The organism is Nonomuraea sp. NPDC049141 (assembly GCF_040648415.1).
In the GTDB taxonomy this organism is placed as follows: domain Bacteria; phylum Actinomycetota; class Actinomycetes; order Streptosporangiales; family Streptosporangiaceae; genus Nonomuraea.
This window is the reverse complement of sequence record NZ_JBEZDR010000029.1, coordinates 111588-166460: the sequence shown is the minus strand read 5'-3', so window position 1 is coordinate 166460 and position 54873 is coordinate 111588. Positions and strand designations below refer to the sequence as shown.

Annotated in this window: 60 protein-coding genes (2 of these 60 running past the window's edge); 21 read left to right on the top strand and 39 right to left on the bottom strand. The window is 69.6% G+C overall.

Going from position 1 to position 54873, the window contains the following annotated elements:
* Positions 1-405, top strand: partial view of a 2-oxoacid:ferredoxin oxidoreductase subunit beta gene (locus AB0B91_RS55335; RefSeq protein ID WP_358339709.1) — the 3' end only. It extends 642 nt beyond the left edge of the window; the window shows 405 of its 1047 coding nt (coding positions 643-1047); the start codon falls outside the window, past its left edge; it ends in the stop codon at positions 403-405.
* 72 nt (positions 406-477) lie between these two features.
* On the top strand, positions 478-1557 hold the full coding sequence (locus AB0B91_RS55330; RefSeq protein WP_358339708.1) for an acyltransferase: 1080 nt from the start codon (positions 478-480) through the stop codon (positions 1555-1557).
* Here AB0B91_RS55330 and AB0B91_RS55325 read toward each other — a convergent pair.
* Genes AB0B91_RS55325 through AB0B91_RS55305 form a run of 5 tightly spaced genes read right to left on the bottom strand, consistent with a single transcriptional unit; the run spans position 1554 to position 7944 of the window.
* Positions 1554-2429 (bottom strand): Gfo/Idh/MocA family oxidoreductase, encoded by an 876-nt coding sequence (locus tag AB0B91_RS55325; protein ID WP_358339706.1) that lies wholly within the window; start codon positions 2427-2429, stop codon positions 1554-1556. The two genes, AB0B91_RS55330 and AB0B91_RS55325, sit on opposite strands and share 4 nt — an antisense overlap.
* Positions 2426-3721 (bottom strand): hypothetical protein, encoded by a 1296-nt coding sequence (locus AB0B91_RS55320; RefSeq protein ID WP_358339704.1) that lies wholly within the window; start codon positions 3719-3721, stop codon positions 2426-2428. Before AB0B91_RS55320 ends, AB0B91_RS55325 begins: the two co-directional genes overlap by 4 nt.
* Before the next feature lie 11 nt (positions 3722-3732).
* Positions 3733-5028 (bottom strand): hypothetical protein, encoded by a 1296-nt coding sequence (locus AB0B91_RS55315; protein ID WP_358339702.1) that lies wholly within the window; start codon positions 5026-5028, stop codon positions 3733-3735.
* Entirely contained in the window at positions 5028-7121 is a 2094-nt protein-coding gene (locus tag AB0B91_RS55310; protein WP_358339700.1) for a glycosyltransferase, read from the bottom strand. The genes AB0B91_RS55315 and AB0B91_RS55310 overlap by 1 nt, the downstream gene beginning before the upstream one ends.
* A gap of 22 nt (positions 7122-7143) precedes the next feature.
* Positions 7144-7944 carry a WecB/TagA/CpsF family glycosyltransferase gene (locus AB0B91_RS55305; protein WP_358339698.1) on the bottom strand — a complete coding sequence of 267 codons (801 nt, stop codon included), beginning with the start codon at positions 7942-7944 and terminating at the stop codon, positions 7144-7146.
* A 122-nt stretch (positions 7945-8066) separates the two neighbouring features.
* On the opposite strand from AB0B91_RS55305, the gene rfbC (AB0B91_RS55300) reads away from it, so the two are divergent.
* Positions 8067-8612, top strand: coding sequence for a dTDP-4-dehydrorhamnose 3,5-epimerase (gene rfbC, locus AB0B91_RS55300; protein ID WP_358339696.1), 546 nt, complete (start codon positions 8067-8069; stop codon positions 8610-8612).
* Here the strand turns inward: rfbC (AB0B91_RS55300) and AB0B91_RS55295 are convergent.
* Both AB0B91_RS55295 and AB0B91_RS55290 read right to left on the bottom strand, forming a co-directional pair.
* Positions 8551-9906 carry an O-antigen ligase family protein gene (locus AB0B91_RS55295; protein WP_358339774.1) on the bottom strand — a complete coding sequence of 452 codons (1356 nt, stop codon included), beginning with the start codon at positions 9904-9906 and terminating at the stop codon, positions 8551-8553. The two genes, rfbC (AB0B91_RS55300) and AB0B91_RS55295, sit on opposite strands and share 62 nt — an antisense overlap.
* Before the next feature lie 2 nt (positions 9907-9908).
* Positions 9909-10631, bottom strand: a complete 723-nt coding sequence (locus AB0B91_RS55290; RefSeq protein ID WP_358339694.1) for a hypothetical protein — start codon at positions 10629-10631, stop codon at positions 9909-9911.
* Between the two features lie 109 nt (positions 10632-10740).
* On the opposite strand from AB0B91_RS55290, the gene AB0B91_RS55285 reads away from it, so the two are divergent.
* Positions 10741-11637 carry a DUF6492 family protein gene (locus tag AB0B91_RS55285; RefSeq protein WP_358339693.1) on the top strand — a complete coding sequence of 299 codons (897 nt, stop codon included), beginning with the start codon at positions 10741-10743 and terminating at the stop codon, positions 11635-11637.
* On the opposite strand, the gene AB0B91_RS55280 is transcribed toward AB0B91_RS55285, so the two are convergent.
* Positions 11634-12641 carry a hypothetical protein gene (locus AB0B91_RS55280; protein ID WP_358339691.1) on the bottom strand — a complete coding sequence of 336 codons (1008 nt, stop codon included), beginning with the start codon at positions 12639-12641 and terminating at the stop codon, positions 11634-11636. The genes AB0B91_RS55285 and AB0B91_RS55280 overlap by 4 nt on opposite strands.
* A gap of 177 nt (positions 12642-12818) precedes the next feature.
* On the opposite strand from AB0B91_RS55280, the gene AB0B91_RS55275 reads away from it, so the two are divergent.
* Entirely contained in the window at positions 12819-13787 is a 969-nt protein-coding gene (locus AB0B91_RS55275; protein WP_358339689.1) for a glycosyltransferase, read from the top strand.
* Here AB0B91_RS55275 and AB0B91_RS55270 read toward each other — a convergent pair.
* From AB0B91_RS55270 to AB0B91_RS55235, 8 genes are all read right to left on the bottom strand, one after another.
* Positions 13756-15222, bottom strand: a complete 1467-nt coding sequence (locus AB0B91_RS55270; protein WP_358339687.1) for an oligosaccharide flippase family protein — start codon at positions 15220-15222, stop codon at positions 13756-13758. The genes AB0B91_RS55275 and AB0B91_RS55270 overlap by 32 nt on opposite strands.
* On the bottom strand, positions 15215-16186 hold the full coding sequence (locus AB0B91_RS55265) for a hypothetical protein (RefSeq protein WP_358339686.1): 972 nt from the start codon (positions 16184-16186) through the stop codon (positions 15215-15217). Before AB0B91_RS55265 ends, AB0B91_RS55270 begins: the two co-directional genes overlap by 8 nt.
* Complete coding sequence (locus AB0B91_RS55260; RefSeq protein WP_358339684.1) at positions 16183-17466, bottom strand: DUF4910 domain-containing protein; 1284 nt, start codon at positions 17464-17466, stop codon at positions 16183-16185. The genes AB0B91_RS55265 and AB0B91_RS55260 overlap by 4 nt, the downstream gene beginning before the upstream one ends.
* The gene (locus AB0B91_RS55255) at positions 17463-18485 is read right to left on the bottom strand and encodes an SDR family oxidoreductase (RefSeq protein WP_358339682.1); all 1023 of its coding nucleotides are present in this window, start codon (positions 18483-18485) and stop codon (positions 17463-17465) included. The genes AB0B91_RS55260 and AB0B91_RS55255 overlap by 4 nt, the downstream gene beginning before the upstream one ends.
* A 6-nt stretch (positions 18486-18491) precedes the next feature.
* On the bottom strand, positions 18492-19142 hold the full coding sequence (locus tag AB0B91_RS55250) for a PIG-L family deacetylase (RefSeq protein WP_358339680.1): 651 nt from the start codon (positions 19140-19142) through the stop codon (positions 18492-18494).
* Positions 19139-19912, bottom strand: a complete 774-nt coding sequence (locus tag AB0B91_RS55245) for a glucose-1-phosphate cytidylyltransferase (protein ID WP_358339678.1) — start codon at positions 19910-19912, stop codon at positions 19139-19141. The genes AB0B91_RS55250 and AB0B91_RS55245 overlap by 4 nt, the downstream gene beginning before the upstream one ends.
* Complete coding sequence (locus AB0B91_RS55240; RefSeq protein WP_358339676.1) at positions 19909-21126, bottom strand: class I SAM-dependent methyltransferase; 1218 nt, start codon at positions 21124-21126, stop codon at positions 19909-19911. Before AB0B91_RS55240 ends, AB0B91_RS55245 begins: the two co-directional genes overlap by 4 nt.
* A gap of 70 nt (positions 21127-21196) precedes the next feature.
* Positions 21197-22126 carry a hypothetical protein gene (locus AB0B91_RS55235; protein WP_358339675.1) on the bottom strand — a complete coding sequence of 310 codons (930 nt, stop codon included), beginning with the start codon at positions 22124-22126 and terminating at the stop codon, positions 21197-21199.
* A 237-nt stretch (positions 22127-22363) separates the two neighbouring features.
* Here AB0B91_RS55235 and rfbC (AB0B91_RS55230) point away from each other — a divergent pair, with 237 nt between their 5' ends.
* Positions 22364-22972: a dTDP-4-dehydrorhamnose 3,5-epimerase gene (gene rfbC / locus AB0B91_RS55230; protein ID WP_358339673.1), complete on the top strand. Its 609-nt coding sequence runs from the start codon at positions 22364-22366 to the stop codon at positions 22970-22972.
* Here the strand turns inward: rfbC (AB0B91_RS55230) and rfbD are convergent.
* From rfbD to AB0B91_RS55170, 12 genes are all read right to left on the bottom strand, one after another.
* Positions 22892-23788 carry a dTDP-4-dehydrorhamnose reductase gene (gene rfbD / locus AB0B91_RS55225; protein WP_358339671.1) on the bottom strand — a complete coding sequence of 299 codons (897 nt, stop codon included), beginning with the start codon at positions 23786-23788 and terminating at the stop codon, positions 22892-22894. The two genes, rfbC (AB0B91_RS55230) and rfbD, sit on opposite strands and share 81 nt — an antisense overlap.
* Positions 23785-24738 (bottom strand): endonuclease/exonuclease/phosphatase family protein, encoded by a 954-nt coding sequence (locus tag AB0B91_RS55220; protein WP_358339669.1) that lies wholly within the window; start codon positions 24736-24738, stop codon positions 23785-23787. Before AB0B91_RS55220 ends, rfbD begins: the two co-directional genes overlap by 4 nt.
* The gene (gene rfbB / locus AB0B91_RS55215) at positions 24739-25671 is read right to left on the bottom strand and encodes a dTDP-glucose 4,6-dehydratase (RefSeq protein ID WP_358339667.1); all 933 of its coding nucleotides are present in this window, start codon (positions 25669-25671) and stop codon (positions 24739-24741) included.
* Positions 25668-26735 carry a glucose-1-phosphate thymidylyltransferase gene (locus AB0B91_RS55210; RefSeq protein ID WP_358339665.1) on the bottom strand — a complete coding sequence of 356 codons (1068 nt, stop codon included), beginning with the start codon at positions 26733-26735 and terminating at the stop codon, positions 25668-25670. The genes rfbB and AB0B91_RS55210 overlap by 4 nt, the downstream gene beginning before the upstream one ends.
* A gap of 2 nt (positions 26736-26737) precedes the next feature.
* Entirely contained in the window at positions 26738-28084 is a 1347-nt protein-coding gene (locus AB0B91_RS55205) for a sugar transferase (RefSeq protein WP_358339663.1), read from the bottom strand.
* Between the two features lie 378 nt (positions 28085-28462).
* Entirely contained in the window at positions 28463-28813 is a 351-nt protein-coding gene (locus AB0B91_RS55200; protein ID WP_214640566.1) for a hypothetical protein, read from the bottom strand.
* A 145-nt stretch (positions 28814-28958) separates the two neighbouring features.
* Positions 28959-29603, bottom strand: a complete 645-nt coding sequence (locus AB0B91_RS55195; RefSeq protein ID WP_358339661.1) for a GntR family transcriptional regulator — start codon at positions 29601-29603, stop codon at positions 28959-28961.
* Complete coding sequence (locus AB0B91_RS55190) at positions 29600-30508, bottom strand: EamA family transporter (protein WP_358339659.1); 909 nt, start codon at positions 30506-30508, stop codon at positions 29600-29602. The genes AB0B91_RS55195 and AB0B91_RS55190 overlap by 4 nt, the downstream gene beginning before the upstream one ends.
* Positions 30509-30527: 19 nt before the next feature.
* Positions 30528-30905: a hypothetical protein gene (locus AB0B91_RS55185; RefSeq protein WP_358339657.1), complete on the bottom strand. Its 378-nt coding sequence runs from the start codon at positions 30903-30905 to the stop codon at positions 30528-30530.
* 220 nt (positions 30906-31125) lie between these two features.
* Positions 31126-31617, bottom strand: coding sequence for a GNAT family protein (locus AB0B91_RS55180; RefSeq protein WP_358339655.1), 492 nt, complete (start codon positions 31615-31617; stop codon positions 31126-31128).
* A 39-nt stretch (positions 31618-31656) separates the two neighbouring features.
* A complete protein-coding gene (locus AB0B91_RS55175; RefSeq protein WP_358339653.1) occupies positions 31657-32016 on the bottom strand; it encodes an MmcQ/YjbR family DNA-binding protein in 360 nt (119 codons plus the stop codon).
* Positions 32017-32073: 57 nt separating this feature from the next.
* Positions 32074-32493 (bottom strand): VOC family protein, encoded by a 420-nt coding sequence (locus tag AB0B91_RS55170; RefSeq protein WP_358339651.1) that lies wholly within the window; start codon positions 32491-32493, stop codon positions 32074-32076.
* Between the two features lie 170 nt (positions 32494-32663).
* Here AB0B91_RS55170 and AB0B91_RS55165 point away from each other — a divergent pair, with 170 nt between their 5' ends.
* Positions 32664-33245, top strand: coding sequence for a TetR/AcrR family transcriptional regulator (locus AB0B91_RS55165; protein WP_219529220.1), 582 nt, complete (start codon positions 32664-32666; stop codon positions 33243-33245).
* Here the strand turns inward: AB0B91_RS55165 and AB0B91_RS55160 are convergent.
* The gene (locus AB0B91_RS55160; RefSeq protein WP_358339649.1) at positions 33242-34228 is read right to left on the bottom strand and encodes a zinc-dependent alcohol dehydrogenase family protein; all 987 of its coding nucleotides are present in this window, start codon (positions 34226-34228) and stop codon (positions 33242-33244) included. The two genes, AB0B91_RS55165 and AB0B91_RS55160, sit on opposite strands and share 4 nt — an antisense overlap.
* 78 nt (positions 34229-34306) lie before the next feature.
* Between AB0B91_RS55160 and AB0B91_RS55155 the strand changes: the two genes are divergently transcribed.
* Positions 34307-34618 (top strand): helix-turn-helix transcriptional regulator, encoded by a 312-nt coding sequence (locus AB0B91_RS55155; RefSeq protein ID WP_358339647.1) that lies wholly within the window; start codon positions 34307-34309, stop codon positions 34616-34618.
* Between the two features lie 3 nt (positions 34619-34621).
* Here AB0B91_RS55155 and AB0B91_RS55150 read toward each other — a convergent pair whose 3' ends face one another.
* A complete protein-coding gene (locus tag AB0B91_RS55150) occupies positions 34622-35194 on the bottom strand; it encodes a helix-turn-helix domain-containing protein (protein ID WP_358339645.1) in 573 nt (190 codons plus the stop codon).
* A gap of 138 nt (positions 35195-35332) precedes the next feature.
* On the opposite strand from AB0B91_RS55150, the gene AB0B91_RS55145 reads away from it, so the two are divergent.
* The 3 genes from AB0B91_RS55145 (at position 35333) to AB0B91_RS55135 (ending at position 40000) form a co-directional block, all read left to right on the top strand.
* On the top strand, positions 35333-36268 hold the full coding sequence (locus tag AB0B91_RS55145; protein WP_358339643.1) for an SDR family NAD(P)-dependent oxidoreductase: 936 nt from the start codon (positions 35333-35335) through the stop codon (positions 36266-36268).
* 329 nt (positions 36269-36597) lie between these two features.
* Positions 36598-38565 carry a prolyl oligopeptidase family serine peptidase gene (locus AB0B91_RS55140; protein WP_358339641.1) on the top strand — a complete coding sequence of 656 codons (1968 nt, stop codon included), beginning with the start codon at positions 36598-36600 and terminating at the stop codon, positions 38563-38565.
* A 106-nt stretch (positions 38566-38671) separates the two neighbouring features.
* Positions 38672-40000: a hypothetical protein gene (locus tag AB0B91_RS55135; RefSeq protein WP_358339639.1), complete on the top strand. Its 1329-nt coding sequence runs from the start codon at positions 38672-38674 to the stop codon at positions 39998-40000.
* Here the strand turns inward: AB0B91_RS55135 and AB0B91_RS55130 are convergent.
* Complete coding sequence (locus AB0B91_RS55130) at positions 39976-41406, bottom strand: alpha/beta hydrolase (RefSeq protein WP_358339638.1); 1431 nt, start codon at positions 41404-41406, stop codon at positions 39976-39978. The two genes, AB0B91_RS55135 and AB0B91_RS55130, sit on opposite strands and share 25 nt — an antisense overlap.
* Before the next feature lie 81 nt (positions 41407-41487).
* Here AB0B91_RS55130 and AB0B91_RS55125 point away from each other — a divergent pair, with 81 nt between their 5' ends.
* Positions 41488-42057 (top strand): helix-turn-helix domain-containing protein, encoded by a 570-nt coding sequence (locus tag AB0B91_RS55125; protein ID WP_358339636.1) that lies wholly within the window; start codon positions 41488-41490, stop codon positions 42055-42057.
* A gap of 5 nt (positions 42058-42062) precedes the next feature.
* Here the strand turns inward: AB0B91_RS55125 and AB0B91_RS55120 are convergent, their stop codons facing one another.
* The 3 genes from AB0B91_RS55120 to AB0B91_RS55110 are packed head-to-tail and all read right to left on the bottom strand — an operon-like array spanning position 42063 to position 44759.
* Positions 42063-42977 carry a CDP-alcohol phosphatidyltransferase family protein gene (locus AB0B91_RS55120; RefSeq protein WP_358339634.1) on the bottom strand — a complete coding sequence of 305 codons (915 nt, stop codon included), beginning with the start codon at positions 42975-42977 and terminating at the stop codon, positions 42063-42065.
* On the bottom strand, positions 42974-44194 hold the full coding sequence (locus AB0B91_RS55115; protein WP_358339632.1) for a CU044_5270 family protein: 1221 nt from the start codon (positions 44192-44194) through the stop codon (positions 42974-42976). The genes AB0B91_RS55120 and AB0B91_RS55115 overlap by 4 nt, the downstream gene beginning before the upstream one ends.
* The gene (locus tag AB0B91_RS55110) at positions 44187-44759 is read right to left on the bottom strand and encodes an RNA polymerase sigma factor (protein WP_358339630.1); all 573 of its coding nucleotides are present in this window, start codon (positions 44757-44759) and stop codon (positions 44187-44189) included. Before AB0B91_RS55110 ends, AB0B91_RS55115 begins: the two co-directional genes overlap by 8 nt.
* Positions 44760-45011: 252 nt before the next feature.
* Here AB0B91_RS55110 and AB0B91_RS55105 point away from each other — a divergent pair, with 252 nt between their 5' ends.
* The gene (locus AB0B91_RS55105; protein WP_358339628.1) at positions 45012-45662 is read left to right on the top strand and encodes a TetR/AcrR family transcriptional regulator; all 651 of its coding nucleotides are present in this window, start codon (positions 45012-45014) and stop codon (positions 45660-45662) included.
* Here the strand turns inward: AB0B91_RS55105 and AB0B91_RS55100 are convergent.
* On the bottom strand, positions 45655-46326 hold the full coding sequence (locus AB0B91_RS55100; protein ID WP_358339626.1) for an NAD(P)H-binding protein: 672 nt from the start codon (positions 46324-46326) through the stop codon (positions 45655-45657). The two genes, AB0B91_RS55105 and AB0B91_RS55100, sit on opposite strands and share 8 nt — an antisense overlap.
* A gap of 95 nt (positions 46327-46421) precedes the next feature.
* Here AB0B91_RS55100 and AB0B91_RS55095 point away from each other — a divergent pair, with 95 nt between their 5' ends.
* On the top strand, positions 46422-46802 hold the full coding sequence (locus AB0B91_RS55095; protein ID WP_358339625.1) for a helix-turn-helix domain-containing protein: 381 nt from the start codon (positions 46422-46424) through the stop codon (positions 46800-46802).
* 208 nt (positions 46803-47010) lie between these two features.
* Here the strand turns inward: AB0B91_RS55095 and AB0B91_RS55090 are convergent, their stop codons facing one another.
* Positions 47011-47439, bottom strand: coding sequence for a HEPN domain-containing protein (locus AB0B91_RS55090; RefSeq protein WP_358339624.1), 429 nt, complete (start codon positions 47437-47439; stop codon positions 47011-47013).
* 32 nt (positions 47440-47471) lie between these two features.
* Complete coding sequence (locus AB0B91_RS55085; RefSeq protein WP_358339622.1) at positions 47472-48068, bottom strand: winged helix-turn-helix domain-containing protein; 597 nt, start codon at positions 48066-48068, stop codon at positions 47472-47474.
* A 174-nt stretch (positions 48069-48242) separates the two neighbouring features.
* On the opposite strand from AB0B91_RS55085, the gene AB0B91_RS55080 reads away from it, so the two are divergent.
* Genes AB0B91_RS55080 through AB0B91_RS55070 form a run of 3 tightly spaced genes read left to right on the top strand, consistent with a single transcriptional unit; the run spans position 48243 to position 50431 of the window.
* Complete coding sequence (locus tag AB0B91_RS55080; protein ID WP_358339620.1) at positions 48243-48605, top strand: hypothetical protein; 363 nt, start codon at positions 48243-48245, stop codon at positions 48603-48605.
* Positions 48606-48638: 33 nt separating this feature from the next.
* On the top strand, positions 48639-49778 hold the full coding sequence (locus AB0B91_RS55075; RefSeq protein ID WP_358339618.1) for a histidine kinase: 1140 nt from the start codon (positions 48639-48641) through the stop codon (positions 49776-49778).
* Entirely contained in the window at positions 49775-50431 is a 657-nt protein-coding gene (locus tag AB0B91_RS55070; RefSeq protein ID WP_358339616.1) for a response regulator transcription factor, read from the top strand. Before AB0B91_RS55075 ends, AB0B91_RS55070 begins: the two co-directional genes overlap by 4 nt.
* On the opposite strand, the gene AB0B91_RS55065 is transcribed toward AB0B91_RS55070, so the two are convergent.
* Complete coding sequence (locus AB0B91_RS55065; protein WP_358339614.1) at positions 50421-51029, bottom strand: DUF2306 domain-containing protein; 609 nt, start codon at positions 51027-51029, stop codon at positions 50421-50423. The genes AB0B91_RS55070 and AB0B91_RS55065 overlap by 11 nt on opposite strands.
* A 256-nt stretch (positions 51030-51285) precedes the next feature.
* Positions 51286-51630 carry a hypothetical protein gene (locus AB0B91_RS55060; protein WP_358339612.1) on the bottom strand — a complete coding sequence of 115 codons (345 nt, stop codon included), beginning with the start codon at positions 51628-51630 and terminating at the stop codon, positions 51286-51288.
* A gap of 353 nt (positions 51631-51983) precedes the next feature.
* Between AB0B91_RS55060 and AB0B91_RS55055 the strand changes: the two genes are divergently transcribed.
* The 4 genes from AB0B91_RS55055 to AB0B91_RS55040 form a co-directional block, all read left to right on the top strand.
* A complete protein-coding gene (locus AB0B91_RS55055) occupies positions 51984-52766 on the top strand; it encodes an NBR1-Ig-like domain-containing protein (RefSeq protein ID WP_358339610.1) in 783 nt (260 codons plus the stop codon).
* A gap of 239 nt (positions 52767-53005) precedes the next feature.
* On the top strand, positions 53006-53263 hold the full coding sequence (locus tag AB0B91_RS55050; protein ID WP_358339608.1) for a hypothetical protein: 258 nt from the start codon (positions 53006-53008) through the stop codon (positions 53261-53263).
* 218 nt (positions 53264-53481) lie between these two features.
* Positions 53482-54516: a hypothetical protein gene (locus AB0B91_RS55045; RefSeq protein ID WP_358339606.1), complete on the top strand. Its 1035-nt coding sequence runs from the start codon at positions 53482-53484 to the stop codon at positions 54514-54516.
* Positions 54517-54722: 206 nt separating this feature from the next.
* On the top strand, positions 54723-54873 hold the 5' end (the start) of the coding sequence (locus tag AB0B91_RS55040; protein ID WP_358339604.1) for a serine hydrolase domain-containing protein. Its footprint extends 1373 nt past the window's final position; 151 of the gene's 1524 nt are visible here — the first part of the coding sequence; its start codon is at positions 54723-54725; the stop codon falls past the right edge of the window.

The following is a 54873-nucleotide window of genomic DNA, read 5'->3' as shown; positions in this document are numbered from 1 at the left end:
CAGAACTGCAACATCTTCAACGACAACGCCTTCGAGCAGCTCAAGGATCCGGAGATCCGCGACGACATCACGCTCAGGCTGGAGCACGGTCAGCCGATCGTGTCGGCGTCGAAGGCGGTCGTCAGGGCCGCCAACGGCGGCATCGAGGTGGCCGACCGCGCCTCGGTGAACGCGGACCAGATCATGGTGCACGACGCGCACAACCCGGACCCGTCGCTGGCCTTCGCGCTGTCGCGGCTCGACGAGCCCGCGTTCGAGCACGTGCCGATCGGCGTGTTCCGCTCGGTCGACCGGCCCGCGTACGACGTGCTGATGGCCGAGCAGATGGAGGAGGCCGTGGCTCAGAAGGGCCCCGGCGACCTCAGTGACCTGCTCCTGGGTGGCGACACCTGGCGTATCGGCTAAACCACTGGGTAACGCAGCTCCTTCGCGAACCGATACACATCAGATGCATCGGACTCGCGGGGGAGCGGCGCAGTGGCCGAAGCGCCAAAAGTGGTCGAACCCAATCGTTCCCGGCTGAACGCCTTCAACCTGCTGCGCCTTCTGGGCGCGCTCGCGGTCATCGTCGAGCACAGCTGGGTGCTGACCGGGCACGGCTCGCCGCTGACCCCGGCCAGCGGGATCGGCGTCGGCGGCATAGGCGTCGGCGTCTTCTTCCTCATCAGCGGCTATCTGATCAGCACGAGCTGGCTGTCGGACCCGTCGGCACGCCGCTACACGGTACGCAGGGCGCTGCGCATCTATCCCGCGTACGCGCTGGTCGTCATCGTCACGGCCCTGCTGCTCGGCCCCTTGGTGAGCGCGCTGCCCGCCGCCTCGTACTTCTCCGGCACCGGCGCCTGGAGCTACATCGCCAGAGGGCTGCTCATCCAGCCGGTGAGCTACTCGCTGCCCGGCGTCTTCCAGGGGCTCCCCTATCCGGACGCGGTCAACGGGTCGCTCTGGACGATCTGGGTGGAGGTGCTCTGCTACATCGGCGTGGCCGTGATGGGCCTGCTGGGGCTGCTGCGGCGCCGGACGGTCCTGGTGGGGCTGGTGCTGCTCGGGCTGGCCGCCGCCTCGGTCGTTCATCTCACCGGCTACTCCGGTCCGCTCATCCCGCTGGTCGTGTCGGCTTACGCCGCGCAGCCCGTGGCGTTCTTCGCGCTCGGGATGCTCATCCGGGAGGTCCGCTGGGTCCCCCCACTCTGGCTGACGGCTCTCGTGGTCATCGCGTGGCGGCTGCTGTGGGGCACGCCGGTGGCCAATCTGGCGGCGATCGCGGCGGTCACCTGCCTGACGTTCCTCATCGCCTTCCGCGCGCCGGCGTGGCTGCACCGTCCCACCGGCTCGTACGACCTGTCGTACGGCACCTACCTGCTGGCCTTCCCCACCCAGCAGGTCCTGGTCCAGTCCGGGCTCCGGTCGCCCGTGCTCGTGCTGCTTGCCACGGTCGCCATCGTGCTGCCGCTGGCCGCCCTGAGCTGGCGGCTGATCGAACAGCCCGCGCTGCGCCTGCGGTATCGCAAGCCCGCCCCGGTCCCGGCCGCCGCACCGGTCCCGGAGACCCCCTAGCGCGGTTCGGCCTGCGCCAGGAGTCGTTGCAGGTGCAGGCCCCGGTGCACGTCGATCTCGTGTGACCGCCCCGTCCGTACGGCGGTGGCGAACTCGGAGCGCAGGGTCGCCCTGGTCTCTATCGAGTCCTCCGGCAGCAGCTCGGAGTCGAGCACCAGCGTGCCCTCCGGGCCGTACAGCTCATAGCGGGTTCTGCGGCGCGGCGGGACCCGGCCGCTGATCGTGAGCTGGCTGATCACCTCGTTCTCGTGCAGGCAGGTCAGCGCCAGGAATCCGGCCGCGTTGGCGACCGGCCTGATCTCCGTGATGCGGCCCAGCGCCGCGTCGAGCAGGTCCAGGCCGTGCGGGCCGGTGTTGTAGAGCACCCCCGCGCGCGAGCGCCACGGGCTGTCGGCGAAGGTGTCGTCGAGGAACTCGCCGGTGAGCTGGCAGGCGCGAGCGCCGATGGCCGGGAAGTCGCGGGCCTGCTTCAGGAACTCGCGGACCACGGGACGGTAGCGGTTGGTGAGCACGAGTTGTGTGGCCACGCCGGTGGCGTCCACCGCGTCGGCCAGCGCCTTCGCGTCGCGTACGGTCAGCGCGATCGGCTTCTCCAGCAGCAGCGCCCGGCCCTGCCAGGCCGCCTGGACGGCCATGACCGCCTGGACGTCGGGCGGGACGGCGAAGACCACGGCCTCGCTGCGCTCCAGCAGCCGCTCGTACGAGGTGAAGGCCGGCACGCCGAAGCGCTCGGCCAGCGCCTGCGCGGCCGGGGCCCGCCGGCTCCAGACGCCCGCCAGCCGGGTCTCGGGCCCGGCGGCGAACATGGGCGCGTGGAAGTCCCGCGCCCAGGGGCCCGCGCCGACCAGGCCCACCTCCACCGGGGCGCTCATGGCGTGACCTTGTAGACGTGGTAGCTGTTCTCCCGCTCGAAGGAGTCGGTGAAGCCGCCGTCCTTCACCGGAAGCGTCCGGTTCTCGAACAGCACCTCCACGCTGGAGGCCGAGGCCAGGGCTTCGGGCAGCCGCAGCGTCTGCGGCCCCGGCTGGACGCCCGCCTTGGGCATGGCGAACACGTAGGAGGAGCCGTCGAGGTCCTTGAGCATGGTGTCGAGTCCCGGCGCGAAGGTGTGGACGTAGGACTGGGTGTTCAGCACGGGCGCGAGCGTGCGGATCCGGCGGTTCAGCTCCGTCGCGACCGTCCTGATCCCCTGGGCGCAGGGCTCACGCAGCACGTGCTGGGTCGGGCAGGGCCCGGCGAAGCTGTGGTTGAAGTAGATGATGCCGCGCGCCTCGTGGATGAGGGAGTTCATCACCGCGCCGGCCAGTTCGTCGCCGGCGATCGAGCGCAGGCCGTTGGTGCCCGGCCAGCCGAGCTCCACGAACGCGTAGATCGGCTGCCTCTTGCTGTCGAGGGCGTCGAGCTGCCTGCCCCGGTCGACGACCTGGCCGTAGTTGGCGGCCCGCGGGCATCGGTCGCGTGGCAGCTTGAGGAAGTTCTCGGCCTCCTCGCAGATGCCGGTGTCGGTGTACCAGTACACGTCGGTGGACATGATGTCGGTGTAGCCGTTGACGAACTTCGTCGCCTCGCCGTCGTTCTCCCACATGGCGATGCCCTTGCCGTAGTTGGCGTAGTGCAGGCGGCCGTCGTTCTTGGGCAGCTTGTCCTTGAGGGTGCGCATCGCGGTGTAGCCGCAGGGCGGCTTGTCGGGCACGCACACCTGGCCTTCGCCGCCGTACTTGCCGCTCCAGACGCCGTCGCCGGGCCCGGCGAACATGTCGGCCTCGTCGGCGATCATCCAGCCGACCGTCTCGCTGCCCGATCCCGCCAGGGGCTTGCTGGTGATCGCCGACATCCCGTTGCTCCGGATCAGGCCCATGTCGCTGTTGGCCGTCAGCTCGACGTAGGTGTTGAGCCCTGCCTCCTTGTCCATCCGCACGTCGCGTTCCTCGACCACGGACTCGAACCAAACCCCTATGGGGAAGAACGACGGATTTGTCCAGCCCGCGGCGGCCGGCGCGCCGAACCTGGCGTAATAGGCCGGGCCCCCGTCCCAGGGGACGCGCGGCAGGCCCAGTTCGTGGCGGGTCGACTTCGCCTGCGCGATGACCCAGCCCACGGCGACCACCAGCACAACGGTGATCGCGATCAGCAGGATCCGTCTGTTCGTCGGTCGAGAAGTCATAGCCCTCCCAGCTACGGGGCGATCCGGTAGACGTGATAGCTGTGCTCCGCGTCGAAGGTCTCGGTGAAGTGTCCCGCCTTGTCGACCTGGATGGTCCGCTTCTCGAAGACCTCCTCGACGCGACCCGACGCCGACAGATCGCTGGGTATGGTCAGCACGTGCCGTCCCGGAGCCTGGCCGCGGCCGAGCATCGCGAACAGGTAGGTGGCGCCGTCGTGGCGCTTCAGCATGGTGTCCAGCTCGGGTGCGAAGTCGTAGGCGTACGACTGGGTGTTGAGCACCGGCGCGAGCCGCTTGATCCGGCGGTCGAGTTCGGCGACCCCGCGCCTGACCGCCTTCCCGCATACGCGGCGGAGCACGTTGTCCACCTCGCAAGCCGGTCGCGTGCCGTGCGCGTCGTAGACGATCCCCCTGGCGCCGTGGATCAGCGCGCTCATCGCCGCGCCGCCCACCTGCTCGGGGGTGAGGCCGGAGAGCGCGATGATCGCGTAGACCGGCTGCCTGCGGCCGTCGGTGGCGTCCAGGGCGCGCAGCCGCTCGACGGTCGCGCCGTAGTTGGCGGCCAGGCGGCACTGGGCCGCCGGGAGCTGCAGCCACCGGGTGGCCTCCGCGCAGACGTTGGCGTCGCCGTACCAGGAGACGTCGGCCGCGACCACGTCGGTGTAGCCGTTGACGAACTTGGCGGCCTGCGCCTCCTCCTCCCAGTAGGCCACGCCCTTGCCGAAGGAGGCGTACCGCAGCCGGTCGCCCTTGGGCAGGCGCTCGGCGAGCGTACTCAGCACGGTGTAGCCGCACGCGGTGAGCGCGGGGGCGCAGACGGGCCGAGTGAAGCCCCGGGCGCCCGTCCACTGCCCGTTGCCGGGCCCCGCCCACACGTCGGCCTTGTCGGCGATCAGCCAGCCCACGGTCTCCGCGCCCGCGCCGGGCAGCCGGCGGCTGGTCAGCGCGGTCATGCCGGACTGCCTGAGCAGTTCGGGGCGGCTGCCGTCGGTCAGCTCGACGTAGGTGTTGATCCCGGCCGCCCGGTCCAGCGCGACCTCCCTGCCGGTACGCACCGAGGCGAACCAGAGCCCCACGGGGAAGAACCCGGGACGGGTCCACCCCGCCTTCACCGCCGCCGCCGAATCCGCGTAGGCGGCCGGGCCGCCTTCCCACGGCACCGCCCTCAAGGCCATCGTCAGAGCGGGCAGCGTGCTCGCGACGGGCTTCGGCGGGACGGACCGCAGCCACAGCCAGCCCCCGACGGCCACCGCCGCGGCGGTCAGGAGCGCCGCCCACTGCGCGATCGTCGTCAGCCTCACCTTCATCACCGCACGTCGGACGGCTGCTCGGCCAGCGCCATGAGATCGGCCGCCCGCGCCGACCAGGAGGCGTCGGCCAGCGAGCCGCGTAGCGTCTCCGGCGACTGCGGGCCGCCTTCGGCCAGGCAGACGCGGATGGCCTCGATGAACTGCTCCGGAGTGGTCGCGGTCCTGACCCGGCCGGCGTAGTGGGCCAGCTCGTCGAACTCGGTGCTGACCACGGGCAGGCCGAGCGCCAGGAACTCCTTCAGCTTGATCGGGTTCGCGTGCTTGATCCACTCGTTGTCCAGCCACGGCATGATCGCCACATCGAAGCCCGAACCGTAGGCGGGGATCACCGAATAGGGGCGTAACCCCAGCCAGTGCACGTTGGGATGCTTCGTGAGCCGCTCCATCTGCCCGGTCGCGTCGCCGACGAGCACGAGTGACGCTTCGGGCAGGCCGATCGCGACCTGTTCCAGCAGGTCGAAGTCCACCACGAAGTCGTCCAGGGCGCCGAAGAAGCCGATCCGCGGCCCAGGGACGGCGCGCAGGTCCGCGGGCTGCCGGTCGGCCGGTACGCGGCTGAAGTGCTCCAGGTCGACCCCGTGGTCGAGGAAGCGCGCCCGCGCGCCCGCGATCGGGCGTTCCTCGGCCATGAGCCCGCGGCTGGCGTAGACCACGTGGTCGGCACGTTCCAGCAGGTCGCGTTCGAGCGTCTCGATCGTGTCCGTGTCGGACTCGGGGAAGGCGGAGTGGCGGTCCGAGCGGTTGAAGATCAGCGCGCGGCGGCGCATCGGGCGTACCACGTCCCAGGCGGTGGGGATGGTCACCACGATCACCGGCACCTTCAGGCCCAGCGCCCGGCAGACCGCCCGTACCTGTGTCCTGACCAGCCAGGCGTTCAGCCCGCGGCCCAGGCGCGAGCCGTACAGGGGGAGCGGGAGCGGTGACATCACCCACAGGTCGGGCTCCACCCGCCTGACGAACTTGGCCACGCTACGCAGCTTCCTGGCGATGCGCCGGAGCACGAAGGTGGAGCGGCCGGGCAGCGGCATCCGCATGCCGATGCTGTTGACGATCAGCACCTTGCGCGATCCCGCGAGGTGCCGCATGAGCTGGAAGTCGGAGTGCGCCCTGTTGTGGTACCACCAGTCCTGGGCGGCGAAGCAGACGTAGGCCGGCGGCGATAAGGGGCCGCCCGGCGGCGTGGGCCACTCGGCCATCGTCGCGAGCTCGCGCAGGGCCGCCCGGTGCCGCTCCCCCGCCCGCCGGCCGCGGGTGACGGCGCGCAGCGCCTCGTTCAGGGCGACCGCCAGGCGCATGAGCACCGCGCGGGGCCTGCCGTACCGCTGCCGGTGCAGCCGCACCCGGTTGGCGGCGGCGAGTGTCCACAGCGGGCTGGAGTTGGCCTGCTCGCCGCCGAGGTGGACGGCCACGGCCTCCGGCTCGTAGCGGACCGTGAAGCCGAGGTCGCGGATCCGCAGCATGTACTCGGTCTCCTCCGAGTACAGGAAGTAGCGCTCGTCGAGCGGCCCGGCCGCGTCCAGGCAGGCGCGCGAGACCAGCCAGGCGGCGCCCGTAGCCCAGTCCGGCGTGCCCGGCCGCTCGTACTCCCGAAGGTCGACGACCAGCTCGCCCAGCGGCGCGTGGCGGCCCGCCTTGAGCCCGCCGAGCAGGGCCTCCCCCACGGCCCGCAGGACGGTGGGCCGCCTGCGCTGGGACAGTTGGAGCTCGCCGTCGGCGCCCAGCAACCGCGGCACCGCGATGCCCGTGCCGGGCACGGCCAGCGCCTCGCGCAGCCGTCGCACCGAGCCGGGTCTGAGCCGGATGTCGGCGTTGAGCACGAGCACGTCACAGCCGGCAGCGGCGGCGATGCCCGCGTTGACACCGGCCGAGAACCCGCCGTTGCGGCCCGTCCTGATCAGCTCGACGTGCGGTCCGGCCGCGAGCACCCGCTCCACCGTGTCGTCGGGGGAGTCGTTGTCCACGACGATGATCCGGAACGGGTCCCCCTCACGTAACACGGTGTCCAGAGAACGCAGGCACTCCTCGATGACCTGACCGCTCTGGTAGGTGACGATCACGATGGCAAGCGGCGGCCGCTCGGGAACAGTCATCAGGCAGACCAATCTGTCGGGATCAGGAGCGCCGGCCCGCGGCCAGCCGGTGCCACGCGGCCCCGGCCAGCAGCCTGAGCGCGAAGGGCAGGTCGTCACGGAGGTAGCGGCGTACCAGGCGGCGGGGTTCGAGGGCGAGTCTGAACAGCCATTCGCCGCCCACCCGCTGCATTCCGTCCGGGGCTCGCCGGAACTGCCCGGCGGCCATCGGGATGGCGGCGCCGCAGCCGAGGTACCAGGCACGCGGCAGTTCAGGGCGGAGCGCGGTGATGACGTGTTCCTGCTTGGGAAAGCCCAGGCCCACGAAGACGAGGTCGGGCGCGGCCGCGCGGACCTTCTCCACGATCTCCCCCATCCCCCCGGCGAGCCTCTCGAAGCCGAAGGGCGGCGCGTACACGCCGGCCACCCGCAGCCCCGGGTAACGCTGTGCCAGCACCTCGCCGGCGGTCTCGGCCACCCCCGGCTCGCCGCCGAGCAGGAACACCGACCGTCCCTCGCGGGCGGCGACCTCGCTGAGGGTGTAGATCAGGGAGGCCCCGGTGACGCGGTCGCGCACCCGCAGCCCGCCGATCCGGGCCGCCCACACCACCGGCATGCCGTCGGCGACCACGAGCTCGGCGCCCGCCACGAGCTCGGCGAGCTCGGGGGCGCGGGTGGCGGCGCGGACGATGTCCACGTTGGCGGTCACGATCATGCCGCCCCGGCCGTCATGCCAGGCCCGAGCCAGCTGCTCGGCGACCTCCGGCTCGGTGATCGCGTCGATCCCGACGGCGCCTACCCGGGCGCGGTTCTTTGGACCGTTCTCATATGAAGAGTGGCCCATCGGAATGCCGCACCCCCCGTCTGACGACTCACCCTTTTGACATCGCTATCGGGCTATATCCGTTACACGCTGGCGGCCGATAAAAGAGCGGGCCAAGATGTGTGGCCATGAGCGTTGAGCAAATGAGAGTCGAGCAAGGGGCACTCGCCGGGACGCTGCTGTTCATTCCGAGCCCGCACAGCGACGAGCGCGGCCTGTTCACCAGGACGTTCGACGCCGGGATCGCGGCCGAGCACGGCCTGGACGGCGCGGCGTTCGTCCAGGACAGCCAGTCCCGCACGGTCAAGGGCGCGATCAGGGCCATGCACGGCCGCACCGGCCGGGGCGAGGCCAAGCTGGTCCGGTGCGCCCGCGGCGCGGTGTTCGACGTGCTCGTGGACGCCAGGCCCGGGTCGGCCACCTTCGGCGAGCGGATGTCGGTGGTCCTCGACGATGAGACCTTCACCCACCTGTACGTCCCGCCCGGCCTGCTCCACGGTTACCAGGCGCTGAGCGACGCCGACGTCTGCTACCGGATCGACCGGCCGCACGACCCGGCCGAGGACATCTCCGTGCGCTACGACGACCCCGACCTGGCGATCGACTGGCCGCTCCCGGTCTCGGCGATCAGCGCGCGGGATCTGGCGGCCGGCTCGTGGAAAGAGGCACGGCGGCGCCTGGAAGGCTGACCTCGCGGCGCGCGGCCCGCATCAGCGCCCCGGCCATACCGATGAGCAGGAACGACAGCGCGGTGGCCGTGCTGAAGGAGTTCAGGTCGAACGTGGCCGAGCCCACCATCGGCACGATCAGGCAGGCGGCCAGCGTCAGCCCGAGGTCGCGGGTCTGGTCGTCCACGCTCAGCCGCCTGGCACGCAGGGCCGACCACATCCCGACGACGAAGAGGCCGACGAACGCCAGCACGCCGATCGCGCCGCCCTGCACGGCCGTCAGCAGGTACTGGTTGTCGAAGACGGGATGGTGCGGCGGGAACCAGGTGCCGTTGCCCCTGCCCAGCAGCGGATGCTGGGAGAACTCCGCGATCGCCGTGGTGTAGTCGTTGGTCCGCCAGCGCAGGCTCTCGTCGTTGTCGAGGTTGGTGAACAGCCCGGCGATCGCGCCGATCAGGCCGGGGACGAGCAGCTTCATGACGACCAGGAACCCGGCGAGCGCGGCGGCCGCCCTGATACGCCGGGCGTTGGGCCAGCCGAGGAACAGCACCGCCCCGGAGGCGGCCAGGCCCAGGACCGTCGAGCGCGAGGCGGAGAAGGCCATCCCGCAGGCGATCAGCGTCACCAGGAGCCACCAGCGCCGCTGCGGCTCGCCGCGTTCGCGCGCGCCGAAGGCGTAGTGGAGGGCGACCGGCAGCACCATCGCGGACACGACGCCGAACTCGATGGGGTGCCCCGCCGTCGAGGCCACCCGGTTGAGCCCGTTGCGCTCCAGGATCGTCACTTCCACCGCCCGTACGCGGCTGCCCGGGATCTGCATGTACTGGGTCAGGTCGAACGACAGCACGAACTGGACCGCGCCGATCACCCCCATGATGGCCCCGGCCACCACCAGCGTCTTCAGCACCAGGTCGATCCGCTCGCGGCTGGGCACCCCGTCCACGCCGATCAGCGAGATGCCCACCATCGCGACCGCGATGACGAGCACGTGATCGGACAGGTCCAGCTCGTACGAGGGCAGGAACCCGGCCGTCGAATAGGCGTAGGTCGCCACGAAGGCGAGCGCGTAGAAGTAGATCGCGTACCGCACCGCCGCCGGCCCCTTGGCCGCGCCGAGCGTGCTGGTGAGGTGCGCGCAGAACCACCACACGGCGGCGAACAGCCCGATGGCCTCCGCGTAGGTGAGATCGAACGGCAGGCCGCCGATCACCTGGCGGGCGGGCACCAGCATGAGGACCACGGTGAAGATCGCGCACAGGGTGGCGGCGTCGGCCCGGTGGGGCACCGGCCGGACGATGGACCGCTCTATGGCCACGTTCAACGCTGCAACACCGCTTCCTCGGTCCGAGCCCCGGTCTCGGGCGCCGATTCCGGCTCGCCCTCCTCCCGCCTGCGCCGCAACCCGGCCATGACGCTCTCGGTGCAGAAGGAGGCGCCCAGCGCGGCGGCCACGCCCAGCGCGAACACGGCCGCGGCGCTGCGGATCTTCCCGCCGCGCTGCGGCTGCGGCTCGGTCGGGGCGACCATCTCGTTCAGGTTGATGTACGTCTCCGGCGGGGCTTTCAGCGCCTCCTGGCGCCGTTTCAGCTCGACCTTGGCCCGCTCGGCGACCCTGACCACGATCGCCCGCGCGTCCTGGGGCGCCCGGCTCGTCCCCTCGATGACCACGAAGGGCGCGCTGATGAGCAGCTCGGGATTGGGGTGGCCGTTGTTGACCTTGTACGTGGTGTCGCCGTCCGTCCGGACGCCCATCTGGCCGGCCACCTCTGCGGTGTTGAGGATCTGCACCAGGATGGAGGCCGACATGTTCAGCCCGCCGTCGAAGTTCAGCAGCGGGTTGATCAGCGGGTTGGGATTCTTGGGGTTCGGCGGCCGGTACGACCCGTTCGGCGGCACCGTGAGCACCATGAGCGTGGTCGAGGTGTACTGGACGGGGATCTGCGTGTAGACGCCGTAGGCGGCGGTCAACGTCAGCAGGAACGCGGGAGCCGCGACATACCAGCGACGCAGGAGGACGGCGATCGCTCTCCAGAAGTCCAACACAGCCCCCCAGGCTTCTCACACCCGTACGACAAGCCATCGCCGACGCTGCGACCAGCGTTACTTATCGCATGTAACGTGCCAAAGCCTCCTCCCGATAGAGGGTGACGTGACCAAGCCCCTGAACTCGCTGGCCGTCGTCACTCCCAGCTACGGGCCCGACGCGGATCAGTTCGCCGAGCTGCACCGCTCCGTGCTGGAGTACACGCCGGAGGACACCGTCCACCACGTCTTCGTGCCGCGCGCCGACAGGCACCTGTTCGCCGCGCACGAAGGGCCCCGTTGCCGGGTCAGGACCGTGGGCGAGCTGCTGCCGAAGCGCTACGTCAAGGTGCCTCGGCAGGGCATATGGGTCAACGTCCTGCGGCCCTGGCCGCCCGTACGCGGCTGGGTGATGCAGCAGATCGTCAAGCTCGCGGCCACGGCGGCGATGGACGCGGACGTGGTCCTGGTGGCCGACTCCGACGTGGTGCTCGTCCGGCCGACGACGGCCCAGCGCGCCCTGGTCGGCGGCCGGCCGCTGCTGCACCGGCTGGAGGACGGGGTGCACCCGCTCATGACGCGGCACGTGCTGTGGCACCGGGTCGCCCGCGAGCTGCTCAGGTTGCCGCCCCCGCCCGAGCCGCCGCTGCCCGACTACATGAGCCCGCTCACCTTCTGGGACCCCGCCATCGTGCGGGGGCTCCAGCGGCGGCTCACCGAGAACATGGGGCGGCACTGGGCCGACGTCTTCGGGTCCCGGCTGCACGTGTCGGAGTTCATGCTCTACGGACTCTTCGTGGACGAGGTGCTCAGCTCGCCGGGCGGGCGTCCGCCGTCGGACACCTCCCTGTGCCACAAGTCCTCCGACGAGTCGCCGATGGACCTGCCGACCGCCCTGGCCTTCGCCGACCGCCTCGGGCCCGGGGCGATCGGCATGATGGTCTCCGCCAAGTCGGGGACCCCGCGAGAGGTACGGCAGGCGGCCATCAGGCGCTGTGCCGAGGTCGCCAACCGGGTCTCCTAACCCGCGTGGTTGTCCCGGTCGGACTTGCGCGGGTCGGTGACGGCGTTCAGCAGCTCGCTCGTGATCCGGGCGAACTCCTCCGTCGGCGGATCGTCGTTCTCACGGTCCGCGAACGGGCCGTCGCCGGACCCCCTAGACGGGCCGTCGCCGGCCGACTGGCTGAACGGGCCGCTGTCCGATCGGCCGGACGGGCCGTCGTCCGATCCGCCGGGTGCGGGCGTGGCCGTACCGCCCGCCGACGCGGTTGAGGGTGATCGGCCGTTGAGCGCGAGCCCCTTCACAGCGTCCGGCGCGGCGACAGGGACGGCAGCGGCGACGTCCGCCGCGCTCGCGGCCGGTCCCACCGGAGCGGGCCGGCCGCGAAGGCGGCGGACCGACATCAGGTAGGCGCCGCCGAACCCGAGCAGCAGGGCCACGACCAGCACCTCCACGGCCAGCTGGAGCTTGCCGGTGCCGTCGTACTCGACCGGGATCAGCGCCACGTTGTTGACCGCGATGAACGTGCTCTTCGGCGCGCCGAGCGAGCTCTGGTAGCTGGTCAGCTCCTCACGCAGACGCCGCTCCGCCCGCTCCAGGATGGCCTTGGCGGTCGCCGCCGTCGGGTCCTCGACCGCGATGTGGATGAACGGCCCCTGCGTCACGACGCCGAGCAGGTCGGCGTTCGAGCGGCCGTCGTCGATGACGATCTCGGTGCTGCCGTTCTCCGCGATCCCGAGCTTGCGCAGCTCGTCCTTGCTGTTGAGGGCCAGGATGAGGATGCCCGCGACCGTCCGCAGCCCGTCGTTGTACTGCAGCAGCGGGTTGGTCAGGCCGACCGGCTTCGCCGGGTCCATCGACAGGGTGCCACCCGACGGCGGCGCGGTCAGGATGAGCGACGACTCCGTTTTATAACGCGGCGAACCCAGGAAGAACGCCACTGTCGCGAAGACCAGGGCGAGGGCGATGATGGGAGGTCCTACGCGCTTGTTCCGGATAAGGCCGAACAGATCGTTCCAAAAAGCCATATTTACCCGCCCAAGCCCCCGCTGTATGAGCCATGCCTGGCCAAAAAAAATGGTACAGATTGCTTATCGTGACCGCTCGGTGCGATGTTACGAATCGCTGCTCTTGGTTGCTGTTCGCCCTACTTCGCGAGACCATCGCCCCGACCGTACCTCAGCCTCCGCAGAAAGGCTGGCCGGATGACGTCCAGATCACCGTCCGTACGCTCCTCCGCCCCACTCGTCGGCCGCGCCGCACCGCCCATCGGGGTCGGCATGCCCGTCTACAACGGCGAGCCGTACCTGGAGGGCGCCCTGCGATCGGTGCTCTCCCAGAAGGGCGTCGACTTCGAGCTGGTGATCGCCGACAACTGCTCGACGGACGGCACCGAGGAGCTCTGCCGCGAGCTGGCCAGGACCGATCCCCGCGTCCGCTACCTGCGGCGCGAGCGCAACGTCGGCATCACGGCCAACCACAACAAGGTCGTCCACGAGACGCGTGGCGAGTTCTTCTCCTACGCCACGTCCGACGACGAGTACCGCGAGGACCGTCTGGCGCTGCTTTCAGCGGCGCTGCGCCGCCATCCGACGGCCGCCGCCGCCATCTCGGGCGTCGAGGAGATCGACGAGACGGGGCAGACCATCGGCACCTGGCGCGACACCGCCCCCACCGACCAGCCCGACCCGGTGGCGCGCCTGCGCCACCGGCTGGACAACTACGACGAGACCATGCACTTCTACGGGCTCATGCGCAGGGAGACGCTGCTGCGCGCCCGGCCCCTGGAGCCCATCCTGCCCGCCGACCGGGTGATGATCTCGGGCCTGGCGCTGCTCGGGCCCCTGGTCGTGGTGGACGAGCTGCTGCTGCGGCACCGCAACCACTCGGGCAGCAACAGCCAGGTCAACCACGCGCGCGCCTTCCGCGCCCGCGAGAAGCCCGGAGACCAGCGCTTCTTCCTCCCGAACGTGGAGGAGGGCCGCGCGCTGCTCCGGGTCATCAGGAACGCTCCACTCAGCCGCGGCCAGCGGCTGCGCGCCTACGCCGCGCTGCGCCCCTGGCTGCGCCGCAACGCCGTGCCCATGGCCCGCAACGTCGCCCACTCCGGCATCGACGTGGCGCGCGGCTGGCGGGGCCGGCTCAGCTCATCACCACCTCGCGAATCTTCCTGATCCGGTCCCGCGAGAGTCCGGTCACCACGTACACGATCACTCCGGCTCCGCCCGCGGCGCAGAGCCGGACGAAGTCGATGGCCCCCTCGGTCCACCTGGACACCAGCCAAGCTGCGAGGCCTGCCAGCAGGCCGCCGAGGAGCAGCCGGAGTATCCCGGGCAGGATCGGCCCGAGCACGACCCCCGAGCGGCGCAGCTGCAGCGCCGTCACGGGAAGGGCGATCAGGAGCGCGACGGCCGCGTGCGCGATCGCCACGCCCCGGATGCCGTCCAGCCGCGCGCCCGCGTAGAGCGCGGGCAGCAGCACCACGGCCCAGCTCAGGTTCATCCACACGACGAGCCTGGTCGCGCCGAGCGAGGTCAGGATGTCGAAGGCCAGCGCGGTGAGCATCCGCACCACCATCAGCGCCATGAGGAAGGACAGCGCCTGGGCGGCGGGCAGCCACCTCTCGCCGTACAGGAAGGGCACGACCAGGGGCGCCAGCACGCCGAAGAGCACCGCGACGGGCAGCACCAGCGTGAGCAGCATCGGCACGATCTGCTGGACGCGCGCGGAGAACGCCTCGGGGCGCTCCTCGGCGACCCGCGAGAAGCCGGGCAGCGTGACATGGCGCAGGGCCTCGCCGACCAGTCCGGGCACCCAGCTCGACACGTTCAGCGCGATCATGTAAAAGCCGAGCGTGGCGGCGCCCAGCAGCCGGCCGATGATGATCGCGTCGGCGTTGAGCACCAGCGCCTCGATGGCCAGGCTGACCGCCAGGGGCACGCCGAAGCCGAGCAGCTTGCGGGCGATGGCCCGGTCGAAGCCCAGCCGCAGGGGCATCTTGGCCCAGTAGAACACCAGGACGCCGCTCACCAGGGAGTTGGCCACCGCGCCGATGACGAAGCTGTAGACGCCCGCGCCCGTGGCCGCCAGCGTGATCGCCACCGGCACCTGGACGGCGATGCCCGCCATGTTCGCCTTGGCGATCTTGTCCTGCTGGAAACCACGGAGCATGACCGCGCTGCGTACGTTGACGAACCCGTCGATCACGATGATCACGGTGAGCAGCCGCACCACGGGCGTGGCGGAGACGTTGCCCGCCAGGCCGGTGAAGTAGGGCGCCGCCATCCAGAACACGGCGTAGATGGCCACGCTGAGGGTGATGACCACGGTGGTCGCGGTGACCACCATGTCCTCCAGCTTGCCGCGCCACTGCACGACGGCCGCGACGATGCCGGCGTCGTTGACGTAGAAGAGGAACTGGTTGGCGGCCAGCGCGACCGCGTACAACCCGAAGTCGGCCGGGGCGAGGAGGCGGGCGAGGACGAGGCTCAGGGTGAAGGTGGCCAGTTTCGACCCGCCCCTGGCCAGCAGCCCCCACCGCAGTCCCCTGCTCGCCGACCCGGCCCGGTGATCGCTGGTGACGGGTTCGCTCGCCGTGGGCTCACTCACCGTCCGCGACCCGTTCCAGCCAGATCTCCCGCCAGAACGGGAAGAACTCCCGCGGGCAGTTCAGCGAGTGGACGCCCTCGCACACCACGTTCTCGAGCACGATGCAGGGCGTCTTCATCTCCAGCATCCGCCCGCTGGGCTCGTCGATACAGCGGTCCACCCGGGCGCGCACCCGCGCGGTCCGGCCGCAGTGGCGGGCCAGTTCGGCGTCGAAGTTCATGCCGCGGTTGGACAGGTCCTCGTTGACGGTGTCCAGGATCTCCTGCCGGGACCGCACGCGGACCAGCTCCCCCGGCTGGAGGTTCAGCGTCTGGACCGGCGTACGGCCTCTGACGTTGCCCTTCATCTGGCCCCACGGCCGGCCGCCCTTGATCCGCAACAGGCGGGGGAGCTTCCTTCTGGTCAGGTGCTGGAACCGGTTGTACAGCCCGATCCCGGTGGCCTGCAGTGTTCTGAGCACCCCGACGTTGCGCGTTCGCACGTCCGCCACGAACTGCCCCAGATCGGCCATCGGCAGCGGCACGGGAGCCGCTCTCAGCAGCTCGGTCGCCTGGCAGGAGTAGCGTTCCGCGCCGTCCTCGCCCGGCGGTTTGCGGCTGTTGATCTCCAGCAGCGGCAGCAGCCGGGAGTCCGGCACGGCGTGCGAGGGCAGCTCGTCCGCCGCGACCCGCTTGATCCACGCCTGTTTCCAGTACATGGAGCAGGCCGTCTGGCAGCCGCCGTGCGCCGAGCCGTCGCACCGCGCGCCGAGCAGGTGCACGGCGCTGTCCATCCGCCGCAGGCCCGTCTTCGTCAGCGTGTCGCAGAGCTTGTGCGCGACCTTGTGCACCGTGAGGCGCTGGCCGCAGAACTTCAGCATCTCCGGCATGAACGGCAGGCCGTCCAGCTCGCCGCGCTCGTCCAGCGTGGCCAGGATCTCGGCCTCGCTGCGGATCTCCACCAGGTCTCCGACCCGCAAGCTCATGGTTTCCATTCCCTCACCAATCCCGCGTCTTCCAGGCTGTGCGCGGCCTCGGCCACCGCCCGGAACGGAAGGCCGGCCCGTTCCGCGACGTCCAGCAGGGTGTGCGTGCCGTCCGACAGGTTCAGCACCCAGAGCATGGCCATCTGCGCCTGCTTGGTGTCGCTCCTGCCGCCCAGTGCCCCGTACAGGCCGCGCCGGCCGAGCTGCGGCTCGCCGTAGGGGCTGAGGTTGACCAGGCGCCGGTCGTCCTCCAGCACCCGAGTCACCTCCCAGCAGGTCTCCAGGGTGTCCTCCAGCGACTCGGGCAGCACGAAAGCCGGGTTGTCGCCCGACGTGTGGTACTCCGGGTAGCCCGCGTACGTCGATCTGGTCAGGCAGCCGACGGGCAGGTCGAAGCCGGGCGAGCAGTACTGCCGCTCGTCGTAGCCGTACGGGGAGAAGTCGAGCGTGCGGTGCGGGCGCCCGGAGGTGCGCAGCACGTGTCCCACCGCCCGGTCGATCTCCGTGTCGCCGCGCCTGCTCCGCTTGTACGTGAGCGCGCCGCCGTCCCCCGCGCACGCGAGCACCAGCCCGTGCCTGACCCGCTCGACCGCGTCCCTGTTGCGGGCCAGCCAGGTGATCGACCCGATCGTGCCGGGCGCGAACAGGAAGCGGTAGGTGTAGCGCGGCGACGTGTCCGCCAGCCGCCGGGCGAGCTGGGTGGCCACCGCGATGCCCGCCAGGTTGTCGTTGGCCAGCGACGGGTGGCAGGTGTGGCAGGAGATCAGCACCTCCTCGCTCGTCCGGCCGGGCACGACGTGCTCGGCGTACGTGAGGTGGCCGTCCTCCAGCGTCGAGTCCACCACCACCTCGTACTCGCCGTCCCGCAGGCTCTCCAGCGTCTCGTGGCGCAGGCAGAACCCCCAGTCCTCGGCGTAATAGCTGGTCCGGTACGGGATGAGCCCCGGCTGGTCGGGCAGCGTGTGCAGGTGGTCGCGGAGCTCCGCCAGCGGCATCCGGGCCGCCACCGGCACGCTGTAGCCGACCACGTGCAGGTTGGACTCGGCGAAGTCGACGACCTTGGCGCCCGTGGGGTCCTTGACGTAGGCGTCGCGGATGTTCCACTCCTTGGGCACGTTCCAGTCGAGCACCTGCGTGCCGGTGGGCACCTCGTGCACGTCCAGCGGGACGAGCTCGCCGATGATCTCCAACGTCCGCCGGACGCCGTCTCCCGTGATGCTCCGGCACAGCGGGTAGAGCCGCTCGACGAGCTCGTGCATCTCCTTTCCGAGCCCGGTCACGACGGCATCAGCCGATCGTCGACGGTGCCCGCGGCCCGCCGGTCCGACAGCCGGGCCAGGCGGGTGAAACGGCGCTCGAAGCCCTCCCTGGTCAGCCCGTGGCGCCGGTAGGCGTCGATGAGTTCGAGCGCGCCCTCCTTCACCGAGCGGCGCGCCTCGTAGCCGGGCAGCGCGGCGCGGATCCGCGAGAAGTCGACCCGGTAGGAGCGCGGATCGGCCCCCGTCTCCCCCGTGATGGCCAGCGTGGCGCCGGGCACCGCCTCCACCACGGTCGCCGCGATCCCGGCCACGGTGACGTTGTTCTGCTCGGTGCCCACGTTGAACGCCTCGCCGTGCACGGCCTCGCGCGGCGCGCTCAGCACGGCGGCGAACGCCTCCGCGATGTCCAGCGCGTGCACCAGGGGCCGCCACGGCGTGCCGTCGGATAGCACGCGTACCTCGCCGGACAGGTGCGCGTGCCCCACCAGGTTGTTGAGCACGATGTCCGCGCGCAGCCGGGGCGAGAAGCCGAAGGCCGTGGCGTTGCGCAGGAAGACCGGCGAGAAGGCGGCGTCGGCCAGCTTCAGCACCTCGTCCTCCACCCGCACCTTGGACTCGGCGTAGGGGGTCACGGGACGCAGGGGCGCCTCCTCCGTGACCAGGTCGTCCCCGCCCGCGGCTCCGTAGACCGAGCAGGTGGAGGCGTACAGGAAGCGCCGCACGCCCGCGTCGCGGGCCAGCCGGGCCAGTCGTACGGACGCGTGGTAGTTGATGTCGTAGGTCAGGTCGGGCGCCAGCGAGCCGAGCGGGTCGTTGGAGAGGGCGGCCAGGTGTACGACCGCGTCGAACCCCGCCAGCGCCTCGGCCGGGACCTCGCGCAGGTCCACGGCGAGCCCCTCCGGGTCGTCCGGCGGGGGCCCCAGGACGCAGTCGGCGAACAGCCCCGAGTCGAGGCCGATCACCTCGTGCCCCGCCCCGGCCAGTACGGGGGACATGACGGTGCCCAGGTAGCCCTGGTGTCCGGTCAGCAGTACACGCATATCCGGCTAGCCTCCTGCGAGGTCGAGAGTCAGTTTGCGGGTGTGGAAGGCTTCGGCGTACCTGTCGCCGCACTCGATGCCGCGGATGCGGGCGAGCCCGAGGAAGGCTTCGTCGTCGAACCAGGAACGCCGGAGTTGCGAGGGGTAGTGCCGCTTCAGCAGAGCGACTTTCTCTGCCGCCACCTCCGGCCGCAGCGGCTGGTAGGCGGAGGGGCGGCCGAGGTCGCCGTCCCACTTGACGATCTCGTAGCCGAGCGTCACGTGGTCGCGGAAGGCCGTGGGCACGAGTTCGGCCAGGCCCCGGTGGTCCTGGTGGGCGTCTCCCGGGTGCGGGCCGAGGATCAGGTCGGGGTCGGTCCTGGCCCGGAGCAGTTCCAGCGCCTCCTTGGCCTGCTCCCAGTTCGCGGGCAGCCGGCCGTCGGGCAGCTTGAGCACGGTCAGCCGCAGGTCGGCGCCGGGGCAGAAGGCGGTGAGCGCCGCGTGCTCCTCGTCCTCCCGCTCGGTGCCCCCGCCGGACAGGACCAGCGCGTCGATCTGTAGTCCGGGACGGCCCGCGCAGAGGGTGAGCAGCGTGCCGCCCGCCCCGATGGCGATGTCGTCGCAGTGCGCGCCCAGCGCGACGATCCGGTCCATCCGGGCGGCCGTCAGCCGGATCATGCCTCCCACAGCGCCCAGGGCCGGTCGCCGCGCGAGTACGCCTCGTCCAGCTCGATCCGCTGGTTGACGGTGTCGGTCGGCCGCCAGTAACCGCGGTGCCGGTACGTCAGAAGCCGGCCGCGCTTGGTCAGCTCCATGCACCCATCCCCCACCAGATCCCCATTTTCAGGAATATGATCGAAAATTTCCTGACGGAGCACGAAATATCCGCCGTTGACCCACATGGGGAGCTCCGTGACCGGCGCGATGTTCCTCGCCAGCCCGTCGTCGTCGACGTCGACGCAGTGGAAGGTGCCGGGCGGCGGCACGACCATCATGGACGCGCCCACGTCGGCGGCGGTGAAGCGATCGATGATCTCCGGCAGCGGCGCGTCGGTGAGCACGTCGGCGTAGTTGGCCAGGAACATCTCATCGCCCTCCAGATGATCGCGGACCCGGCGCAACCGCTCGCCGATCGGCGACTGGATCCCGGTCTGCACGAAGGAGATCGACCAGTCGGAGATGTCCTGCGCCAGCAGCTCCACCTGGCTGCCGTGCAGCCGGAAGTCGTTGGAGACGGTCTCCCGGTAGTCGAGGAAGAACTCCGTGATGTGCTGCGCGCCGTACCCCAGGCACAGGATGAACTCGGTGTGCCCGAAGTGCGCGTAGTAGCGCATCACATGCCAGAGAAGCGGCCGGGGGCCGACGAGCTGCATGGGCTTGGGGACCTCGCCCGGAGCGCCGGTACGCATCCTCGTGCCGTACCCGCCGCAGAAGAGCACGACCTTCATGGCACGATCTCCAGACTCGGGATGGGAAAGACCAGCTGACCGCCCCACGCGCGGACGTAGGAGAGCTGTTCGGTGAGCTCCTCTCGCAGGTTCCACGGGAGCACCAGCACGTAGTCCGGCCGGTCCTCGGCGAGTCGCTCGGGCGGCAGGATGGGGATGCGGGTGCCCGGCGTGAACCTGCCGTGCTTGTACGGATTGCGGTCCACCGTGTACGCCAGCAGGTCCTCGCGGATGCCGCAGTGGTTGAGCAGCGTGTTGCCCTTCCCCGGAGCGCCGTAGCCGGCCACGGTCTTGCCCGCCTCGGCCGCGTCGATGAGGAAGCGGAGCAGGTCACGGCGGACCTTGGCCACCCGCGCCGCGAACTCCGCATAGCCGGCCAGCTCGTCGAGACCGGCCCCCTTCTCCCTGGCCAGCACGTCGGCCACCCGATCGGTGGGCTCGCCGCCCGCCTCCTCGGGCCGGGCCCAGAGCCGGATGGAGCCGCCGTGCGTCGGCAGCAGCTCCACGTCGACCAGCGCCAGGCCGCCCGTGGCCAGCGCCCGCTGCGCGGAGGCGACCGTGTAGTACTGGAAGTGCTCGTGGTAGATCGTGTCGTACTGGTTCAGCTCCACGAGCGTGAGCAGGTGCTGCACCTCGATGGAGACCCACCCGTCGTCGGCGACGAGCGCCCGCAGGCCCTTGGTGAAGCCGACGACGTCGGGGATGTGCGCGTACACGTTGTTGGCCACGACCAGGTCGGCGGGACCGTGCTCGGCACGGACCGCCGCGCCGGTCTCCGGGTCGAGGAACGCGGTACGGGTGGCGATGCCCTTGTCCCTGGCCGCCTGGCCCACGTTGGCCGACGGCTCGATGCCCAGGCAGCGCACGCCCCGGCCGGCCACGTGCTGCAGCAGGTAGCCGTCGTTGCTGGCGACCTCGACCACGAAGCCGGGCGCGAACCGGTCCACGGCCGCGTCCACGAACTCCCGGGCGTGCTCCACCCAGGAGGTGGAGAAGGAGGAGAAGTACGCGTACTCCGTGAACGTCTCCTCCGGCTGGATCAGCGGCGGGATCTGGGCGAGCCAGCAGTTCGTGCAGACCCGCAGGTGCAGCGGGTAGGTGAGTTCGGGCTCGTCGAGCCGCTCCCGGGTGAGGAACAGCTCGCAGGGCGGCGTGGCGCCGAGGTCGACCACGCTCGCCAGTTCGGCCGAGCCGCAGAGCCGGCAACGGGTCACCGGCCTCTACCTCTTCCGCGCTCTTTCCGACGAGACATGATCCCCTCCCGATGAGTGAAACGACCGCTGATCAGTGCGAAATATCGGCTTTTTCGGCGTTGGCTCGCTCCAAGTGAGCCCTGGCCTCCTTCTCGTACTCCGCCGACAGCTCCTCCGGAATGCGCGCCAGGTCCTTGGCGCGCATGAAGTCGCGCAGCGTGGTGCCCAGGCACGTCGCATCCACGTTGGGCGCGCCCTTGCGCGACTTGACGTCGTCGATGTGGACGGTGCGGAAGTCGATGCTGAAGCGCGTCACGCCCGAGGTGTTACGCACGGTCGAGTGCAGTTGGGCACCCGAGAAGAGGAGCACCCCGCCCGGCTCCGTGACGATCCTGAGCTCGCCGGACAGGTCGAGGTCCTCTTCCGGCTTCGGCTGCTCGCGCGTGTCGCTGTAGATGTGCTGGGCCGCCGACGGGCGCTCCGTCCTGACCCACGACGCGTAGTCGTAGCGGTCGCTGCCGTTGCGCACGGCCCGGTCGAAGTACTCCGGGTGCAGGGCGAACACGTTCTCCGGCACCACGTCGTAGACGGGGATCCACCAGTTCACCTGGTTGAACGGCGCCGCGTACCAGCAGTCGCGGTGCGCGTGGTAGGCGTACGAGATGCCCGAGTCGAGGTAGCCGTCGGAGGTCGAGGTCCGCAGCCGCGGCACGTCGAAGTAGGTCTCGCCCGGCGCGAACCCCAGCTCGTCCAGCAGGACGGCGATGATCTCCTTGCACCTCGGATGGTGGATGAAGCGCGGCTTGACGTCGGCCAGCAGCGCGGCGAAGCGTTCGACCGGCAGGCTGTGCTGGGCGGTGGTGGGGTCCATGCCGCCGAACGTCTCGGCGACCAGCTCGCGGGCGAAGGACACGAGCTCGCGGGACGCGGGAGAGGCCGCGTAGACGAAGACGTCGCCCTGGAAGATCCTCTCGCGTCGTGCCTCGTCGTTCATCGTGCTGCCGGTGAATACCGTGGTCATCTGGTCTTGCCCCCTACACGTGCATGGTGCGAGTCGAACCGATCTCCCCTCGTAGGTCTTGCGAGGACGTGCGTGGGGCGGGATGGGTTGCTGGCTCCCGGAAACGTACTGATGGGGACGATGTCGACCCTGACCCCGCTCAGGATCACATGCCTCAATCAACTGGCATTTCGCGACTGCCATCTCACGCGTTACACACACTGGTAGGAACGTTCCTGCTATGTCAGGATCCGCTCCATGGATCCCCTCGGTTTCGACGGCGCCTGGCTGTTCAGCCCACGTATCCATACGGATCGGCGTGGGGCGTTCCTCGAATGGTTCAGGAACGACCAGCTCGACCGCCCGCTGGAGCTCGCCCAGGCCAACTGCTCGGTCTCGACCAGGGGCGTGCTGCGCGGCGTGCACTACGCGGACGTGCCTCCCGGCCAGGCCAAGTACGTCACGTGCGTCTCCGGCAGCGTCCTCGACGTCGCGGTGGACCTCAGAACCGGCTCGCCCACCTTCGGCCGCTGGGCGGCGGCGCGGTTGGACGACGTCTCGCGGCGGGCCGTCTACCTGGCCGAGGGGCTCGGCCACGCGTTCTTCACGCTCAGCGAGTCGGCCACCGTGGTCTATTTGTGCTCCACCTCGTACGCCCCCCAGCGCGAGCACGGCATCCACCCGCTGGACCCGGCACTCGGCATCGTCTGGCCGGAGGGCATCGAGCCGATCCTCGCGGACAAGGACGCCGCCGCGCCCACGCTGGCCGAAGCCGTCGAACACGGTCTACTCCCCTCCTACGCCGACTGCCTGGCTCACTACGCGAGCACTCCAGGAGGTCAGCAGGGCCGGCCAGGCCTCGTGTAAGGCGGTGGACCAGTCGCGCATCGGCGGCAGCCCGGCGGCCCGCCAGTTCCCGTGCCCCAGCAGGCTGTTGGCGGGGCGCGGGGCGGGCCGGCACAGGGCAGTGCTCGGGATGGGCTCGACCCTGCCGGGATCGGCCCCGAGCAGGGTGAAGATCTCCCGCGCGTAGTCGTACCAGGTCGTCCGCCCCGCGCTCGTCCCGTGATAGACGCCGGGCGGGGCGTCCGCCCGGCCGAGCAGGACGATCCGCTCGGCCAGGTCGCCGGTCCAGGTGGGCTGGCCGAACTGGTCGTCGACCACGGAGACGGTCTGCCGGGAGCCTTCGAGTCCGACCATCGTGCGGGCGAAGCTGCGGCCCTGGGCGCCGTAGAGCCAGGCCGTACGCACCACGTGATGGCCGTGTTCCAGGGCCGCGCGCTCGCCCGCGAGCTTGGTCCTCCCATAGGCGTTGATGGGGCCCGTCGGCGCGGTCTCCCGGTACGGGTCGTGCCCGGAGCCGTCGAAGACGTAGTCGGTGGAGAGCTGGATCAGCCGGGCGCCCAGCTCGGCGGCGACCCGGGCCAGGACGGCCACGGCCGTCCCGTTGATCGCCAGCGCCTCCTGCTCGCGCGTCTCGGCCTCGTCGACGTTCGTCCACGCGCCGCAGTTGACCACCACGTCGGGCCGGGCCGCGCGGACCGCCCAGGCCACCGCGTCGGCGTCGCGCAGGTCCAGCTCGGACCGGGCGAACGGGACGACCCGCATCCCGGGCGTCACCCGGAGCAACTCTGTCAGGTCGGTGCCGAGCATTCCGCCGGCACCCGTGATCATCCACCTCATGCGGCCCGCCTCAGCACCAGGTCCGTGACCGTGGCGCGATGGTCGGTACGCGGGAGGGCGAGCGTCTCGAACGAGCGCACGGCCACCCCCTCGGACGCCAGCACGTGGTCGATGGCCACTTTGGGGACGAGGGCGGAGCGCCCGTTGTACGGCCAGGTCATGGCGAGCCCCTTTCCGGTGACGGACGCGGCGTCCTGATAGCCGGTGGCGATCAGCTCCCGCAGCACCGCGTGGTCGAGCGTGGAGTTGAAGTCACCGGCCAGGACACGCGGCCGCTTCGCCACCTTCGGCATCGCGGGTGGCAGGACCTGGATGCTCTGCGCCCAGCACCCCGCCAGCCAGCCGGCGGAGGGCGCGCAGGCGTGCACGCCGACGATGTCCACCTCCGAACCGTCCGGCAGCGTGACCAGGCCGCCGACGTGCTGCCACTGGTCCTTTTCGAAGCCGATTCCCGGACGCAGCGGGAAGCGCGAGTAGATGGCCGTGCCGAGCTGTTCCACGTGATGGGGCAGCAGGGCGCCGAGACCGGCCTCCGCCAGCCGCGCCGCGAGGTACGGGGTGAACTCCTGCAGGGTGAGCACGTCGGGACGGTTCCGCTCGACCGCGCTGATCAGGGCTTCGGCGGGCACCGAGCCCCGGAGCACGTTCGCGGTCATCACGCGGAGCGGCTGCCCGTCCGTCTCGGGGACGCCCTGCGGCACCGCGCGGGGCAGCACGACCGAGGCCAGCATCCCGCCCACCACCAGCGCGGCCAGCGTGGCGGGCCGGTTGCGCACCGCCAGAGCGAACGCCAGCGGCACCAGCGAGCCCGCGGCGGCGTACGGGGTGAACGACACGAGCTGGGACCACCTGAACTTGGGCTCCCAGCCGGTCACGCGGAGCACGGCCCAGCCGGCGAACGGTGACAGCAACGCCCAGAGCGCGGGGGTCACCCAGGTGTTCTGCTTCAACTACCGGCTCGCCCCCCACCACGCCGTGTTGCTCGCGTACCAGCTGACGGTGTCCTTCAGCCCCTGCTCGAACGCGATCTCCGGCCGGTAGCCCAGCCCGCGCAGCTTGCTGTCGTCGAGCGAGTAGCGGCGGTCGTGGCCCTTGCGGTCCGCGACGGGCTCGACCATGCTCCAGTCCCGGCCGCACGCCTCCAGCAGCCGGGCGGTCAGCTCCTTGTTGGTCAGCTCGGCGGTGCCCGCGATGTGGTAGACCTCGCCAGGACCGCCCTTCTCGGCCACCAGGCGGATGCCCGCGCAGTGGTCCTGGACGTGGATCCAGTCGCGGACGTTCCCGCCGTCGCCGTAGAGCGGCACCCGCTCGCCGCGCAGCAGGTTCGTGACGAACAGCGGGATGACCTTCTCCGGGTACTGCCGGGGCCCGTAGTTGTTGCCGCACCGGGTGATCGACACGTCGAGGCCGTACGTGATCGCGTACGCGCGGGCGACCAGGTCACCGCCCGCCTTGGCCGCGGCGTACGGCGAGCGCGGCAGGATCGGCGCGGACTCGTCCCACGAGCCGTGGTCGATGGACCCGTAGACCTCGTCGGTCGACACGTGCACCACCTTCGGGACACCGGCGTCCAGGCACGCCTGCATGAGCGTCTGGGTGCCGAGCACGTTGGTGCGCACGAACTCGGCCGGCCCTTCGATCGACCGGTCGACGTGCGACTCCGCGGCGAAGTTGACCACCAGGTCGTGGCCGGGCACCACCTCACTGAGCAGCCCGGCGTCGCAGATGTCGCCGTGGACGAATGTGTGGGGCGCCCCTTCGAGGTTGGCCCGGTTGCCCGCGTACGTGAGCTTGTCGAGCACGGTCACGTCCGCGTCGGGCAACCCGTGGACGAAGTGCGAGCCGATGAAGCCCGCCCCGCCTGTCACCAAAATCCGTCTCATGAACTGATCTGCACCTTGCTGTGATCGCCCAGCACTAGACGGTGGGCTTTGGGGGTGTCTGGGGCAGGGGTGACCTCGACGTCGTGGCCGATCAGCGACGACTCGATCCGGCCGACTCCCTGGATGGAGGCTCTGGGCAGCACGATCGAGTACTCGATCTCGCTGCGGACGACCGCGCAGTCGGCGCCGATCGAGGTGAACGGGCCAACGTAGCTGTCCTGGACCCGCGCGCCAGGGCCGATGATCACCGGGCCGACGACGCGTGAGCGCTCGACCACGGCCCCCGGCTCCACCACGACCCGCCCGATCAGCTCGCTGGCCTGGTCCACCAGGCCGCTCACCCGCCGGTCGAGCGACTCCAGCACGAGCCGGTTCACCTCGAGCATGTCGGTGACGTTGCCGGTGTCCTTCCAGTAACCGGAGATCACCGACGACTCGACGCGTAGATTCGCCTCGATCAGCCACTGGATCGCGTCGGTGATCTCCAGCTCGCCCCGCCACGACGGCTTGAGCTCGGCCACGGCGGCGTGAATGGCCTGGCTGAAGAGGTAGACGCCGACCAGCGCGAGGTCGCTCTTGGGCCGGTCGGGCTTCTCCTCCAGGCCGACCACCCGGCCGGCCGCGTCGAGCTCGGCGACCCCGAACTGGCGCGGATCGCCGACCCTGGTGAGCATGATCTGGGCGGTGGGCCGCTCCCTGACGAACCGGTCCACCAGGCCGCTGATGCCGCCCACGATGAAGTTGTCGCCCAGGTACATGACGAAGTCGTCGTCACCGAGGAAGTCGCGGGCGATCAGCACGCCGTGGGCCAGGCCCAGCGGCGCCTCCTGGCGCAGGTAGGTCACCTGCAGGCCGAACGCGGAGCCGTCGCCGACGGCCGCCTCGATCTCGGCGTGCGTGTCGCCCACGACCAGGCCGAGCTCCCTGATCCCCGCCTCGGCGATCGCCTCCAGGCCGTAGAACAGCACCGGTTTGTTGGCGACGGGGACGAGTTGCTTGGCCGAGGTGTGGGTGATGGGCCGTAGCCGGGTGCCCGACCCTCCGGCGAGCACGAGTGCTTTCACCGCTAGTAAGCCCCTTCTCCACGGGTGACGACGGACCAGGTCTTCCACAGGATCTGCAGGTCGAGGATGAGGGACCAGTTCTCCACGTACCGCAGGTCGAGGCGTACGGACTCTTCCCAGGTGAGGTTCGAACGGCCGCTGACCTGCCAGAGTCCGGTCATGCCCGGCTTGACGACCAGGCGGCGGCGTACGTCGCTGCCGTACTTGGCGACCTCCTCCGGCAGCGGCGGCCGGGGGCCGACCAGCGACATGTCACCGCGCATGACGTTGAACAGCTGAGGGAGCTCGTCCAGCGAATATTTGCGGAGGAAAGCGCCTACCGGAGTGATCCTTGGATCGTTCCTAATCTTGAAGAGCACCCCGTCGAGTTCGTTGGCATCGAGGAGGGTGCCTTTGAGCTTCTCCGCATCCTTCACCATTGTCCGAAATTTCAGGACACGGAATTCTCTGCCGCGTTTGCCGACCCTGGTCTGGGTGAACAGCGCGGGACCCGGGCTGGTCAGGCGGATCAGCAGCACGATCGCCAGCAGCGGCACGGCCATGAGCAGCAACGCGGCCCCCGCTACGAGCCGGTCGAAGACGGTCTTGACGAACTGCTTGGTGCCGTCGAACTCGGGATGCTCCACGTGCAGCAGCGGCATCCCCGCCACCGGCCTGATGCTGATCCGCGGGCCCGCGACCTCCATGAGCGCGGGCGCGACGAACAGGTCGGTGCGCGCGGTCTCCAGGCTCCAGGCCAGCCGCCGCAGCGCCGACCCGTCGAACTCCTGGCAGGCGGTGACGGCGACCGCGTCGGCTCGCGTCCGCTCCACCACCTCCGCGACGTCGCCGAACGAGCCCAGCACGGGTATGCCGTCGAGATCGGCGTCCATCCGGTCCGGCGGCAGGCAGGCACCGACGACCATCATCCCGTGGTACGGCTCGCGGCGGAACTGCATGATCAGGTCAAGAATGGATTCGCGATGGCCGACGGCGATGACCTGGCGCATGTACTCGCCGACGACTCTCCGGCTGTGCAGCCGTTTTCGCATCTTGTAGCGGAAGTACAACGTGGACAGCAGCGCCAGCGGCAGCATCGCCATCACGAAGCTGCGCGCGACGACGGTCTGCGTGGCGTAGGCGCCGATCGCGACGGCGGCCATCAACCCGACGCCGCCGTTGAAGACGGCCCTGAACTCCTCAGTGCCCTCGCCGTGCGCGCGCTGGCGGTATGCGCCTCCCATCATCAGTGCGAGGGGCCAGCCGACGATCAGGCCGCCCCCCAGAAGAAACTCGGCCGGCGATACGTACGCGCCGGACAAGAGACGGACACTCAGCACGCAGACGCACGCGATCAGCGCGCACGCCATGTCGCCACCCCAAAGAAGCCGTAAATACGCTCGCGTCCAGATGCTCGACGCATGACGTGATACGGCTTCGAGGAGCACAACGTCGGACTCCCCGGTCCCCACCCTCATAGCACCACCCTGAAGACTCTGTGCACCGCAGTAACATGACGTTCCTTGAACCTCATGGGTTGACAAGTCCCCCATGCACCTTCAAGGGCGGCGGCCCCCACTAAAGAGTAAAGATCCACTCCAGCATGCGATATACCGTCAAATGTCCACAACCGGACGGATCTAGGGATGGCCGGGGGGTTGACGGAACGATCCAAAAGTGCCAACCGGCGCGTCGGCAAACGTGAAGTTTATGGCTGAATTACAGCCGGCTTCCGGAATATGAAGTGGCTAGTCATATTCCAGATCCGGCAAAGCGGACGGCGGGTCGGGGCTCCGCCAGACCACCACGACCCCGTCATGCGCCGACTCGGCGGCGAGGTTCAGCCGGTCAAGATCGAAATCGGGTAGGTAGCGGAGGCGGGCGAGAAACGTGGCGTCGGTGGCCGACCTGGGCACTACGCAGCCCTCGCCGTCGCGGTCGAGCAGGATGTAGAGGACGTCCTCTCCCGACTCGGTCACCACACGGACCTCGACCACGTCCTCCCACGCAAGGGCTTCGACGCTCCCGTCCGCATAGTGACGGGTTACGCCCTCTTCCGTGACATACACGTAGGAGTCCGGCATCGCGTTGCCGTGCATGGCCGCGATTCTTGCGACATCTGGGGTTCCCCCGCAAGGGTTCGGGATTTTCCCTCGCGAAAGTGGCTCAGCAGGAGGTCAGGACAGGCCCGGCCGCGGCCTCGCGAGAGACTCGGGAACGGCCGTCAAGAGGGGCTCGGGAAGCTCAGGAGCGGTCTTCGAGAGGGGTTCCGTCGCCCCACGAGTGGCCCAGGTGGGCGGCCACCGCGGCCTGCGCGGTCTCGGCGGGGCCGGCGGCGATCGCGTCGAGCAGCGCCCGGTGTTCGTGCACGAGCACGTCCCGGTCCTCGTAGACCTCGCGCAGGCGGACCAGGCCTAGCCGGGTCTCGGCGGCGAGCGCGCCATAGAGCCGTTCGAGCCGCGGACTGCCCACGGCCTCGATCAGCGCCTGGTGCAGCGCCATGTGCTCGGCCACCGACTCCGACCACGGCGCGTCGGCGGGCAACGCGCCCATGCGGGCCAGCGCCGCCTCCGCCTCCGGCACCCGCCGTCCCGCCACCGCCGTGGCCATCAGGCCCTCCAGCGGCCTGCGTACGTACATGAGATCGTCGAGGTCCGCGATCGTCACCTCAGGGACATAGGCGCTGCGATTACGCTCGCGCCTGAGCAGCCCTTCGTGCACCAGCACGGCCAGCGCCTCGCGGACCGTGGGCCTGGCCACGCCGTAGGTGGCGGCGAGCTCCTGCTCGGGCAGCGCCGTGCCCGGCCCGATCTCGCCGGAGAGCACCCTGCGGCGCAGCGCGTCGGCGAGCGCGCCGACCGCGGAGACGGGTCTGAGCGGCAACGTCACGGCTGCGACTCTAACGCCTCGTCGAGGCACACCCTCTCCGCCCTCTTCTCCCGACGTGGCCTTTCCGGTACGGCCACCACGACCAGGCTGATCGCCAGCAGGACGAGACCGGCGATCGACACCGGACTCAGCCGCTCATCGAGGACCAGCAGCCCGAGCAGCGCGGCGACGGCCGGCTCGGTCAGGGCGAGCGTGGCGGCCGTGGCCACCGGAGTGGTGCGCAGGCCCCGGCCGTACAGGAAATAGGACAGGGCGGTGGCCCCGAGGCCGAGGTAGAGGGCGGCGAGCAGCCCGCGCGGCTCGGCCAGCCACTCGGTGCCCCGCCAGAGCAGGACCGGCAGCATGATGACGGCCGCACCACCGAACAGCACCCCCATGACTCCGTTCGACGGCGCGCCCGCGCTGATCGCCCGAGCGGCGGTGACAGCGTAGAACGCGTAGAGCAACCCACCGAGCAGCGCGAACGCCACTCCGGACACCACCTGCCCACCCGTCTGCGCCCCACCGCCGACGATCAGCGCCGCACACCCGCCGACCGCGGCGGCGGTGGCGGCGGCCCACCGGCTGCTCGGCCGTTCACCGTGCAGCAGCCAGGAGAGCAGCCCCGTGAAGACGGGCCCGCTGCCGATCGCGACGACCGTGCCGATGGCCACACCGGTGCGGGCGACCGCGGCGAAGAAGCACAGTTGGTACGCGGCCACGGCGACGGCGGCCAGCAGCAACCCGGGAGTGATCAGCGGGCCGCGCCTGACCCCCGTCCAGGCGAACAGGGCCAGCGCCGCGCCACCGATGACCAGCCGGGCGGCGGCCAAGGCGATGGAGTCCGCCGAGACGAGCAGTCCCGCCGTGCCGGCCGTCCCCCAGAGCACGGAGGCACCGACGACAGCGAGGGGTCCGTTCTTCATGCCCATCATTGTCTGACAACTAGACAGTTTCGTCCAATTGTTGGTCGATGAACCGCCCGGCCGGAGCGGCCACCTCGGCCGCGTAGTCGTCGAACACGGCGAGCCCGTCGTGGATGCTGGACGTGGTCTTGCGCGGCAGCGCCAGCAGCACGTCGCTCTCTACGGAGACCACGCCGTCGACGTGGAACGCGCCGTCGACGGCGGCGATGGAGACGGTGAAGCTGAGCTCACGGCCGTCGGGGAGGGTGAAGACGGTCCCGGTCCGGACGCCGGCGGGCGGGAAGAAATAGGAGAAGGGCTCGTTCCTGACGAACGGGTGGTGTAACTCGGCGAGAATCTCCGCTGCCCGGCTCAGCGCCGCCAGCAGGCCGGCCGCGGCCAGGCTCTCGCTGTCCACCCCACGAGCCTAGATCAGCCCGCCCACCCATGACCAGGCGCAAGGCACTTGGGGGTGCGGGCCGGCATCCCCGCCCTCACGCCCCTCGCCCCCACGGCCCCTGCCGTCATGCGGCCCGGCCGCTTGGTCGCGGACCAATTGGTGGCGCGCCCGTCGATCGCGGGCAGCTTGGTCGCGGACCGGTCGGTCGGTGGCGGGTCGCCCGTGAGTTGGTGGCGGGTCAGTCGGTGGCGAGGCGGGCGTGGCGTTCGACGTCGTAGCGGCGGCCGTCATAGCGGAGCTTCTGGCGTTCGATGCCCTCCGGGCGGAAGCCCGCCTTCGTGGCCACCCGGCATGAGGCCGAGTTGTTCGTACGGTGTCCCAGCTCCAGCCGGTACAGGCCGCGTTCGCGGAAGGCCCAGCGGGTCAGCTCGATCATGGCCACCACCGCGACACCCCTGCCCCTGGCCTCGGGCACCGTCCAGTAGGAGACCGAGCCGTTGCCGTTGCCGTCGATGCCCGTCACCGCGACGTTGCCCACGACCTGCCCGGAGAGCGTGACGGCGAAGGCGTGCCCGGCGCCGGCCCAGCCCGCGATCCACCCCGTCGCGTCCTTGAGCGACACGATCGGCCAGGACGCCTGGCTGACCATGTCGGGCGCCTGGAACGCGCGCAACACCACGGGAGCGTCGTCCGCGCACCACTCGCGCAGCTCGATGTCCAAACCTGTCACGCTGCCCGAGACTAATGCCTCTTCCGCCACTTTTACGCCCTATTGCCCGATTTTATGAGCAGCCTCGAAGGGAGCGACCAGCTCCTTGGGCGCCGTCAAGCACCACGCCTCGGCGACCAGCTCGAACAGCTCGTCGGCGTCGATCCGCTTGAGATGCACCACGACCCACCCGAACCGGCCGGCCGTGAACTGGACCTCGAACACCTCAGGCCGCTCGGCGACCAGCGCGATCTGCTCCTCGATCGTCGCCTTGAGCCCGACGGTCTCGGTCTCCTCCCACAGGTAGCCGAAGCCCTTGTCGCGCACCTTGAGGCTGACCCAGGTGCCACCGTGATCGCCCAGGCGCGCCTCGGGCAACTCGTCCAGCAGCTTGAGGAACTCGTCGACGCTCACACCCATGGTGTCTTGTGTAGCAAACCGCCCCGACACTTTCCCCCCGGCTGCGGCGACCGGGTCTCACTCGTAGTAGCGGGCCTCGATCACGTTCCCGTCGAGGTCGGGGAAGTAGATCACGTCCGGTGCGATGCCTCTGGCGCCGAACGAGTTCGAGCCGGTGCCGGTGACCTCGACGCCGTTCCGGGCCAGCCTGGCTTCGAGCGCGTCGAAGTCCGCGCGGCCGAGCGCCAGGCAGAAGTGGTTCACCGGGTGACCGGCGCTGCCGCTGACGCCGGTGGCCTCGTCGACGCGGTTCGCCGCGTTCTCGGGCATCAGATCGATGATCGTGTCATCGGAGACCCGCACGCTGGGGAACGGCGCCTTGCCATCCCTGAACTCCTCTGCACGTACCCCGGGCAGGCCGATGACCTGCTCGTAGAAGTCGAGCGCGCGAAGCTGGTCCGAGACCCAGCAGACGAGATGATCCAGACGCACGTCCATACAGACCTCCGGTAGCAGGGTGCCGGCCTCGTCCAATATCTGTTGCCCGGCTTATCCCTGTCCACTTGTCGGTTTGTGAGCAGTCCGTCACAAGACCATCAGGCGATGACCAAAACTGAGGCCATTTAGCGTCCAGAAAGCCTTCAGCCTGTCCCTATACTCTCGACGGCATGGGACGACCGCCTCGCCACGACGTTGACCGATTGCTTGACGCGGCCGCCGAACTGGTGGCCGCGAGCGGCCCGAGCACCGTCACCGTGGCGGCGGTCGCCCGCGCGGCCCGCGCGCCGAGCGGCTCGATCTATCACCGCTTCCCCAGCCGCTCCTCGATGCTCGCCACCCTGTGGCTGCGTACCGTCGACCGCTTCCAGGACGGTTTCCTGTCCGCGCTCAACACCGAACCCGCCGCACGCGCCGCCCCCGCCGCCGCGCGCCACGTCGTCGCCTGGAGCAGGGCGCACCCGCACGAAGCCCACATCCTGCTGTACGGCCCGGCCGACTTCGACGAACCCAACTGGCCCCAGGAGGCCCGCGACCGCCTGGAACGCAGCGACCGCCGGGTCCGCAACGCGGTTCGCGCCCTGGCCGAACGGCTGGACAGGCGCGAGCCACGGGAGGTCGAGCAGCTGTTCCTGGCCACGGTCGACCTGCCGTACGCCACGGTGCGCCGCCACCAGAGCCTGGGACGGCCGATCCCCGCCTACGCGGAGGACCTGGTCACCAGCTGCGCCGCCACGCTCATGAGGTCCTAGTGGGCCACGGTGACCACGATCTTGCCGAACTGGGTGTTGGACTCCATGTGCCGGTGGGCCTGGACGATCTCCTCCAGCGGAAACAGGCGGTCCACCACCGGCCGGAAGGCTCCCGCGCGCAGGCCCGAGGCGACGAACGCCTCGGCGCGACGTAGCCGCCGCAGGTCCTTCGTGGTCTCCAACACCGTGTACGTCCGGATGTTCAGCGCGGGCATGCCCAGGTCGAACCCTGGATACGGCGTCGGCTGGCCACTCAGCGCGCCGTACAGGAAGAGCGTGCCGCCGGGGGCCACGGCCCGCGCCAGGTCGGTCACGCCCGGCCCGGCGACGGCGTCGAAGACGTACTCGACCCCCTTGCCGCCGGTCAGGGCCAGCAGCCTGGCCGGTACGTCCTCCTCGTCGGAGACGATCACGTCGGCCGCGCCCTCGTCGAGCAGCCGTTCCTTCTTCTCGCCGGTACGGGTGACGGCGATCGGTGTGGCTCCCACCCGGTTCGCCGTGTGGATCGCGGCCAGGCCGACGCTGCTGGAGGCGGCGGTCAGCGCCACCACGTCGCCCGCTCGCATTCCGCCCACTTCCACCAACGCGCCATATGCGGTGAGGTAGGGCATCCACACCGCCGCACCGGAGACCGCGTCCACCCCGTCGGGCCGGTGCAGGAGCGCGGCCGCGGGGACGATCGTCTGGGCGGCGTAGACGCCGTAGTCATTCTGCGAGAAGGCCGGCACAGTGCTGACCGCCTGCCCCTCCTCGAACCCGGTCACCTCCGGGCCGACGGCCTCGACCACTCCGGCCGCCTCGGAGCCGAGCCTGCCCGGGAACCGCTTCACCGGCTCGATGTACCGGTCGCTCCGGAACAGCGCCTCGGCCCTGTTGACCCCGATCGCGTCCACCCGGATCCGCACCTCGCCCGGCCCCGGATCGCCCGTCTCCAGGTCCTCCAGCCGCATCACCTCGGGCCCACCGATTTCGTGAAATCGCACTGTCCTCGCCATGCGGTCCACTGTTACGCAGAAGTACGATTGCTGTCAAACTTCGATGGGTGTCGTACTATGAGGCTCATGGGACGTACGCCGCCGCACCCAGAGGTGTCACAGTTCGACCTCCAGCAGGTGCTGGAGGCGCTCGTCGACCCGGTGCGCCGGAGCATCGTCACGCAGCTCGACGCCGCCGACGAGGACCTCAGTTGCGGCACGTTCGACATCTCGGTCAGCAAGTCCACCGCCACGCACCATTTCAAGGTGCTGCGCGAGGCGGGCCTGATCCGGCAGTACTACGTCGGGACCTCGCGGCTGAACGCCCTGCGCCGCGCCGAGATGGACGAGGCGTTCCCCGGCCTGCTCGACGCCCTCACCACGCGACGGGAGCAGTGATCGTCAGGGCCCGCGGTAGCGCAGGCCGTCCATCAGCAGGTTGAGCATGCGGTCGGTCCTGTCCCGCTGCCCGTGCTCGGCGGCGACCAGCGCCACGCCGCCCAGGCTCGCCAGCACGTCCTCCGGCTCGACGTCCGCCCGCGTGGCCCCCGCGGCGGCCCCGGCCGCCAGCAGTGACCCGATGGCGCCGACCAGCCGGTCGCGGCTCTCCGCGAACGGATTGCCGCCGGAGGCGATGACCGCGCGCAGCGCGTCGGCCATGCCGCGCTTGGTCGTCATGTAGTCGACGAAGCGGTCCATCCAGGCGCGGGTGGCCTGGTCGGGCGGCAGGGTGCGCAGGAGGTTCGCGGCGGCCTCGCACAGCCTGGTCAGCTCGTTGCGGTACGCGGCCTCGATGAGCGCCTCGCGGGTGGGGAAATGCCGGTAAAGCGTACCGATGCCGACGCCCGCGTCCTTGGCGATCGCGTCGAGCGTCACCTCGGGGCCGTCGTGGGAGAAGGCGCGCACGGCGGCGTCGAGCAGCCGATCGCGGTTGCGGCGCGCGTCGGCGCGCAGCGGTCGGGACCCGGCCTGCACGGCGTCTCCTGTCGGATTCGGGGCGAGATTTGCTAAACGGAGGAGGCTCCGAATACAGTGAACTTACTGGAGGCTCCTCCGGTTACATCGTACCTGCCGGAGCTCTCCCACCGCATCCCTGACAAGGACTGGGGAATCATGACTCGCATCACCACTCCGTTCACCGCCCGATCCACTGCGGCTGAAGTGCTGGCCGGCGTCGATCTCACCGGCCGGCGGGCCATCGTCACCGGCGGGGCGTCCGGCATCGGCGTCGAGACCGCCCGCGCGCTCGCCGGGGTGGGCGCGGAGGTGACCCTCGCCGTCCGTAACCTCGACGCGGGCGCGGCGACCGCCGAGGACATCATCGCGACCACCGGCAACAAGCGGATCCACGTGGCCCCGCTGGACCTCGCCGACCGGAGCACGGTCACGTCGTTCGTGGCCGCGTGGGAAGGCCCTCTCCACATACTGGTCAACAACGCCGGTGTGATGGCCTGCCCCGAGGCGCACACGCCCGACGGCTGGGAGCTCCAGTTCGCCACGAACCATCTCGGCCACTTCGCCCTGGCCACCGGCCTGCACGCCGCGCTCGCGGCGGCCGGCGGCGCCCGCGTGGTCTCGGTCAGCTCCAGCGCGCACCTCCGTTCGCCGGTCGTCTTCGAGGACATCAACTTCCGGGACCGCGCCTATGAGCCGTGGTCCGCGTACGGGCAGTCCAAGACGGCGAACGTGCTGTTCGCGGTGGAGGCGGGGCGGCGCTGGGCGGACGACGGAATCACGGTCAACGCGCTGATGCCGGGCGGCATCCGCACGAACCTCCAGCGTCACGTCAGCGAGGAGGACCTCGACCGGCTGCGCGCCGCCGCCGCCTCCTCCGGCGAGGACATGTCGTGGAAGACGACCGAGCAGGGAGCGGCCACGTCGGTGCTCGCCGCCGCGTCGCCGCTGCTCGACGGCGTCACCGGCCGCTACTTCGAGGACTGCAACGAGGCCCTCCCGAGTGACAAGCCCATGAGTCGCCACGGCGTGGCCGCCTACGCGCTCGACCCGACGTCGGCTGCGCGTCTGTGGGAGCTGTCGGTCAAAGCCTGAATTTTCATTACGGCCGGCATGGGTCACCCCCACCCGCCGTCCATGGCCGGCGTCTGTCCAGGGAAACGGTCCTCCGGTGGGCGGGGCCGGGCGCCGTTACGTGCGCCTTCTTGGCCGGTTCCCGCCTGCTAAGATACCCATTGGATCAGTCGATCCCAGCCGCCGGTGAGTCTCCCCGCGTGCTTCACTCTTCCCCATCATTCCTGGTAGTCCGCTGCAGAGTCTCCTTTATGGACACCAAAGGATTTCCAGGTCAATTCGCCCGTAGCCAGCGGTTCTCGCTCGGAATGCCCCGCACCTTCACCCTGTCACCCGATGGGCTTCGGGTGGTGTTCCTCCGGACTCCTGGGGGTGAGGAGCGGGACAGCGGTCTGTGGGTCGTCGATGAGATGGGCGAGCGGCTGGTCGTGGCGCCGGGGTCGACCGGGGCCGTGCCGGAGGAGGAGCGGGTTCGGCGGGAGCGGGCTCGGGAGCGGGCGACCGGTGTGGTGGCCTATGCGGCCGATGCCGCGGTACGTACCGTCGCCTTCGCTGTGGACGGGCGGCTGTGGACGGTGCATCTCGATGGCGGTGAGCCCCGGCCCGTCCCCACCGCCGGGCCGGTGGTGGATCCCCGCCCCGATCCCACCGGGAGCCGGGTCGCCTACGTGACCGGCGGCGCGCTGCATGTCGTCGAGCTGGACAACGGGCATGACCGGCGGCTGGCCGTACCCGATGACCCGGAGATCGTCTGGGGGCTGGCCGAGCATGTGGCGGCGGAGTCCATGGACCGGACACGCGGCCATTGGTGGTCGCCCGACGGCACCCGGCTGCTGGCCGCCAGGGTGGACAACCGGCCCGTGCGGCGCTGGTGGATCGCCGATCCCGCCGACCCGTCCCGGCCGCCGCGCGAGATCGCCTATCCGGCGGCCGGGACGGCCAACGCCGAGGTCACGCTGCACGTGTTCGACCTTGACGGCGGCTCCGTGGAGCTGCGGTGGGACCGGGCCGCGTACGAGTACGTGACCGCCGCCGGCTGGGACGCGCACGGTCCGCTGATCAGCGTGCAGAGCCGGGACCAGCGCACGCTGCGCGTGCTGGCCGCCGATCCGGACACCGGTGAGACGGAGCTCCTGCACGAGCAGCGCGACCCCGCCTGGGTGCAGCTCGTCGCGGGCACGCCCGCGCGGACCGCGTCCGGCGCGCTGGTGCACACCGGCGACCTGGACGGCACCCGGCGGCTGCTCGTGGACGGCCGTCCGGTCACCCCCGAAGGGCTGCAGATCCGCTCAGTCTTGGACGTCTCCGGCGAATCCGTGCTCTTCACCGCGAGTGACGAGCCCACCGAGCAGCACCTGTGGACATACGACGCGGAACACGGTCCCGTACGGCTGAGCGAGGGGCCGGGACTGCACACCGGCCGGCGGGCGGGCGGCACGTTGCTGCTCGCCTCACACACCGAGGCCGGTCACTCGTTCCGCGTGGTCCGCCACGGACGGCCTGACGCGGAGATCGCCTCGCTTCAGGCGGAGCCGGTGCTCGTCCCGCGGGTCACGTGGCTGCGCGCGGGTGAGCGGGAGATCCGGACCGCGTTGCTGTTGCCGTCCTGGCATCGGCCGGGCTCCGGTCCGCTGCCGGTGCTGATGGCCCCGTACGCGGGACCGGCGATGCAGTTGGTGACCCGGGCCCGGCACTGGTGGCTGGCCGAGGCGCAGTGGTTCGCCGAGCACGGGTTCGCGGTGGTGACGGCGGACGGCCGGGGCACCCCGGGACGCGGCCCCGTCTGGGAGAAGACCGTCCATGGAGACACGCTCACCGCGCCGCTGGAAGACCAGGTCGTGGCGCTGCGAGCAGCCGCCGAGCACTGCCCCGACCTCGACCTGGGCCGGGTGGGCATCCGTGGCTGGAGCTACGGCGGCACGCTCGCGGCGGCGGCGGTGCTGCGCCTGCCGGAGGTGTTCCATGCCGCCATCTCTGGGGCGGCGCCGAGTGACCAGCGGCTGTACGACACCCACTGGCGGGAGCGGTTCCTCGGCCACCCGGACGAGCAGCCGGAGAACTACGAGCGCTCCTCGCCCATCGGCGACGCGGCCCGGCTGCGCCGCCCGTTGCTGCTGGTGCACGGCCTGGCGGACGACAACGTGGTGGCCGCCCACACCTTGCGGATGTCGGCCGCGCTGCTGGCGGCGGGCCGGCCGCACCAGGTGCTGCCGTTGTCGGGGGCCACGCACATGCCGACCGCCGAGGCGGCTGTGGAGGGGCTGCTGCGGCACCAGTTGGAGTTCCTACGTACGGCATTGAACGTCGCTTTCCGCTGACCCCACCGCCTTGGCCGGTCCAACAGCGGCTTAACAGGGCGATAGCAGCGGGCTGCCAGCGTGCGGCGCCATCGTTGGCGGACAACCTCCTCCGAAGGGAAAGCTCATGACCTCGACAGACGGTATCCGGTTGGGCGTGGTCCGCGGCATCCAGTACGGTCTGGTCGCCAAGCCCGGCACCTTCGCCCCACAGGCCCGCGACCTGGGCGCCGGACTGCTGCGGATGTTCTTCTACTGGTCCCAGCTCGAACCCGAGCCGGGCCGCTACGACTGGACCTCGGTGGACGCGGTCCTGGACCAGGTCGACGACGACACCGAGCTGTGGTTCACCCTCAGTGCGGCCTCGACGTGGGGCTCGACCAGGTCGACCGACCTGCTCCCCGGATCGCCGCCCACCGACCCGGCGGCGTACGAGGCGATGCTGCGCGCCCTGGTGACGCACTGCGCGGGCCGCGTGCGCTACTGGCAGTGCGAGAACGAACCGTGCATCCCGCTGTTCTGGGGCGGCACCGCCACCGAGTACCTCGACCTGCTGACCCTCTTCCACCGGGCGATCAAGGGCGCCGACCCGCAGGCCGACGTCGTGCTCGGCGGCTGCCCGCCCGGCGTCTTCCCCGCCCCCGAGAGCCCCGACGGTGAGCGGGACTTCTTCCTGCGGCTCATCGCCGAAGGCGCCTATGACGTGTTCGACATCCACCTGTACGGCGACCCGTACCGGATTCCGGCCACCATCGACGACATCCGCGCCGTGATGCGCTCGTACGGGTACGAGAAGCCCATCCTGGCGGGCGAGTACAACGGCCCGCTCCTCCTCGAGTACCCGGAGGTGATGGAACACCTGTCCGACGTCATGAGCTCTGGCGCCATGACCCCGTGGCACACGCTCACGGTCGAGGAGTTCAGAAAGGGCGGGCTGTCCCCCGCATCCGCCCGGGAGGCCATGAAGCGGCTGTACGCGCGGATGAGCGAGCTGCCGCCCAACCTGCAGATGTTCATGACGGGCTGCCCGCCGAAGCTGGAGGACAGGCGGCACCGGATCAACGCGCGCGACCTGGTGGTGCGCAATCTCCTGGCACTGTCCTGCGGCCTCCGGCGGACGATCTGCTGGCAGCTCGGGCCGGAGACCCCGGAGCCCCCGATGCCCGACGACCATCTCGAACTGCTGCAGTTGATGTTCTCGAAGTTCGTCCTGCTGGCGTACGACGGCGAGACGCTCGGCGTCCGTCACCCCAGCGCGGACGCCTTCGCCGACCTGGCCGCGCGCCTCGACGGCGCCGAGAGCGTCCGCCGGCTCGAACAGCCCGACCACCCGGACACCTACCTGTTCGAGGTGATCCGCCCGGGTCGGCCGCCGCTCCACGTGACCTGGGTACGCGGTGCGGAACAGGCCATCGAGTGGAACTTCGCTCCTCAAGGAAGCAGCAGCCCCCAGTAGAGAGCCCATGGGACGAACACCGCGCCACCGGCGAGCAGCAGGCCGAGCCGTACCCTCTCCCCTCCCGGCACGGACGCGCGGCGCCGGCGCCAGGCCAGCGCCGTGCGGACGGTGGCGAGCAGGCAGGCCACCGCGAGGAGCTGCAACGCCACCCAGATCACCGGGTGACCCGCCACCATGGGCCCGGGAGCGGCCAGCTTGCCACCGGTCATGACCACGTAGAACAGGTACCCGAACGCCCCGAGCACCACCCCGAACCCGCCCGCGCTCACCAACCGGGCAGCCCTGGACACCGGTGCCAGGGAAGCACGGCGAAGCCGCCGTACCAGCGCGACCACCGGATACGCCCCGAACGCCACCAGGAACACCAGCAACGCCACCACCTGCGTCCCCGCCGACTCCCACCAGGCCGGAGGATCCATCGGCACGGTCGGCGACGCCTGCTCGGGGGCCGGTCCGTTCGTCTGAGCCGTGGGCAGTCTGCCGTCCGTCACGTCTTTCACCCAGGATCCGACCAGATCGGGGTAACCGGGGGCGAGCGTCTTCAGCCGGGTGACACCACCGTCAGGGGTCTGGTGGGCGGCGTGGTCGGCGCCCGGGAAGAACTGGAAGGTGTAGTGCCGATTCCCGCCCGCTTCCAGCGCCTTGGCGAACACCGGAGGGGTCTCCTTGGGCGGGGTCAGCAGGTCGTTCACGCCCCAGATGCCGAGAACGGGCTGGCGTACCGTGGCGATGGTCGGCGCGGGATCGTAGTAGGGCTCGGGGAACATCCCGCCGTCGGCGATCGCCGTGTACAGCTTGGGCTCGGCCCGTTCGACGAGCGACCCCGACACCCCTGCCTTACGCAGCCCGGCCGCCACGGCCCAGGTCTGCTGCCGCAGCGGCGCCAGCGCGTTGGCCCCCACGAGCACGATGAACGCGACCTCCTTCGAGCGGGACGCCGCGATCGGCACCACCCAGCCGCCCTCGCTGAGCCCCCAGAGCCCGACCTTCGCCGGATCTACGCCCGGCTGCTTCCGCAACGTGGCCACGGCACCGAGCGCGTCGTCGGCCAACTGCGAGTAGGACCGGTTGAAGAGCGAGTACCCCTCGGATCGTTTGTCGTAGATCAGCACAGACAGCCCCCGGCGGGCGAACTCCACCGCCTCACCGAGTAACTGCGTGCGCGGCGTTCCGGTACCCGCGCCGTGCACCAGAACGATCCCCGGCCGACCGGCCTTCGCCCCGGGCCGGGCCAGGACCGTGCCATGCATGGCGAGCCCCCCACTACCCCGGAAGCTCACCTCGGTCGCCCGCAGATCAGCCGGCACGACGAGCGGGGCTGGTTCAGCGGCCGCGGCGGCGGCCGGTGTGACGAGTAGGCACAGGGCGAGAGCCACTGCCACTCGGGCAAGAATCCGTCTCATATGCCGAACCTACTCTGCAGAGACATCTCGGCAAAGGCTTCTCTGCAGATATCGTTCTGCAGGAGGACTAGGCTGCTCCTCATGAAGGATGACGAGGCGTTCGTACTCGACGACCCGGAGCGGCTCAAGGCCCTGGCCCACCCGATGCGACGGCTCATGCTGCGCCACCTCAACGTGCACGGCCCCGCCACCTCGACCACCCTCGGCGAACTGCTGGGCGCCAAGACCGGCACGACCAGCTACCACCTGCGCCAGCTCGAGAAGTACGGCTTCATCGAGGAGATCCCCGAACGCTCGACCGGCCGGGAACGCTGGTGGCGCCGCGCCGACGTCCCAAGAGACATCCGCCTCCCCACCCCGGACCAGCTCGCCCCCGAGGACCGCCCCGTACTCGCCGAATTCCACCGCATCGGCATGGACGAGGACCGCGAACTGTTCGAACGCTTCCCCGCGGCCTACCGCCGCGACCCTGACTGGGCCAAGGGATCGCGCGGCATGGGCCGCATGACCAAGGAGGAGTTCGCCCGGTTCTATGAGGAGTACATAGCCCTGCTACTGAGATACAGCCACCGCGCCGAGGACGCACCCCCAGACGCCCGCCCCCTGTACATCCGCCTCTTCGCCCTCCCCGCCGACGAGGATTTCGCTTGAAGCCGCTAACCCTGTGGCTGAGCCACCGGCGCCGGAGGCCGCATCGGGGTCGAGCGAATCTTCGTCAGCGCCCGGGTGAGGTCCCGGGAGGACAGATAGAGCTTGAACATGATCGCGGCCTCGAATACCAGCAGGAGGGCCGCCGTACCGACGGTCACCGGCACGATCCACCCGGTGAGCGGGCCGACGATGAACACCGCCATCTGGAACTCGATGCCGCTGATCAGATGAGCTCGGACGCGGTGGTCGCGCAGCCAGTCGCGGATGCGGATGTACCAGGCGAAGTGCGCACGGAAGTTCTGCTGCAAGTCCACCGAGTCGGCGGAGCGGATCTCGCCTGATTCGAGACCCGCCTCCTCCAGGTCCGGCCTCTGCAACGAGACGGCCGGGATGCCGGTGACCTCCTCGATCGCCTCGTCCAGTTTGCGGCGCATCTGGCGGCGTACCTTCGCGATCTGGAGCGCGTCAACGTAGCGGAGCATGTCGAGGAAGACGACGAGAATGCCGAGGACGAGGTAGAACTCCTCACCGGTGCTCTCGAAGCGCCCCCACATGAGCGCGAGGGCGCAGGTGAGCACCCGAATGCGGTCGAAGACGTAGTCGAGCCAGCCGCCCAGCACGGTGCCGGTGCCCTTGAGCCGGGCGATCTTGCCGTCCACGCAGTCCAGCACGAAACTCAGGTGATAGAGGACGGCGCCGGCGACCAGCCACGCCCAACCGTCGGCCATCAGGAAGCAGCCCGCCGAGCCGAACCCGAGCAAGAAGGCGCTCCAGGTGATCTGGTTCGGCGTGATGGAGGTACGGTTCGCCAGGCCGACCACCAGACGACCGGCGAGCGGATCGACCAGGAACACCGTCCACCAGGCGTCCCGCGCCTTGTAGGTCAGCGTGCGCACGTCGTCCAAAGTGAATGTTGTCACCGTGCAGGCCCTTCGTCCGTCCATCCGATTTGCTGATATGCGATGAAAGAGCCAATTTCGACGTCCCGCCCGTCAGCCACCCGGCTGACGCTCCTCGTCTCCGTGGCCAGTGGCAGCCCACTCTCCGCGTCGATGACGAGCCGCTCGTCGCTGAGCCGGCCGTCCCTCATCACCTGGTAGCTCAGGGCCTGGCCGGCCCGGCCGAGCGGGTCGGTGACCTCGCCCTCCGGCCTCATGCCGGGCATCGAGGCCAGGATCTGGTACGCCGAGGCGCGCACCTCGGGCGAGACCGGCAGCCCGGTGATGATCTCCAGGCAGCTCTCGCGCAGCTCGGCCTCCATCTTGCGCCCGACATATGCGCCGTTCTCCCGGGCGATGTGGGTCACGAGGAAGGCGCGTAGCGCCGTGGGGTCGCTCGGGATCGTACTCAGGGCCATCCAGCTGACCAGCTGCTTGGTCAGGATGCCGTTCGCGTTCCGCCATCCGACGCGATGCGGTCCACCCTGCGGCGGACCGGGCGCCGACTCCACCAGCGCCTCCGGGGAGACGCGGCCCAAACCGGTCACGTCCGCCGGGTACTGCCAGCGGCCCGGCGACCCGGCGGTGCGCCACGCGGCCTCGTCCTGGGGTGTCGCCGGTCGCGCGCCGAGGTACCGGCCGGTCCAACGGTCCCGCTGACCGTCCTTCCTGGTGAGCCACGTCTCGCGGACGGACTGGCGCTTGATGACGTACTGGCGGTCGGGAGAGAGGATCAGCTGCCCGGTCACGACGCGGGTGCGCCAGTAGGCGCCGTCGGACGGTGCCGTGGCCATCGCGACCGCCGCGGCGAGCAGGATCTGCCTGGCGGTCGGCGGGGCGGAGGCGGACACGGCGGGATCAGGCGAGAGGTCGATCAGCGAGTTCGAGGGCACGGCCACGGCGAGCGCCAGCGCGGCCGCCGACGCCGCCCCGATCAACCCGTTACGGACCGGCGCCCACCACCGCGACCGCCCCCTTCGCGACCGCTCTCTTCGAGCGGCTCGAACCGGTACGCGTTGAGGGTCTTGAGGTGCGTGTTGAGGGGCTTGAGGTGCGCGTTGAGGGTCTTGAGGTGGCGCGGCCAGCGCCGCCAGCAGCCTGGCTCGGCCGGAGTCGACGACCTCGGATGCGGGACCGGGCATCGAGAGGAGATCGCGTACGGCGGCCAGCTCGTCCGGGCGGTCGTTCAGCTCATCCATCGAACCCTCCGATCATCGGATTGACGCCGCCCAGGGCTCTGCGAAGCTTCTTACGCACCCGGTTGAGCCGGGAGCCGACGGTCCCGAACGGAATGTCGAGCGTCTGCGCGACCTCCTCATAGGTGAGGTCGGCGAGCGCGACGAGGAGGAGCACGTCGCGATCGCCGGTGGAGAGGCGTCCAAGCGCTGTCGCGAGCCGCCCCTGTGCGTTCGCGGCGGCCACTCTCGCCGTCACCCCGTCCTCGTGCCCGTCATCCGCCACTTCGCCGGCAGGTGCCCGCTGAAAAGCCTCCAGCCTGCGCGTTTCGCTCCTTCGGTGCTGAGCGATCAGGTTGGTGGCGATCCCGTACAGCCAGGGCCGTACGGCACCGCGGGCGGAGTCGAACGTCTGCCGTTTCCTGAACGCCACCAGGAACGTCTCGGCGGCCAGATCATCCGCGATCTGCATGCCGAGCCGTCCGGAGACGTACCGATGTATCTCTTCGAAGTAGCGGTCGTAGAGCACGCCGAACGCTTCCGGGTGGTGCCATGACCGCTCGATGAGCGCGGCGTCATCGTCTGTCACTGGCACGTCCGGGGGAGCGGCCATTCGCATGGTGTCCCTTCTGTGGGGTACACCTCTATTCCGCCGAACCCCCGACTCCTCTTCACACTTCTTTCAAAATCAGCACGAAGTTTCCCGAAATATCCCCGATTGTCCCTTTAAATGCCCGCATGGCGGGCGCCCCGGCTTCGCAGCTCGGACAGAAGCTACTTTTACCCGCACTTGCCGATCGAGCAGTAGGCCGGGCGACATCGCGGTCCTATGGTCGCGTCCATGGCCTCTCCAGAAGACAACGAGCCGGAGTTGATCCTGCAGGTGGCGACCAGGCTGTTCGCCGCGCTCGGCCACGACGCCGTCTCCATCGGTCAAATCGGTGAGGCAGCCGGGCTGAACACGGCCACCATCACCTCGCATTTCCCCACCAAACGCCACCTCTACCTGGCGGTCATGGAACGCGCCCAACAGGTTCTCGCATCCGTCATCGACAACAGAGCCGACGACCTGAAAGCCGCCTCACCCGAGGAGAGGCCGGCCGCACTCCACTGGTTCATCGACGGTTACATCGACCTGTGCGTCGAGCATCCCGAGATTCCCGCGCTATGGATGCACCGATGGCTCTCCGATGCCAGCGACATCGAAGAGCTGGAGTCACTCAGCGCTCAGCCGCTGGCCCACTACGCCATCGACAGCATCGCCGCCCTGGCGGAGCCCGCACACGCCGACGCGCTGTTCACCACATACACGATGGTCTGGTGCATCCAGGGGTTCTCACTGAGCGGAGTCCTCGACCCGACAGGCCAGCGTCGCCGCCCCAGCAACCCCGACGCACTGCGGCGATTCCGCGCTCACATGCACCAACTGCTCGAGCGCCTTCTCGACCTCACCCCCTCCGCCGAACCCCCGTCCGACAGCAGGCTCAGTTGAAGATGGAGACGCGGGTGCGGTGGTGCCGTGGCGTGTCGATTTCGTCGATCACCGCCACCGCGAGGTCCGCATAGGACAGATGCGCCGATGTCGACTGCGGCGCGGTCTCCCCTCCGATCAGGTAGCGACCGGTCCTGGGACCGCCCTGTTCCAGCAGCGCGGGCGGGGTCAGCATGAGCCAGTCGATCGCCGTGCCCCCCGCCGCCCGCAGCCTGTCCAGCCCAGCCGTGTGCGCAACGGCGAACGGCCGGATCTCGGCCGGGAAGGCCGCCGGATCGTCCATCACCAGAAGCCCGCGAGCGTCCTTGAGATTCGCGAACAGGCCGACCAGAACGAGCCTGGGCACGCGCGCTTCCGCCAGACCATGAAGCAGAGCATCGGCCGCCTTGACGTAGAACTCAGGATCGAGATCGGCGAACCCCTGCTCCGGCCCAGAGAACGGGCTCACCGCGTGAACCACGGCATCATGACCGGACACGATCGACGCGACCGCCTGTACGTCGGTGACATCGCCCCGCACCAGCCGGACGCCATCCTTCTCAATGTCCCGATATTTACCCGGATCCCGAACTACGGCCGTGACCTCGTGCCCGCGCTCCCGAGCCTCAGCCGTAACCGCTCGTCCTGCCCGGCCGCCCGCCCCAAATATGACAATCCTGCTCATGTCGCTCCGATCTGGCCACCTACGTCGCTGCCAGAAAGGGACGGTATCCACGAGATACCGATTACCGCAAAGGTACTGGGGATAGCCTCTTGCGCATGACCGAGCCCTTGGACCCGCAGATGTTCGACCCCGTATGCCCGTCCAGCGCCATGCCGATCCAGATCGGCGACAAGTGGACCGCCATGGTCGTGCTCTGTCTCGAAGGCGGCCGGCGACGGTTCAACGAGCTCCGGGCGCCACTGCGCGGCATCACCCCGAAAGTGCTGACCCAGACCCTGCGGGCGATGCAGCGCGACGGCCTGGTCACACGCACCGCGTACGACGAGAACCCGCCCCGGGTCGAGTACGAGCTGACTCCGTTGGGGCGCAGCCTGCTGACCTTGATCGCGGCCGCACGCGCCTGGAGCAAGGACCATCTCCCCGCCCTGCTCGAAGCCCGCAACGCACACGAGTCTTCATCGAGCTCATCGCACTGAGATACCCGGCACCCGCAACCTCCGCCACCCTCGCCAAGGCTTCGGCCGGTTCTCTGGACGTACGGGCGCAGACCCAGCGGCTGGTACAGGCAGAAGCGGTCGCCTACGTACGGGACGGCGAACGCGCGGGAGAAGATCCAATCCCGAACGCTCGACGACTGCACCGCGCCGACAGCCCCCGGAGACCGAGAGCGTTTCGAAGCTGTCGTCAGAACGGCTGCATCTGATCGATCACTTTCGCTGCGATCTCCATGATCGTCTCGACCTTGGCCATATCGGCCTGTACATCGTCGGCACTAAAGCTTGGTGAGCCGAGACTCGGATACTCTGCTTCGTTCCGTCGCCGCCGCATCCGGTCAAAAGGGCGCAAGCTCTGACCTAGCGGAGGATCAAGCTGTGCGCTGACCGCCTCATACACCGCGATGTGCCCACCCCGGCTGCCGGCCCGGAGCCCTTGGTTCTCAAGCACGGCGCACAGTGCCTTACGTGCTGCGTCGTAGAGCAACTGGTATGCGCCGATCGGATCCGATTCCATGGCGAGGCGAGCCGTTGCCAGGTGTTTTCCAGCCTGAACGAGCAACTCCTCGGCCTGCCTACGGCTCGCCACGACCTTTTGGATCTCGCCACGACTGAGCATGCCTTCAAGGGTGGCGCGCCCCTGCTCCCATCTCACCGACTGTTCCTCTTCTCAATCTTGAGTCGCACATAAGGCCGGGACCTGACCGTTTCCAGGAAGGGATCATCGGCGGAGGACTCCCAGTCATCACGGCTCAACCGCCGCATGTTCACCTCTCTGCCGAGTTGCCGCTCCGCTGCCCTGGCGACGTCGTATAGATCATCTTCGTCAACGGCGCCGACAACCATGACGTCAACATCGTTCGGCACGTTGCCCGGCTCGCCGGAGTACCGCGCAGCCCAGGAACCATAGATGTACGCCTCCTCGACGCCAATGACGTCAGACAACTGCTCACCGAGCACAGCCACCGGCCCGTATGTCAGCGCGAGCAGCTCCGTCAGCGGTCGGGCCACGACTACGTCGGTATCTGCGCGGATCATCCGCAGATTGCCGATTCTCCGCTCGACGACCAGACCTGCGGCAGCGAGGCGATCGACTTCGCGAGTCACGGTCGAGGCGGAGACAGCGAACCTCTTCGCCAGCTCAACCTGTGCATATTCTTCACCGGGATGGAGAAAGAGCCAGGCCAGAAGCTCTCCCTGGAAGGGAGAACGCAGGAGCGGAAGCAAGACGGACGGCGGCTGTTTCATAAACTGAAACATAGCTTGCAGTTTACGCAAGTTCTAGCGCCGCGTACTGGAATCGAGATCACTGTCCGTGAGATCGCCCACGCCACAAGGGGTTCCGATGCGGACCGATCACCGTTTCAAGATCGTCGGCGGCCACCGCCGCCGCCACCTCCACCGGGCTCGACCCGGAAGGACATGGCGAATACTGGCAGTCCTAACGGCTTCGGCGAACTGCCCGAGACCGCCCGGGTCCGCCGCGACGCCCTCGCCAGGCTGCTGCCCAGGCTGACCATCGCCGACCGCTGCACCCTGGAAGAGCGATTCCTGCGTGTCCGCGGCGACCTGCGCACGTACAAGATCCGTCTCGGCTCAGGCAACATCCTCATGGATCCCAACGACGCCTACCTGTGCATCGTCCCGCGAGGCGCAGCCGACCAGATCTTCCTGCCCTTCGAGGAGGAAGGTGGCATGCTGTCGATCATCCTGTCCAAGGCGTTCCTGCCGGCCGCCGACACCCGCGTCACCGACGAGTCCATCACCCGCCGGATCCGCCTCTGACCGGAGCGGCACCGGCTCTCGTACCATGAGTGCGTGCACCCCCTCATCCGCTCGGTGTGGGACGAGCCCCGTCCCCCCAACCCGCCGCCGCGGGTGTGGCGGGACTGGGCACTCGTCGGAGTGCTGGTGCCGCTCGCGCTGCTCGAAGGAGTGCTGCGGCCGGATCTTCCGTGGCGGGCCGTCTCGGTGATCGTCACTGCCGGGCTGGTGCCCACGTTGTTGTGGCGCCGGAGCAGACCGCTGCTGATGGTCGCGATCGCCTTCGGCACTCTGGCCCTGGCCCTCTTACTGACGGGCGGCCATTCTCCAGAGACCTACACCATGGTCTATCTGCTGTTGCTGGCCTACTCGTTGTTCCGGTGGGGGTCCGGACGCGAGGCTGTGCTCGGCTTGGCGATCATTCTCGTCGAGGCCGGCTTCTCGGTGGTCTCCGACTACCCCGGCCCCGCCGATGCCATCGGGGGATTCACCGTGGTGTTCCTGGTCGTCGTCCTGGGCATGGCGTTCCGGTATCGGGCCAAGGCGCGGATACGCGAGCTCGATCAGGTCAAGCTGCGCGAACGCGAGCAACTGGCCCGCGACCTGCACGACACCGTCGCCCATCATGTCTCGGCGATGGCGATCCGCGCGCAGGCGGGCCTGGCCACCTCGGCGTCGCGACCGGACGCCGCCACCGACGCGCTGCGGGTGATCGAGGCCGAGGCCGCGCATGCCCTGAGCGAGATGAGCGCCATGGTGCGCATCCTGCGCCATGACCAACCAGCGGACCTCGCACCCGGCCGGCGCATCGCCGACCTCCGGCAACTCGCCGGCGAAGGCCGCACCGGCCCGGCCGTCAGCCTGGAGATCTCGGACGGCCTCGACGACTTGTCCCCATCGGTCGAGGCCGCGATCTACCGCCTCGCCCAAGAGTCGGTCACCAACGCCCGGCGGCACGCGCGCCACGCCACCCGCATCGAGATCCGCGTCACCGCCGACGACACCTCGGTGCACCTGCGCGTGAGCGACGACGGCGACGGCAGCCTCAAACGGCCGGCCAGATCGCAGGGGTACGGACTCATCGGCATGATCGAACGCGCCGACCTGCTCGGCGGCACCTGCGTAGCCGGCCCCGACCCCGATCGGGGCTGGACCGTGACCGCCACACTGCCCCGCACCGGATCGGCCACATGAGCATCAGAGTGATCGTCGCCGATGACCAGGAGATCGTCCGCACCGGGCTCACAATGATCCTCGACGCCCAGCCGGACATCGAGGTCATCGGGGAGGCCGCCGACGGGCGGCGAGCCGTCGAGCTCGCGCGGCGGCTACGCCCCGACGTGTGCCTGTTCGACATTCGCATGCCCGGCCTCGACGGCATCGAAGCCACCCGCTCCCTCGCCGGACCGGCCGTCGACGACCCCCTCGCCGTCGTCGTCATCACCACGTTCGACCTCGACGAGTACGTCTACGCCGCCCTGAGAGCCGGCGCCCGAGGTTTCCTGCTCAAGAACGCCGGCGCCGACCTGCTCTCCCAGGCCGTCCACGCCGCCGCCAACGGCGACGCGCTCATCGCCCCGAGCATCACCGCCCGCCTGCTCGGTACCTTCGCCCGCACCGGGCCCGCCGTACCGCCGGTGCAACCCTTCGAGGCGCTGACGCATCGAGAAGAACAGATCCTGGCCACCGTAGCCCGTGGACGAACCAACAGCGAGATCGCCGACGAGCTGCACATCTCTCTCAGCACCGTCAAGTCCCACCTCACGAGCCTGATGGCCAAACTCGGCGCCCGCAACCGCGTCGAGATCGCCATGTGGGCGTACGAGACCAACCGCGTCAAGAACTGAGCCTGCGCGGCCGCTTACGGATGAGCCATTCGGCCACGGCGAGGTTGATCAGCCACGCGGCGGCCATGAGCAGCGCCCTGGGGAACTCACCAGGCTTGCCGACGAGCAGAATCCACGGCAGTTGGGTCAACGCCTGCGTTCCCGCCCCCAGCCCGATCGCATAACCGCGCATCATCCAAGCCCGATGCCGGGCGATGTCCCGCCGCCGGATCGCCGCCAGGCCGAGCACGATCGACAGGAACATGGCCGTACCGAACACCACCCGGATCCCGGCCAGGAGATCCCCATCCCCCTCCGGACGGGGATAGAACAGAGTCATCCACAGACCCGTCAGCGCCACGACCAGCCCACATACGACCAGCAACCGCCCGGCGACGCGATGCCAGCCCAGCCGCCGGCGACGGAACCCGGAGGCGAACTGGAAGGCCCCCAGAATGCTGTACACGCTGACGCAGATGATGTGCAGCACCACGGGCAGCGGCATCGCGAAGAACCGCGCGTTGTCCTGAGTGATCGCCGCGCCGCCGGTCAGCTCGGTCATGCGTACGGCACCGGCGATCACGGGAATGGCGCTGAGCGCGATCAGGGCGGCGGGCACGCGCCACCCTCCCCTCCTGGGGGAGGCAGTGGCGAGAGACGGTTTCTGCAGGAGTGGGGGGCGTTCCGTCGTACTCTCGTGGGTCATGATCTGAGTGTGCCGACTGAGGCGATGCCGGCTCATCGAGAGAAAGGCCCGTTCTGGCCTGGCCGATCGTCCGGCAATCGGGCGTACTTTCGGCCGGCTCCGCTGCCTGTGGACACACGCCGGGGTGCGGCGCGTGTCCGCGCCGCACCCCCAATGCCAGCCAGAGCGGCTAGGCGCGGCCCCCGTCGGTAATGGACACGATCGAAGCAGTCTGGAACCTCTTGTGGCCCTTCCCACTGGACTTGACCACCGCCGTGTACTTCTTGGTGGTCCAGCCGAGGCTGTACTTGATGTTCAGCTTGCGCTTGTTGTGGCACCGGTTGTGCCAGTACACCGTCACCGAGCTGTTGCCGTCTCCCCATGACCAGGCGAAACAGCCGCTCACCCCGCGATGAACGTCCGCCGACGCCGGAGCGGCGCCAAGGCCGACGCCGAGACCGGCGACGGTGACGGACGCGGTGGCAACGACCGCGACTCGGGTACGCAGGCTCGCCAGACGAGAGCTGGTGGACATGAACATCTCCTTCGCTCTGGAGTGATGCGGTCACGTGAGTCTGAGGCCACGGGCATCGCGCCCAGGCCGGCGGCGATGTGTTCGCCGGGGACGTCCACCACGTTGCCATCAGCCGGCCGGGGACGCCCAGCGATGTTTGTCCAAGTCCGCCCCACCGGGCAAAACTGGACATTGGACAAATCCTGACCTGCGGTGGCCCGAACTGATCCCTGATTTGTACCGTCAGATAATTTGTGACGTGAGGCCAGCGGAGTGGCGAGTGAATGGAGGGAAGTGGGGCCGAGGTGCACGCTCAGGATCCGGTGAAGCGTCGAGGACGACAGCCGATACGGCCTGATCCCGACTCGGGCGCGGTGGGCGCCTTCGCCGACCGGCTCCTGCGGCTGAAAGAGGAGGCGGGCGATCCCTCGTACGCCGAGATGTCCTCTCGACTCGGCGCGGCAGCCTCGAAGTCGTCACTGGCGAGCGCCGCCCAGGGACGGAAGTTGCCGAGCTGGGAGACCACGTGGGAATTCGTCCGGGTTCTGGCAGTTGATCGGCTGGGGCATGATCCCGAGGAGACCGAACACGAGTGGCGGCAGCTCTGGGAGCGCACGAAGGCGGCCTCTTCTCCTGACGACACCAGCGCTGTCGAACTACCGAATGCCGGGAAACCGCCGGCACCGCCCGCGCGCCGGCGGAACCACCGCCGCACCCTCAGCATGGTCCTGGCCGCGATCATCGTGACCGGCTTGACGGTCTTCTATCTGACGACGAACGCGAACCAGGACGATCCCCCAGCAGCGCCGACAGCCAAGGACGACTCTGAATTCGTGGGTGACGTCACGTACCCGGATGGCTCGGAAGTACGGCAGGGCGCGTCGTTCCGGAAAGTGTGGAGGATCCGCAACACCGGGACGACATCCTGGGAAGGCAGACGTCTGGCTCGTATCAACACCGGACCCTGCCGATCACCCAGAACGGTGACCATCCCGCCGACGGCACCCGGCCGAACCGTCGACGTCGCGGTCCAGGTACAGGCCCCGAACAAACCCGGCAACTGCCGCATCTACTGGAAGATGACCGACGCGCAGGGCCGAGAGCTGTTCCCGCGCAAGCGCCCGGTGTTTCTGGATGTCCGCGTAGGCGGACCCTGACCTGCGGGTTCGTCGTCACGGAAATCCTGAGCTACCTCTACGGCCCACGCGTCATCATCGCTGAAGAATTCGCCGCCATCCCGAGGACCGAACTGTTGCTCATCTTCGACTCCTGGGCAGCCCGCCACCACGGGCAGGCAGGGCCCCCACCACAGAGGCGGCATCCGACGCATTGATCCGCCAAATCAAGGCGAGTCCCACCATTGGCCTCACCCCGCCCAGGACAGATCGAGAGGAGCATGATTAATTCGGCCTACACCTTGGCTTACGACGCCGCGAGATTCGCCTGTGCAGGGCTTCTCGCCCAACAGGGGCTACGCTCCACCACGACCGGTGGCCACTACGCGATCCAACAGGCCATGGTGCGCCAGTTCGGCTCCACGTTCGAACCCTTCAGCAGCATGCGACGCCGTAGAAACGAACTCGAGTACCCCATCTTTCCCGACGAGTCAGTGGACCAAGCGGAAGCAGATCAAGCTCTGACCGCCGCCGAATGATCGACCACCTGGGCCTCTTCTGACACGTCGCCCGTGACTTCCACGTGGCGTTCCGCCAAGCGGGACAGGCGGAAGAGCCACGCCGTCCCGCAGTAACCGTTCGGAACCGCCGCTCGACCCGACGGAAGACACCCATCACACTCGGGGAGCACACCCCAACGCGGAAACACGGTTACGAGGCCGCCGCCTCGTGGTGGCGGGCTGACAGGAGAAGCAGCATGCCAAGCCGCCACATCCATCTCGTCGGCAGCTATCCGGCAGCCGACTCACGCGAGGCCATGACGATCGTGGCAGGCGTGGCCGGCCCGTACCTCAAGACACTGGCGGACGGGGAGGTCGGCCCCCGCCGCCGTTGGATCACGCACATCATCGATGGCCTCCGCGAGCATCCCGACGTCGAGCTGCGGACGGACGGGGACTGGTCCGGCTACGACGACCGCCCGGTCTTCAGGGTGCGGCGCGGACACCGGCTCACCCCCGGCTCCCTGAACCTCGGCCACGCGTCCGCCGCCCGGGAAAGCTACGAGGTGTTCAAGGAGATCCGTCAGGAACACCGTCTGGACGGCGTGTCGTTCCAGGTCGGGATCCCCGGCGACCTGGACCTCGCACTCTTCGCCTTCGGATCGGCAAATGCGTTCAGCCGCCGCGCACCTTTCCGGGACGCGCTCGCCCATGAGATCGAGGAGATCGCCGGGTGGGGCGGCCAGGACGTGCTGTTCCAGCTTGAGGTGCCCGTCGAACTGGTCATGGTGGCCCGCACCCCCAAGCCACTGCGGACGGCGGCCGCGCGCTTGCTGGTGCACGGCATGGTCAAGCAGGTCGCCGCCGCGCCGCCGGGCACTCGCTTCGGTGTCCACCTGTGCGTCGGCGACCTCAACAACAAGGCGCTGAAGCGATTAGGCACCGCCGCGCCCGCGGTGTCCATGCTCAACGCGCTTCTGCGGGCCTGGCCGCAAGGCCGCTCGCTGGAGTACGTCCACGTTCCGCTGGCGGCGGGCGACCAGCCGCCACCGCTGGAGCCGGGCTTCTACCGAGCTCTGGAACTCCTCGCCGCGTTACCCCGGGACATCCGGTTCGCCGCCGGCCTGGTCCATGAGGCTCAAGCACCGGACGACCAGCGGAAGATCCTGCGCACCGTGGAGAGTCTCCTCTCTCGTACGGTGGACATCTCCCCTGCCTGTGGCCTCGGCCGGCGTTCGCCGCAGGGCGCCCGGCATGCCCTCGAAAGAGCGGTCACACTGGCCGAATCATGATCCCGAACGGTCTTGCGGGACCTCCATACAAACCGGATCTACCTGAGAACACGCGTGGCCGCGCGCCCGGCTGACACCCCGCCGAGCGCACCTGCCCGATAGCACCCCCTGGTGGATCCCCGTACGAAAGTCAGGGGTAGTGGGTGTCGTTCGGGTCCTGTGCCGGGATGCCGCGAAATCTAGTGTTTCCGACGTCGACGAGACGATTGGAGATCGCTGTGTGGCAGGGCAAGGGCTGGTGGCGGAGTGTTGCGGCCGTGGTGGCCGCCTGTTCGGTGGTTCTGGCGCTGCCGGGCCCAGCCTTCGCGAAGGGGGTACCCGACGAGGCGGCGGTACAGCGGGTGGTATCCGACTTCG

Coding starts and splice junctions, on each gene's coding strand:
- AB0B91_RS55325 (WP_358339706.1), bottom strand. CDS start 2,429: ATGAGCGCCCCGGTGGAGGTGGGCCTGGTCGGCGCGGGCCCCTGGGCG.
- AB0B91_RS55320 (WP_358339704.1), bottom strand. CDS start 3,721: ATGACTTCTCGACCGACGAACAGACGGATCCTGCTGATCGCGATCACC.
- AB0B91_RS55315 (WP_358339702.1), bottom strand. CDS start 5,028: ATGAAGGTGAGGCTGACGACGATCGCGCAGTGGGCGGCGCTCCTGACC.
- AB0B91_RS55310 (WP_358339700.1), bottom strand. CDS start 7,121: ATGACTGTTCCCGAGCGGCCGCCGCTTGCCATCGTGATCGTCACCTAC.
- AB0B91_RS55305 (WP_358339698.1), bottom strand. CDS start 7,944: ATGGGCCACTCTTCATATGAGAACGGTCCAAAGAACCGCGCCCGGGTA.
- rfbC (WP_358339696.1), top strand. CDS start 8,067: ATGAGAGTCGAGCAAGGGGCACTCGCCGGGACGCTGCTGTTCATTCCG.
- AB0B91_RS55280 (WP_358339691.1), bottom strand. CDS start 12,641: ATGGCTTTTTGGAACGATCTGTTCGGCCTTATCCGGAACAAGCGCGTA.
- AB0B91_RS55275 (WP_358339689.1), top strand. CDS start 12,819: ATGACGTCCAGATCACCGTCCGTACGCTCCTCCGCCCCACTCGTCGGC.
- AB0B91_RS55265 (WP_358339686.1), bottom strand. CDS start 16,186: ATGAGCTTGCGGGTCGGAGACCTGGTGGAGATCCGCAGCGAGGCCGAG.
- AB0B91_RS55255 (WP_358339682.1), bottom strand. CDS start 18,485: ATGCGTGTACTGCTGACCGGACACCAGGGCTACCTGGGCACCGTCATG.
- AB0B91_RS55250 (WP_358339680.1), bottom strand. CDS start 19,142: ATGATCCGGCTGACGGCCGCCCGGATGGACCGGATCGTCGCGCTGGGC.
- AB0B91_RS55245 (WP_358339678.1), bottom strand. CDS start 19,912: ATGAAGGTCGTGCTCTTCTGCGGCGGGTACGGCACGAGGATGCGTACC.
- AB0B91_RS55235 (WP_358339675.1), bottom strand. CDS start 22,126: ATGACCACGGTATTCACCGGCAGCACGATGAACGACGAGGCACGACGC.
- rfbC (WP_358339673.1), top strand. CDS start 22,364: ATGGATCCCCTCGGTTTCGACGGCGCCTGGCTGTTCAGCCCACGTATC.
- rfbD (WP_358339671.1), bottom strand. CDS start 23,788: ATGAGGTGGATGATCACGGGTGCCGGCGGAATGCTCGGCACCGACCTG.
- rfbB (WP_358339667.1), bottom strand. CDS start 25,671: ATGAGACGGATTTTGGTGACAGGCGGGGCGGGCTTCATCGGCTCGCAC.
- AB0B91_RS55205 (WP_358339663.1), bottom strand. CDS start 28,084: ATGGCGTGCGCGCTGATCGCGTGCGTCTGCGTGCTGAGTGTCCGTCTC.
- AB0B91_RS55200 (WP_214640566.1), bottom strand. CDS start 28,813: ATGCACGGCAACGCGATGCCGGACTCCTACGTGTATGTCACGGAAGAG.
- AB0B91_RS55190 (WP_358339659.1), bottom strand. CDS start 30,508: ATGAAGAACGGACCCCTCGCTGTCGTCGGTGCCTCCGTGCTCTGGGGG.
- AB0B91_RS55175 (WP_358339653.1), bottom strand. CDS start 32,016: ATGGGTGTGAGCGTCGACGAGTTCCTCAAGCTGCTGGACGAGTTGCCC.
- AB0B91_RS55170 (WP_358339651.1), bottom strand. CDS start 32,493: ATGGACGTGCGTCTGGATCATCTCGTCTGCTGGGTCTCGGACCAGCTT.
- AB0B91_RS55165 (WP_219529220.1), top strand. CDS start 32,664: ATGGGACGACCGCCTCGCCACGACGTTGACCGATTGCTTGACGCGGCC.
- AB0B91_RS55155 (WP_358339647.1), top strand. CDS start 34,307: ATGGGACGTACGCCGCCGCACCCAGAGGTGTCACAGTTCGACCTCCAG.
- AB0B91_RS55145 (WP_358339643.1), top strand. CDS start 35,333: ATGACTCGCATCACCACTCCGTTCACCGCCCGATCCACTGCGGCTGAA.
- AB0B91_RS55135 (WP_358339639.1), top strand. CDS start 38,672: ATGACCTCGACAGACGGTATCCGGTTGGGCGTGGTCCGCGGCATCCAG.
- AB0B91_RS55130 (WP_358339638.1), bottom strand. CDS start 41,406: ATGAGACGGATTCTTGCCCGAGTGGCAGTGGCTCTCGCCCTGTGCCTA.
- AB0B91_RS55125 (WP_358339636.1), top strand. CDS start 41,488: ATGAAGGATGACGAGGCGTTCGTACTCGACGACCCGGAGCGGCTCAAG.
- AB0B91_RS55115 (WP_358339632.1), bottom strand. CDS start 44,194: ATGGATGAGCTGAACGACCGCCCGGACGAGCTGGCCGCCGTACGCGAT.
- AB0B91_RS55105 (WP_358339628.1), top strand. CDS start 45,012: ATGGCCTCTCCAGAAGACAACGAGCCGGAGTTGATCCTGCAGGTGGCG.
- AB0B91_RS55100 (WP_358339626.1), bottom strand. CDS start 46,326: ATGAGCAGGATTGTCATATTTGGGGCGGGCGGCCGGGCAGGACGAGCG.
- AB0B91_RS55095 (WP_358339625.1), top strand. CDS start 46,422: ATGACCGAGCCCTTGGACCCGCAGATGTTCGACCCCGTATGCCCGTCC.
- AB0B91_RS55090 (WP_358339624.1), bottom strand. CDS start 47,439: ATGCTCAGTCGTGGCGAGATCCAAAAGGTCGTGGCGAGCCGTAGGCAG.
- AB0B91_RS55085 (WP_358339622.1), bottom strand. CDS start 48,068: ATGAAACAGCCGCCGTCCGTCTTGCTTCCGCTCCTGCGTTCTCCCTTC.
- AB0B91_RS55080 (WP_358339620.1), top strand. CDS start 48,243: ATGGCGAATACTGGCAGTCCTAACGGCTTCGGCGAACTGCCCGAGACC.
- AB0B91_RS55070 (WP_358339616.1), top strand. CDS start 49,775: ATGAGCATCAGAGTGATCGTCGCCGATGACCAGGAGATCGTCCGCACC.
- AB0B91_RS55060 (WP_358339612.1), bottom strand. CDS start 51,630: ATGTCCACCAGCTCTCGTCTGGCGAGCCTGCGTACCCGAGTCGCGGTC.
- AB0B91_RS55050 (WP_358339608.1), top strand. CDS start 53,006: ATGATTAATTCGGCCTACACCTTGGCTTACGACGCCGCGAGATTCGCC.
- AB0B91_RS55045 (WP_358339606.1), top strand. CDS start 53,482: ATGCCAAGCCGCCACATCCATCTCGTCGGCAGCTATCCGGCAGCCGAC.